Annotated in this window: 58 protein-coding genes (2 of these 58 cut by a window edge); 35 read left to right on the top strand and 23 right to left on the bottom strand. The window is 54.6% G+C overall.

Features of this window, described 5'->3' with window-relative positions:
- The 3 genes from OQ371_RS12365 to OQ371_RS12375 all read right to left on the bottom strand — a co-directional run.
- Positions 1–141, bottom strand: partial view of an alkene reductase gene (locus OQ371_RS12365; RefSeq protein ID WP_265994077.1) — the start only. The gene continues 951 nt to the left of window position 1, outside the view; only the first 141 of its 1,092 coding nucleotides appear in the window; its start codon is at positions 139–141; its stop codon lies off the left edge, out of view.
- A 74-nt stretch (positions 142–215) separates the two neighbouring features.
- Positions 216–485 (bottom strand): ArsR/SmtB family transcription factor, encoded by a 270-nt coding sequence (locus tag OQ371_RS12370; protein WP_265994078.1) that lies wholly within the window; start codon positions 483–485, stop codon positions 216–218.
- A gap of 382 nt (positions 486–867) precedes the next feature.
- Positions 868–2,001, bottom strand: coding sequence for a hypothetical protein (locus tag OQ371_RS12375; protein WP_265994079.1), 1,134 nt, complete (start codon positions 1,999–2,001; stop codon positions 868–870).
- Positions 2,002–2,181: 180 nt separating this feature from the next.
- Here OQ371_RS12375 and OQ371_RS12380 point away from each other — a divergent pair, with 180 nt between their 5' ends.
- From OQ371_RS12380 to ahcY, 9 genes are all read left to right on the top strand, one after another.
- Positions 2,182–3,132: a helix-turn-helix transcriptional regulator gene (locus tag OQ371_RS12380; protein ID WP_265994080.1), complete on the top strand. Its 951-nt coding sequence runs from the start codon at positions 2,182–2,184 to the stop codon at positions 3,130–3,132.
- A gap of 61 nt (positions 3,133–3,193) precedes the next feature.
- Positions 3,194–3,649 (top strand): GyrI-like domain-containing protein, encoded by a 456-nt coding sequence (locus OQ371_RS12385; protein ID WP_265994081.1) that lies wholly within the window; start codon positions 3,194–3,196, stop codon positions 3,647–3,649.
- A gap of 11 nt (positions 3,650–3,660) precedes the next feature.
- Positions 3,661–4,038 carry a VOC family protein gene (locus OQ371_RS12390; protein WP_265994082.1) on the top strand — a complete coding sequence of 126 codons (378 nt, stop codon included), beginning with the start codon at positions 3,661–3,663 and terminating at the stop codon, positions 4,036–4,038.
- Positions 4,039–4,110: 72 nt separating this feature from the next.
- Complete coding sequence (gene ruvX, locus OQ371_RS12395; protein ID WP_265994083.1) at positions 4,111–4,524, top strand: Holliday junction resolvase RuvX; 414 nt, start codon at positions 4,111–4,113, stop codon at positions 4,522–4,524.
- The gene (gene def, locus OQ371_RS12400; RefSeq protein WP_265994084.1) at positions 4,524–5,096 is read left to right on the top strand and encodes a peptide deformylase; all 573 of its coding nucleotides are present in this window, start codon (positions 4,524–4,526) and stop codon (positions 5,094–5,096) included. The genes ruvX and def (OQ371_RS12400) overlap by 1 nt, the downstream gene beginning before the upstream one ends.
- An 11-nt stretch (positions 5,097–5,107) precedes the next feature.
- Positions 5,108–5,677: a peptide deformylase gene (def, locus tag OQ371_RS12405; protein WP_265994085.1), complete on the top strand. Its 570-nt coding sequence runs from the start codon at positions 5,108–5,110 to the stop codon at positions 5,675–5,677.
- 72 nt (positions 5,678–5,749) lie between these two features.
- Positions 5,750–6,520: an amidohydrolase gene (locus OQ371_RS12410; protein ID WP_265994303.1), complete on the top strand. Its 771-nt coding sequence runs from the start codon at positions 5,750–5,752 to the stop codon at positions 6,518–6,520.
- 134 nt (positions 6,521–6,654) lie between these two features.
- Entirely contained in the window at positions 6,655–7,872 is a 1,218-nt protein-coding gene (locus OQ371_RS12415; RefSeq protein WP_265994086.1) for a pyridoxal phosphate-dependent aminotransferase, read from the top strand.
- Between the two features lie 116 nt (positions 7,873–7,988).
- Positions 7,989–9,305 carry an adenosylhomocysteinase gene (gene ahcY, locus OQ371_RS12420; protein ID WP_265994087.1) on the top strand — a complete coding sequence of 439 codons (1,317 nt, stop codon included), beginning with the start codon at positions 7,989–7,991 and terminating at the stop codon, positions 9,303–9,305.
- 113 nt (positions 9,306–9,418) lie between these two features.
- On the opposite strand, the gene OQ371_RS12425 is transcribed toward ahcY, so the two are convergent.
- A complete protein-coding gene (locus OQ371_RS12425; RefSeq protein WP_265994088.1) occupies positions 9,419–10,030 on the bottom strand; it encodes a DUF3267 domain-containing protein in 612 nt (203 codons plus the stop codon).
- Between the two features lie 159 nt (positions 10,031–10,189).
- On the opposite strand from OQ371_RS12425, the gene OQ371_RS12430 reads away from it, so the two are divergent.
- The 10 genes from OQ371_RS12430 (at position 10,190) to OQ371_RS12475 (ending at position 19,530) form a co-directional block, all read left to right on the top strand.
- On the top strand, positions 10,190–11,857 hold the full coding sequence (locus OQ371_RS12430; protein WP_265994089.1) for a M1 family metallopeptidase: 1,668 nt from the start codon (positions 10,190–10,192) through the stop codon (positions 11,855–11,857).
- 7 nt (positions 11,858–11,864) lie between these two features.
- Entirely contained in the window at positions 11,865–12,626 is a 762-nt protein-coding gene (locus tag OQ371_RS12435; RefSeq protein ID WP_265994090.1) for a 5'-nucleotidase C-terminal domain-containing protein, read from the top strand.
- A complete protein-coding gene (locus tag OQ371_RS12440) occupies positions 12,604–13,527 on the top strand; it encodes a bifunctional metallophosphatase/5'-nucleotidase (RefSeq protein WP_265994091.1) in 924 nt (307 codons plus the stop codon). Before OQ371_RS12435 ends, OQ371_RS12440 begins: the two co-directional genes overlap by 23 nt.
- An 86-nt stretch (positions 13,528–13,613) precedes the next feature.
- The gene (locus OQ371_RS12445; protein ID WP_265994092.1) at positions 13,614–14,945 is read left to right on the top strand and encodes an NAD(P)/FAD-dependent oxidoreductase; all 1,332 of its coding nucleotides are present in this window, start codon (positions 13,614–13,616) and stop codon (positions 14,943–14,945) included.
- A 115-nt stretch (positions 14,946–15,060) separates the two neighbouring features.
- Positions 15,061–15,687, top strand: a complete 627-nt coding sequence (locus OQ371_RS12450) for a sterol desaturase family protein (RefSeq protein WP_265994093.1) — start codon at positions 15,061–15,063, stop codon at positions 15,685–15,687.
- Between the two features lie 125 nt (positions 15,688–15,812).
- Positions 15,813–16,277 carry an NADH-quinone oxidoreductase subunit A gene (locus OQ371_RS12455; protein ID WP_265994094.1) on the top strand — a complete coding sequence of 155 codons (465 nt, stop codon included), beginning with the start codon at positions 15,813–15,815 and terminating at the stop codon, positions 16,275–16,277.
- Between the two features lie 25 nt (positions 16,278–16,302).
- Positions 16,303–16,848 (top strand): NADH-quinone oxidoreductase subunit NuoB, encoded by a 546-nt coding sequence (gene nuoB, locus OQ371_RS12460; protein ID WP_265994095.1) that lies wholly within the window; start codon positions 16,303–16,305, stop codon positions 16,846–16,848.
- 57 nt (positions 16,849–16,905) lie between these two features.
- Positions 16,906–17,253: a hypothetical protein gene (locus tag OQ371_RS12465; RefSeq protein WP_265994096.1), complete on the top strand. Its 348-nt coding sequence runs from the start codon at positions 16,906–16,908 to the stop codon at positions 17,251–17,253.
- 8 nt (positions 17,254–17,261) lie between these two features.
- A complete protein-coding gene (locus tag OQ371_RS12470) occupies positions 17,262–17,759 on the top strand; it encodes an NADH-quinone oxidoreductase subunit C (protein WP_265994097.1) in 498 nt (165 codons plus the stop codon).
- Positions 17,760–17,844: 85 nt separating this feature from the next.
- Positions 17,845–19,530 carry a TlpA family protein disulfide reductase gene (locus tag OQ371_RS12475; protein ID WP_265994098.1) on the top strand — a complete coding sequence of 562 codons (1,686 nt, stop codon included), beginning with the start codon at positions 17,845–17,847 and terminating at the stop codon, positions 19,528–19,530.
- Between the two features lie 32 nt (positions 19,531–19,562).
- Here OQ371_RS12475 and OQ371_RS12480 read toward each other — a convergent pair whose 3' ends face one another.
- The 4 genes from OQ371_RS12480 to OQ371_RS12495 form a co-directional block, all read right to left on the bottom strand.
- Complete coding sequence (locus OQ371_RS12480) at positions 19,563–19,922, bottom strand: hypothetical protein (protein WP_265994099.1); 360 nt, start codon at positions 19,920–19,922, stop codon at positions 19,563–19,565.
- A gap of 130 nt (positions 19,923–20,052) precedes the next feature.
- Complete coding sequence (locus tag OQ371_RS12485) at positions 20,053–21,273, bottom strand: NADP-dependent isocitrate dehydrogenase (RefSeq protein WP_265994100.1); 1,221 nt, start codon at positions 21,271–21,273, stop codon at positions 20,053–20,055.
- Between the two features lie 456 nt (positions 21,274–21,729).
- A complete protein-coding gene (kbl, locus tag OQ371_RS12490) occupies positions 21,730–22,938 on the bottom strand; it encodes a glycine C-acetyltransferase (RefSeq protein WP_265994101.1) in 1,209 nt (402 codons plus the stop codon).
- A 4-nt stretch (positions 22,939–22,942) separates the two neighbouring features.
- Positions 22,943–23,905 carry an NAD-dependent epimerase/dehydratase family protein gene (locus OQ371_RS12495; protein WP_265994102.1) on the bottom strand — a complete coding sequence of 321 codons (963 nt, stop codon included), beginning with the start codon at positions 23,903–23,905 and terminating at the stop codon, positions 22,943–22,945.
- Between the two features lie 190 nt (positions 23,906–24,095).
- Between OQ371_RS12495 and OQ371_RS12500 the strand changes: the two genes are divergently transcribed.
- Positions 24,096–24,560 (top strand): Lrp/AsnC family transcriptional regulator, encoded by a 465-nt coding sequence (locus OQ371_RS12500; RefSeq protein WP_265994103.1) that lies wholly within the window; start codon positions 24,096–24,098, stop codon positions 24,558–24,560.
- Here the strand turns inward: OQ371_RS12500 and OQ371_RS12505 are convergent.
- Positions 24,554–25,171 (bottom strand): trimeric intracellular cation channel family protein, encoded by a 618-nt coding sequence (locus OQ371_RS12505; protein ID WP_265994104.1) that lies wholly within the window; start codon positions 25,169–25,171, stop codon positions 24,554–24,556. The two genes, OQ371_RS12500 and OQ371_RS12505, sit on opposite strands and share 7 nt — an antisense overlap.
- A gap of 75 nt (positions 25,172–25,246) precedes the next feature.
- On the opposite strand from OQ371_RS12505, the gene OQ371_RS12510 reads away from it, so the two are divergent.
- The 3 genes from OQ371_RS12510 to OQ371_RS12520 all read left to right on the top strand — a co-directional run bounded on the left by OQ371_RS12510 (position 25,247) and on the right by OQ371_RS12520 (position 27,221).
- Positions 25,247–26,431 (top strand): sialidase family protein, encoded by a 1,185-nt coding sequence (locus tag OQ371_RS12510; protein WP_310586634.1) that lies wholly within the window; start codon positions 25,247–25,249, stop codon positions 26,429–26,431.
- 52 nt (positions 26,432–26,483) lie between these two features.
- Positions 26,484–26,861, top strand: a complete 378-nt coding sequence (locus OQ371_RS12515) for a hypothetical protein (protein WP_265994105.1) — start codon at positions 26,484–26,486, stop codon at positions 26,859–26,861.
- A gap of 114 nt (positions 26,862–26,975) precedes the next feature.
- Positions 26,976–27,221, top strand: a complete 246-nt coding sequence (locus OQ371_RS12520; RefSeq protein ID WP_265994106.1) for a hypothetical protein — start codon at positions 26,976–26,978, stop codon at positions 27,219–27,221.
- Between the two features lie 24 nt (positions 27,222–27,245).
- Here OQ371_RS12520 and OQ371_RS12525 read toward each other — a convergent pair whose 3' ends face one another.
- The 4 genes from OQ371_RS12525 to OQ371_RS12540 all read right to left on the bottom strand — a co-directional run bounded on the left by OQ371_RS12525 (position 27,246) and on the right by OQ371_RS12540 (position 33,038).
- Positions 27,246–28,211, bottom strand: a complete 966-nt coding sequence (locus OQ371_RS12525) for a nitrilase family protein (protein ID WP_265994107.1) — start codon at positions 28,209–28,211, stop codon at positions 27,246–27,248.
- A 71-nt stretch (positions 28,212–28,282) separates the two neighbouring features.
- Positions 28,283–30,304 carry an SUMF1/EgtB/PvdO family nonheme iron enzyme gene (locus OQ371_RS12530; RefSeq protein WP_265994108.1) on the bottom strand — a complete coding sequence of 674 codons (2,022 nt, stop codon included), beginning with the start codon at positions 30,302–30,304 and terminating at the stop codon, positions 28,283–28,285.
- A gap of 55 nt (positions 30,305–30,359) precedes the next feature.
- A complete protein-coding gene (locus tag OQ371_RS12535) occupies positions 30,360–31,325 on the bottom strand; it encodes a dihydrodipicolinate synthase family protein (RefSeq protein WP_265994109.1) in 966 nt (321 codons plus the stop codon).
- Between the two features lie 123 nt (positions 31,326–31,448).
- Complete coding sequence (locus tag OQ371_RS12540; RefSeq protein WP_265994110.1) at positions 31,449–33,038, bottom strand: sodium:solute symporter family protein; 1,590 nt, start codon at positions 33,036–33,038, stop codon at positions 31,449–31,451.
- Between the two features lie 204 nt (positions 33,039–33,242).
- Here OQ371_RS12540 and OQ371_RS12545 point away from each other — a divergent pair, with 204 nt between their 5' ends.
- From OQ371_RS12545 to OQ371_RS12565, 5 genes are all read left to right on the top strand, one after another.
- Positions 33,243–34,109 (top strand): AraC family transcriptional regulator, encoded by an 867-nt coding sequence (locus tag OQ371_RS12545; RefSeq protein WP_265994111.1) that lies wholly within the window; start codon positions 33,243–33,245, stop codon positions 34,107–34,109.
- 4 nt (positions 34,110–34,113) lie between these two features.
- Complete coding sequence (locus tag OQ371_RS12550) at positions 34,114–35,493, top strand: DUF3748 domain-containing protein (protein ID WP_265994112.1); 1,380 nt, start codon at positions 34,114–34,116, stop codon at positions 35,491–35,493.
- A gap of 108 nt (positions 35,494–35,601) precedes the next feature.
- On the top strand, positions 35,602–36,378 hold the full coding sequence (locus OQ371_RS12555; protein ID WP_265994113.1) for an SDR family oxidoreductase: 777 nt from the start codon (positions 35,602–35,604) through the stop codon (positions 36,376–36,378).
- Between the two features lie 11 nt (positions 36,379–36,389).
- The gene (locus OQ371_RS12560; protein WP_265994114.1) at positions 36,390–36,734 is read left to right on the top strand and encodes a hypothetical protein; all 345 of its coding nucleotides are present in this window, start codon (positions 36,390–36,392) and stop codon (positions 36,732–36,734) included.
- 10 nt (positions 36,735–36,744) lie between these two features.
- Positions 36,745–37,653, top strand: coding sequence for a helix-turn-helix domain-containing protein (locus tag OQ371_RS12565; protein ID WP_265994115.1), 909 nt, complete (start codon positions 36,745–36,747; stop codon positions 37,651–37,653).
- Positions 37,654–37,689: 36 nt separating this feature from the next.
- Here OQ371_RS12565 and OQ371_RS12570 read toward each other — a convergent pair whose 3' ends face one another.
- From OQ371_RS12570 to OQ371_RS12580, 3 genes are all read right to left on the bottom strand, one after another.
- Entirely contained in the window at positions 37,690–39,972 is a 2,283-nt protein-coding gene (locus OQ371_RS12570) for a family 20 glycosylhydrolase (RefSeq protein ID WP_265994116.1), read from the bottom strand.
- A 198-nt stretch (positions 39,973–40,170) separates the two neighbouring features.
- A complete protein-coding gene (locus OQ371_RS12575; RefSeq protein WP_265994117.1) occupies positions 40,171–40,659 on the bottom strand; it encodes a GyrI-like domain-containing protein in 489 nt (162 codons plus the stop codon).
- A 12-nt stretch (positions 40,660–40,671) separates the two neighbouring features.
- The gene (locus OQ371_RS12580; protein ID WP_265994118.1) at positions 40,672–41,961 is read right to left on the bottom strand and encodes an alpha/beta hydrolase family protein; all 1,290 of its coding nucleotides are present in this window, start codon (positions 41,959–41,961) and stop codon (positions 40,672–40,674) included.
- A 111-nt stretch (positions 41,962–42,072) separates the two neighbouring features.
- On the opposite strand from OQ371_RS12580, the gene OQ371_RS12585 reads away from it, so the two are divergent.
- Together OQ371_RS12585 and OQ371_RS12590 are read left to right on the top strand one after the other, a co-directional pair.
- The gene (locus tag OQ371_RS12585) at positions 42,073–42,420 is read left to right on the top strand and encodes an ArsC family reductase (protein WP_265994119.1); all 348 of its coding nucleotides are present in this window, start codon (positions 42,073–42,075) and stop codon (positions 42,418–42,420) included.
- Positions 42,421–42,441: 21 nt separating this feature from the next.
- Positions 42,442–42,840, top strand: a complete 399-nt coding sequence (locus OQ371_RS12590; protein WP_265994120.1) for a group III truncated hemoglobin — start codon at positions 42,442–42,444, stop codon at positions 42,838–42,840.
- 3 nt (positions 42,841–42,843) lie between these two features.
- Here OQ371_RS12590 and OQ371_RS12595 read toward each other — a convergent pair whose 3' ends face one another.
- Together OQ371_RS12595 and OQ371_RS12600 are read right to left on the bottom strand one after the other, a co-directional pair.
- Positions 42,844–42,987 (bottom strand): DUF2256 domain-containing protein, encoded by a 144-nt coding sequence (locus OQ371_RS12595; RefSeq protein ID WP_265994121.1) that lies wholly within the window; start codon positions 42,985–42,987, stop codon positions 42,844–42,846.
- Positions 42,984–43,631, bottom strand: a complete 648-nt coding sequence (locus OQ371_RS12600) for a flavin reductase family protein (protein ID WP_265994122.1) — start codon at positions 43,629–43,631, stop codon at positions 42,984–42,986. The genes OQ371_RS12595 and OQ371_RS12600 overlap by 4 nt, the downstream gene beginning before the upstream one ends.
- A gap of 198 nt (positions 43,632–43,829) precedes the next feature.
- On the opposite strand from OQ371_RS12600, the gene OQ371_RS12605 reads away from it, so the two are divergent.
- Together OQ371_RS12605 and OQ371_RS12610 are read left to right on the top strand one after the other, a co-directional pair.
- Positions 43,830–44,396 (top strand): hypothetical protein, encoded by a 567-nt coding sequence (locus tag OQ371_RS12605; RefSeq protein WP_265994123.1) that lies wholly within the window; start codon positions 43,830–43,832, stop codon positions 44,394–44,396.
- Positions 44,393–45,388, top strand: a complete 996-nt coding sequence (locus OQ371_RS12610; protein ID WP_265994124.1) for an alpha/beta fold hydrolase — start codon at positions 44,393–44,395, stop codon at positions 45,386–45,388. The genes OQ371_RS12605 and OQ371_RS12610 overlap by 4 nt, the downstream gene beginning before the upstream one ends.
- A gap of 42 nt (positions 45,389–45,430) precedes the next feature.
- Here the strand turns inward: OQ371_RS12610 and OQ371_RS12615 are convergent, their stop codons facing one another.
- On the bottom strand, positions 45,431–46,135 hold the full coding sequence (locus tag OQ371_RS12615) for a hypothetical protein (RefSeq protein WP_265994125.1): 705 nt from the start codon (positions 46,133–46,135) through the stop codon (positions 45,431–45,433).
- A 149-nt stretch (positions 46,136–46,284) separates the two neighbouring features.
- On the opposite strand from OQ371_RS12615, the gene OQ371_RS12620 reads away from it, so the two are divergent.
- Complete coding sequence (locus OQ371_RS12620) at positions 46,285–47,136, top strand: aldo/keto reductase (protein WP_265994126.1); 852 nt, start codon at positions 46,285–46,287, stop codon at positions 47,134–47,136.
- A gap of 115 nt (positions 47,137–47,251) precedes the next feature.
- On the opposite strand, the gene OQ371_RS12625 is transcribed toward OQ371_RS12620, so the two are convergent.
- From OQ371_RS12625 to OQ371_RS12635, 3 genes are read right to left on the bottom strand one after another with little or no spacing between them, the layout of a single operon-like run.
- On the bottom strand, positions 47,252–48,754 hold the full coding sequence (locus OQ371_RS12625) for a SusD/RagB family nutrient-binding outer membrane lipoprotein (RefSeq protein WP_265994127.1): 1,503 nt from the start codon (positions 48,752–48,754) through the stop codon (positions 47,252–47,254).
- A gap of 25 nt (positions 48,755–48,779) precedes the next feature.
- Positions 48,780–52,352, bottom strand: coding sequence for a SusC/RagA family TonB-linked outer membrane protein (locus tag OQ371_RS12630; RefSeq protein WP_265994128.1), 3,573 nt, complete (start codon positions 52,350–52,352; stop codon positions 48,780–48,782).
- 38 nt (positions 52,353–52,390) lie between these two features.
- A complete protein-coding gene (locus OQ371_RS12635) occupies positions 52,391–53,488 on the bottom strand; it encodes a FecR family protein (RefSeq protein WP_265994129.1) in 1,098 nt (365 codons plus the stop codon).
- A 163-nt stretch (positions 53,489–53,651) separates the two neighbouring features.
- On the opposite strand from OQ371_RS12635, the gene OQ371_RS12640 reads away from it, so the two are divergent.
- Together OQ371_RS12640 and ffh are read left to right on the top strand one after the other, a co-directional pair.
- The gene (locus OQ371_RS12640) at positions 53,652–54,212 is read left to right on the top strand and encodes an RNA polymerase sigma factor (protein WP_265994130.1); all 561 of its coding nucleotides are present in this window, start codon (positions 53,652–53,654) and stop codon (positions 54,210–54,212) included.
- A 159-nt stretch (positions 54,213–54,371) separates the two neighbouring features.
- Positions 54,372–55,691 carry a signal recognition particle protein gene (ffh, locus tag OQ371_RS12645; protein ID WP_265994131.1) on the top strand — a complete coding sequence of 440 codons (1,320 nt, stop codon included), beginning with the start codon at positions 54,372–54,374 and terminating at the stop codon, positions 55,689–55,691.
- Positions 55,692–55,757: 66 nt separating this feature from the next.
- Here the strand turns inward: ffh and OQ371_RS12650 are convergent, their stop codons facing one another.
- On the bottom strand, positions 55,758–55,852 hold the 3' portion of the coding sequence (locus OQ371_RS12650) for a S41 family peptidase (protein ID WP_265994132.1). Its footprint extends 1,591 nt past the window's final position; only the last 95 of its 1,686 coding nucleotides appear in the window; its start codon lies off the right edge, out of view; the stop codon is at positions 55,758–55,760.

Raw genomic sequence — 55,852 nt, forward strand, 5'->3', positions numbered from 1 at the left:
TGCCCGCTGGCCGTAATAGGTAGCAATCAGATCGTTAGGAAGGTTGTTGTAGGCCCGGCTGCGGGTCATCGGAGCCATGGCAATGCGGTTGGTAAGTGTTAGCGAGCCGAGTTGGGCTGGTGAAAAAAGTAGATTACTCATTGTTGTCTTAGTCTTCGTTTGGCGGGATAACGCATCTATACATTTAAAAGTTTGGATGTTTTCGAATAAAATTTTTACGTCAGCTTGTTCAGGAAGCCCGACAGGTCTTTTAATCCGTCTTTATTTAAACTCAAGTTCTGATTCCGTCCTTCTTTGTGGGCATTTACCAAGCCGCTGTCGATCAGGGTTTTGACATGGTGCGAAACGCACGGCTGCGACAGTCCGGTCATTTGCTGAATATCCGAATTGTTCAAGCTGCCTTTTTCGGAAAGTGCCACTAAAATTTGCAGCCGGTAGCGGTCGGCAATGGCGCTGGAGGCTTTCTCAATAAATTTGCAATCCATCAGTTTAGGGGACACAAGTCCGTTTAAAACAAGAACACGGTTGCGGTACTTGTTAATAGTACAACCCGCCGGGCGGGTCCGTTCACGATGTTGTAAAAATGGGTAACTTTCTTCAAATAGTCCAGTGAATTTACGATAAGTGATTAAGAGTTAGCCACATTCCCCTACCACGGCATCTGTTTTTATTCGCGGTGTGGCCAGCCATGACTCTGCCCGGCCACACCGAACGGTTTCCTGATCATTCATTCGGGCAAAAGGCAACGGCTGCGTTTAGCCGGCACGCTATGCAAACTGTCCAACATAAAATCGGTTGAAAGCCACTGGCTTCCAACCGATCTGGTAAAACCCTACTGGTGGGTCTGGTTTGCTACAACAGTCCGTGTTAAAATTGAATCCCGACGTTCAGACCCGGCCACATCCGTACCCGCACCTGCTCATCGTCCCACCGGCGGGCAAACGTCTGGTCGTAAACAGACCACTTCACCCATTCGGTGCCGACGCTTTCACCGGTTTCAAACCCCGTCACCTGTACGTTGAAAGTCGGTGTGACGGTGAGGGCCAGGCGGTTGTGCAGCGGGAAAATAAAGCTGACCCGCGCCTGATTGAGCATATTCAGTTCGTCCCAGTAATTGCCCTCCTCCAGTATCTGGTAGGAGATGGCTTCGATGCTGATCTGGTTGCGTTTACCCATGAACTGGTTGGTTCCGATACCGTAGCCGTAGCCCCAGCGGAGGTGGTTCCACCGGCCGTTGTTGCCGGTGGGCCAGGCGGCTCCGACCGTAAAAATGTTGTAAAATTTGCGGTTGCCGCCCATTTTGTAGCCAAGGTTGGCGTGCAGCGCGTCGCCCGCCCAGACCTCGAAGCGGTGGTAGCCGTTTTTAGACAGGCTAAGCAGACCTATCTGCGCACCTTCGACGGTTTCGGCGATGTTGATCAGGCCAATCTGCGTACCGTTCACCCGCTTGGCAACGTTGGCAATCCCGGCGATCTGAACCCCTTCAACGGTTTCCGCGATGTTGGTAATCCCCGCAATCTGAGCACCTTTCACGTTGTCTCCGGCGATGTTGGCAATCCCGCCAAACTGAGCTCCTTTCATATTTTTACCGACAATGTTGGCAATCCCGGCAAACTGCACCCCGTAAAGCGGGCCACCGACCACGTTGGTAATGCCGGCAAACTGAGCTCCGTCGACTTCATTCCGAACCCCGTTGAGAATACCCGAAAACTGCGCGCCTTTCGCGTAGTCTTTTTCCAGGCTAAACAGGCTGCTGAATTCAACCCCGTCGAGCGCGGCTGCAAACCCGCCCAAGAGGTTGAGCGAAAGACGGTTGCTGACAATGGCGTTTTCCATGCCGTTGGTGCTGAGGGGCGGCACAAAGCCGATCTGAATGGGGCGGATGGGGTAGCGGTTTTGCCGCGCTTCGTTTAACTGGCTGCGCTGATCGTCGGCGTCCTGCGAAAAAGACGGGACCGTGGTGCAAAAGAGGGAGATAGCAAGTAAGAATAGCTTTTTCATGGCCGTATTCGCTGTTTACTGATGGACGGTTATATGGTTTATTGTGAATGACCGAAGGGAGTTGTTCCCCGCAACTGATCGTATGACCACCGTACTACGGCTTACCCCCATCCGCTCCGAAAAAAAATAGTTACCCGAAGCCGTCGGCTGGTTATTTTTGTGGAAAACCGCTCCTCTGCCATGAACCGCATCGACCGACTGACCGCCATCCTGATTCATCTGCAAACCAAGCGCGTGGTGAAGGCGCAGGAACTGGCCAAACGGTTCGGAACCAGCCTGCGGACCATCTACCGCGATATCCGGTCGCTGGAAGAAGCGGGTGTTCCGATCGGGGCCGAAGCCGGAATCGGCTATTTTCTGGAGGACTACCACCTGCCACCGGTAATGCTGACCCGCGAAGAAGCCACGGCTTTGTTGTTTGGGGCCAAGGTGATTGAAAAGTTTGCGGACGAGTCCATCCGGACCGAATTTGACTCGGCGCTGTACAAGATCAAGTCGGTGCTGAAACGGACCGATCAGGAACACCTGGAAGATCTGGAGCCGCGGGTCCACGTCGAAAAACGCCCCAGCACTCCGCCGTTTTCAGACATGCTGCTGGCCGATATTCAGCGGGCGATCGGGATGCGGCAGGTGCTGCAACTGGATTACCGGTCGGCTTACAAAGAAGAAACGACACTGCGGCTGGTGGAGCCGGTGGGCCTGTATCATTACGGCTCGGGCTGGCACCTGATTGCCTTTTGCCGGCTTCGGCAGGATTACCGGGATTTTCGCGTGGACCGCATCCGGAAGCTGGACCATACCGGGCACACCTATTCCAGCCAGAATCTGCTGACCCTGCCCGCTTACCTGGAGCAAATTCAGCAGAAGCAGAACCTGGAAGAGGTAATCATTTTCTTCGACCAGTACGCGGTTCGGCACGTTCAGGAAATGAAATACACGTTCGGCTACGTGTCGGAGGAAAAAGTGGAAGGCGGAGTTCGGATGAAGTTCATGACGCAGTACGTGAAAGGCATCGGGCACTGGCTGCTGATGTTTGGAAACCAGGTGCAGGTCGAAAGTCCGGAGTCACTTAAAGAAACCATGAGAGCCCTGGCCCAGGAGGTTCAGGAGCATTATCTTCAGCCCTACTGACAAACCGTTGTCACAACCGGGCGTTTACTTTGGGCGATTGTTGACCGAAACCACATTCGCTATGCAGCTCAAAGAAGCCCCATCCCTCACCACGCTGGCCTTTTCGACCCAAACCACCCTGCGCGGCTTGAACCCCTTCGTGCGAACCGTTGCCCGGCAGTTGTACCGGGAGGCCGTTCGGCTTGATCTCGAAATTACCGGCCCGATCATCTGGCAGTACGACGGCGTGGACGGTAACCCGGAAACCGTTTTTCACCTGGATATTGTGCTGCCCATTCAGGCCACTCAGGGCGAACCGGCGGAAGGGCTGGCGTTTAAAGAGCTGCCCGGCTGGAAAAGTGCTTCAACAGAACACCTCGGCCGGTGGGAGAATCTGGCGGCTACCTACGGCTCTTTCATGGGCGCGCTGGCGCAGAATGGCCATCCGATTGGCCCGCTGAGCCGGGAGGTGTATGTCAACATGGATTTTGAAAAACCGGAGAATACTATCACCCAGATTTATCGTCAACTCTTTTAAACGGCATCATCATGAAACTCAACGCAGGAATCATCACCGAAAAGCTGGCCGAAACCAAGGCGTTTTACCAGAACGTGCTGAATTTTGGCATTACCTTCGAGAACGACTTTTACGTGTTGCTGCACACCCCCAACCAGCAGGCCGAACTCAGTTTTCTGCTGCCGAACCACCCCACCCAACGGCCTGTTTTCCAGAAACCATTTGCGGGGCAAGGCGTTTACTTAACCATTGAGGTAGAGGATGTAAACGCGGAGTACCAGCGCATTCAGTCGCTGAACGTACCGATTGAAATCGAACTCCGCGACGAGCCCTGGGGCGACCGCCACTTCGCCATTGTCGACCCGAACGGAATCGGAGTTGATGTAGTGAAGTACGCCGAACCGTCCTGACCGGGATTGCGCGGATAAAACCGGGTATGTCTGGATTTCCGTATATTTGCAATTCATTTAACAAAAGTTACTTTGCCGAGACTACTGGCCATCGATTACGGAACAAAGCGCACCGGTTTGGCCGTTACGGATCCGTTACAGATTATTGCCACGGCGCTGGAAACGGTTCCGACGTTCCAGTTGCTGGAGTACCTGAAGCGGTATGTCGCGGGCGAACCCGTCGAAGCCTTCGTGGTGGGGATGCCCACCCGGATGGACGGCTCCGACACCGACAATACACCCCGCGTTAAAGCCTTTGTCGAGAAATTGAAGACGGCTTTTCCGGAGATTCCGGTGCACTGGCACGATGAACGGTTTACCTCGGCAATGGCGTTACAGGCGATGATCGCGGGCGGGACGAAAAAGAAAGACCGGCGCGAAAAAGGCAACATCGACAAAGTAAGCGCAGTGATTATTTTGCAATCTTTTATGGAATCCAGACGGTAATGATCTACCCAATTATAGCCTACGGTGACTCCGTTTTGCGGAAACGGGCGCAGGACATCGAGAAAGGAAGCATCGATGTAAAGAAATTAAGTGAAGACATGTTCGAGACGATGTACAACGCATCGGGCATCGGGCTGGCCGCTCCCCAGATTGGCAAGAGCATCCGGATGTTTGTGGTTGACGGCACGGCCCTGAACGAAGACGAGCCGGAAGAAGACAAAGATCCGAGTCTGGACGGTTTTAAAAAGGTGTTTGTCAACCCGCAGGTCCTGGAAGAAGACGGTGAAGAATGGGGCTTTGAAGAAGGGTGTCTGAGCATTCCGCAAATCCGGGGGGAAGTATTCCGGCCCGAAATCGTCAAAATTCAATACTTCGATACCGACTGGAACGAGCACGTCGAAGAATACGACGGCATGGCTGCCCGCATTATCCAGCACGAATACGACCACCTGGAAGGCAAACTCTTCACGGATTACCTGCCCCCGCTGAAACGCCAGCTGATCAAAAAGAAACTGTCTGACATCACCAAGGGAAACGTGAAAGCGGATTACCGGATGAAATTTCCGAAATAAACCCAGGGACGATGGTGTATCCGATTGTGGCCTACGGCGATCCGATTCTGCGAAAACGGGCCGAAGACATCGAAAAAGACGGCCTGGACGTCAGGAAGCTGAGCGCCGACATGCTGGAAACCCTGTTTGCCATTCCGGGCGCGGGGCTGGCCGCTCCGCAGATTGGGCAGCCCGTCCGGCTTTTCGTTGTTGACGCGCGGGCGCTGCGCGACGACGAGGAGGACGAAGAGGAAGCGCCCCAGGCGCCCGTCGGGAAAGTGTTTATCAACCCGCAATTGCTGGAAACCGACGAAGACGAAGGACTTTTCGAAGAAGGCTGCCTGAGTATGCCCGGCTTTACGGCCCGCATTTTCCGGCCGGTCAGCGTTAAAATCCGCTATTTCGATACGGATTGGAACGAACACATCGATGAATACGAAGACCGGGCCGCTTCCGTCATCCAGCACGAATACGACCACCTGGAAGGCAAACTCTTCACGGATTATTTGCCCCCGCTGAAACGCCAGTTGCTGAAGAAAAAGCTGAGCGATATTGTGAAGGGAAATGTACGAGTAAGTTACAAAATGAAGTTTTCAACGTAAAAGGAGAAGAGACGGCATCCGTTGCCCGTCGTCCCGGTTTTTTTCGTTCTGTCTGCTTCCGTTTTTCCCATGCTGCACCTGACCCTCATCCAAACCGAACTTTACTGGGAAAATCCGACGGCCAACCGCGCGATGCTGGAAGAGAAAATCTTCGCCCTGCCCGAACCGACCGATCTGATTGTTCTGCCGGAAATGTTTACAACGGGGTTCACGATGAACGCCCGCCCGCTGGCCGAACCGATGAACCTGACCACATTCCGCTGGCTCAAACAGATGGCGGCCCAAACCGGTGCGGTGGTGACGGGCAGCTACATTGTGCAGGAAAAAGGCCAGTATTTCAACCGGTTGATCTGGATGCAGCCCGACGGCAACTTCGATGCGTACGACAAACGACATTTGTTCCGGATGGCGGGCGAGGAGCTTACCTATACCGGCGGCTCGAAACGCATCGTAAAATCCTGGAAAGGCTGGAACATCTGCCCACTCATCTGTTACGACCTCCGCTTTCCGGTCTGGAGCCGCAACAATCATCTGGACTACGACCTTCTGCTCTACGTTGCCAACTGGCCCGCGCCCCGCAGCCTGGCTTGGAACACCCTGCTACAAGCCCGTGCCATCGAAAATCTGTCGTACGTAGCGGGGGTCAACCGCGTAGGCGAAGACGGCAACGGCCACCCGTATGCGGGCGATTCGTCCCTGATCGATCCAAAAGGGGAGGTGCTTTTCCGGCAGAACCAGCACGAAGCGGTTTACCAGACGACCCTGTTGCTGGACGAACTACGGGCCTACCGCGAACGGTTTCCCGCTGACCGCGACGCCGATGAATTTCAATTAATTGGCTGAAAAACGGCCTTATTTACTCAATTTTCCTGCTATCGGTATAAAAATTCAAATTATACGCACTTATCGTTAGATAGTTAGTAATTTTGCAGTTGGGTTATAGATCCCGGTTCTTGAATTAATCACCTCATACTCTCATGTCTGCATCGGTAGAAACTGCCAGTTTATTGGCAGACCGCATTATCGCGCTGGAGGAGTCGTCTACCCTGGCGATGACCAAAAAAGCCCGCGAACTGGCCGCTCAAGGCCATAAAGTAATCAGTCTCAGCGTCGGCGAGCCTGATTTCAAGACGCCGAAACACATTTGCGAAGCCGCCAAGCAAGCCATTGACGAAGGGTACCACGGTTATTCGCCCGTAGCAGGTTATGCCGATCTGCGGAAAGCCATTGCAGATAAGTTTAAACGGGAGAACAACATCGACTGGAAACCGGAGAACATCGTGGTTTCGACGGGGGCCAAACACTCGCTGGCGAACGTCATTCAGGTGCTGGTCAACCCCGGCGACGAGGTGATCATTCTGGCTCCGTACTGGGTGAGTTACTCTGAAATGGTGAAGTTGGCCGAAGGCAAGTCAGTTGTTCTCGACGGTGCGTTTGAAAACGATTTCAAAGTAACGGCCGAGCAACTGGAAGCCGCCATCACCGACCGGACGAAAATCGTCATGTACGCATCGCCCAACAACCCGACGGGCTCGGTGTACAGCGAAGAAGAACTGCGCGCCATCGGTGCCGTTATTGCGCGGCACGAAAACGTGTTTGTGCTGGCCGACGAAATTTACGAACACATCAACTTTACAACCAGCGGCCACTTCAGCATCGGGTCGATTCCGGAGATTAAAGACCGCGTTATTACCGTTAACGGGGTTGCCAAAGGGTTTGCCATGACCGGCTGGCGGATTGGTTATATCGGTGCGGCCAAGTGGATTGCCGACGGTGTTGAGAAATTGCAGGGCCAGGTAACGTCCGGCACCAACTCCATCGCGCAGCGGGCCACCATTGCCGCCCTGAACGGCCCGACCGAACCCACAAAGGAAATGGCGCAGGCTTACGAGCGTCGCCGGGATCTGGTGGTTAAACTGTTGAAAGAAATCCCCGGCTTCAAAGTAAACGTTCCGGAAGGCGCTTTCTACGCGTTCCCGGATGTCAGCTATTATTACGGCAAATCAGACGGGACAACCACCATTAAAGATTCGGATGATTTTGCCGCCTGGTTGCTCAATACCGCCTACGTTGCGACGGTGGCTGGTTCGGGATTCGGTGCGCCCTACGGGTTGCGGATTTCGACGGCGGCCTCGGATGAGTCACTGACCGAAGCCGTTCAGCGGATCAAGGATGCCGTGGCTACTTTAAAGTAATTGGTGAAGAAAAACGGTAGACAAGAGAGAAAAGACCGAACGAGTCAAAATCGTCTTTATTCTCTTGTCTACCTTCTTTTCGCTTACACATGATCAAGCATTAATTTACACTTCTTATGTCTACAGAAACATCAACGTACGTTCCTTACAAAGTTAAAGACATTGCGCTGGCCGACTGGGGCCGCAAAGAAATCCGGTTGGCCGAAGCCGAAATGCCGGGTCTGATGTCGCTCCGCAAAGAGTTCGGACCGTCAAAACCGCTGGCGGGCTCCCGCATCGCCGGTTGTCTGCACATGACGATCCAAACCGCCGTTCTGATTGAAACGCTGGTGGAGCTCGGTGCTGAAGTAACTTGGTCGTCGTGCAACATCTTCTCCACGCAGGACCATGCCGCTGCCGCCATTGCAGCCGCCGGTATTTCGGTGTACGCGTGGAAAGGTATGAACGAAGAGGAATTTAACTGGTGTATCGAACAAACGTTGTTTTTTGGGGAAGAACGCAAACCGTTGAACATGATCCTGGACGACGGTGGTGACCTGACCAACATGGTTTTTGACCTCTATCCGGAACTGATTTCGGGCATCAAAGGCTTGTCGGAAGAAACTACGACGGGGGTGCACCGCCTGTACGAGCGCATGAAAAATGGTACGCTCCACCTGCCGGCCATCAATGTAAACGACTCGGTAACGAAATCGAAATTTGACAACAAATACGGCTGCCGCGAATCGCTGGTGGACGCCATCCGTCGCGGTACGGACCTGATGCTGGCCGGCAAAGTGGCCGTTGTAGCGGGTTACGGTGACGTGGGTAAAGGTTCGGCCGAATCGCTGCGGGGCGCGGGTTGCCGCGTGCTGGTAACGGAAATCGACCCGATCTGTGCGTTGCAGGCTGCGATGGACGGTTACGAAGTGGTGACGATGGACGAAGCCGCTACGCGCGCCAACATCTTCGTAACGGCCACGGGTAACATCAACATCGTGAAAGACCGTCACTTCAAGGCGATGAAAGATAAAGCCGTGGTGTGTAACATCGGTCACTTCGACAACGAAATCGATATGGCGTGGCTGAACAAAAATTACGGTTCAAGCAAAAGCCAGATCAAACCGCAGGTTGACCTGTACGAAATCGACGGCAAGGAAATCATCGTGCTGGCCGAAGGCCGTCTGGTGAACCTGGGCGTAGCAATGGGCCACCCGTCGTTCGTGATGTCGTGCTCGTTCTCGAACCAGACGCTGGCACAGCTGGAGCTGTGGAACAACTCGGACAAATACGAAAACAAGGTATACATTCTGCCGAAACACCTGGACGAAAAAGTTGCCGCGCTGCACCTGGCCCACGTCGGTGCACAGTTGGAAAAACTGGATCAGGATCAGGCGGAATACATCGGCGTAACCGTCGAAGGTCCGTTTAAATCAGAGCTGTACCGGTATTGATCAGTTAAGAGTTAAGAATGTAGAGTGGTGAGTTACTGCCGCGTGTTAACTCTTCATTCTTAACTTATCATTCATAATTCTCAGAGCGCGGTCTCGGAAACGGGGCCGCGCTCTTATCGTTTTTCGTAGAAATACGACGTTTGCTCGGTTAGATCGTCGTAGGTAAACATCGTCCGGTGGCGGTTTTTCCAGGCATACTGAACCAGTACGTAGTCTCCGATGCAGAGAAGCGTGTGCAGCAGTACGATGGTTCCCCACAAGACGGCCAGCGACGGCCAGTAGAACCAGGCCACGACCAACCCCGCGGTGATGATCAGAAACGGCATCGCAGCTACCAGGGCATTTTCGTTCAGCGTCATAACAAACCGCTGCGCGTAGGCGTAAATAATCAGACCTTTGATCGAATAGCCAAAACCGACATCGGGTGCTTTCAGGGATTTAAACGCCAGTGCGTGAATGGCTTCGTGAACCGGCATCAGGACCAACAAACCGGCGAGGGCCAGCGGAAACTGGGACCACGGAATTGAAATGACCTTTTTAGCCAGCAGCACGCCCACCAGACCGCCGATCGCACCCAGCCCGATGAACAGCAGGAACTGCCTGCCCGTCAAACGGGCAACCTGCTTTCGGGGCGACGCAGCAATGCCGAGTTCGCGCAGGATAAACGGGTTCATCTCGTCAATATGGAACGATTCGACAAGGGTAAATCGCCCTGATTTTTGCATTTCGGTAATACTCGGTTTGGTCATAAAGAAGAAAAGCCGCGTCGGTTTGCCCGCTTTAAAGATACAACGCACTCTCACTTTTCGGCAATTGTCCGAACGGCCGGTGCTGGTTGGCGGGGGATAATTGCTTATTATTGTAGAGATTTTGGACGTGCATTCATGAAACAGTGGTTTGTGGCCGTAACGGCATTTTTTTCTTCGCTTTCCTTATTGGCTCAACAGCCCCAGCAATCTCCCGAACCCGAACATTTTACCCGCCAGGACTCCCTGCGTGGTTCGCTTCGCCCCGAGCGGACGTGTTACAATGTCGGTTTCTACGAACTGAATTTAACCATTGATCCGGCCAATAAGTCCATCGCAGGGAGCAACACCATTCATTACCGAGTGCGGGAGCCGTTTAAGCGCATGCAAATCGACCTGTTTGAAAACCTGACCATCGAGTCGATCACGCAGGGGGGCGAGCCGCTGCGTTACGTCCGCGAAGGCAATGCCGTTTTTGTGACCATGAAGGAGCGGCAGGAGCAGGGTAATGTTGAAGCAATCAAAGTTTCGTACCACGGAAAGCCCCGCGAAGCCGTGAATCCGCCCTGGGACGGTGGGTTTTCCTGGAAGAAAGACAGTACCGGCAAAGACTGGGTGGGCGTGTCGTGCCAGGGGCTGGGGGCCAGTTCGTGGTGGCCCTGCAAGGATCACCTGTCTGACGAGCCCGATTCCATGCGGATGACGTTCCGGGTGCCCCGGGGCCTGAAAGCCATTTCCAACGGGCGGTTTTTGAGGCAGCAGGAGGTTGGCAACAACCAAACCGAATTTACCTGGGAGGTGTCGTACCGCATTAATACATACAATGTCACCGTCAACCTGGGCGATTTTGTGATGATCCGGGATCAATACCGCAGCCGCGAATACCAATACCTTACCTTGAATTATTACGTACTGCGCTACAACGGCGAAAAAGCCGTCAAGCACTTCGAACAGGTGATCGGTATGCTGGATTGCTACGAATGGTACTTCGGGCATTTTCCGTTCTGGCGCGACGGGTTTAACGTGGTGGAAACGCCGTATCTGGGCATGGAGCACCAGAGCGCCATTGGGTACGGCAACAACTACAAAAACAACTCCTTCGGCTTCGACCCGATCCTGATTCACGAAAGCGCGCACGAATATTTTGGCAACAGCCTGACCTGTACCGACCCAGCGGAGATGTGGATCCACGAGGCATTTGCGACCTACATGGAATCCATTTACGTTGAAAACACGGATGGCTACCCGTCGATGATCAGATACCTGATGTCGCAAAAACCGCTGATCAAAAACCAATACCCGATGATTGGCCCCCGGGGAGTCAACTACCAGCACAAGGATACCGATATTTACTACAAAGGGGCCTGGTTGTTGCACACGCTGCGCTGCGTCGTCGACGACGACAACATCTGGTTTATGGCCCTGCGTAAAGTGGCGCTCGAGCGGAGACATTCGTCGGTGACGACCAAGCAGATCATCGACATTCTGTGCCGGGAAACCAACGTGGACCTGCGGCTAATCTTTAATCAATTTTTGAACCATGCCGCCCCGCCCGTGCTTGAATACCGTGTAACGGAAAAAGGTGATTACATCGAATTGCAACACCGGTGGATCGCCGAAACGTACGGGTTTAACATGCCCCTGAAATACCGGTTTGCCTACGGTCCGTGGCATACGTTGTACCCGACGCGGGAATGGCAAACAACGCTCATCCGCCGGTCGAACGGGTGGTTGAACTTTGCGTACGAATTGCAGTATTTTGGCACCAAACACATGGATCTTAGTAACTTAAAACAACAGGAATAAGGTCGTCATGCGCTTCCCAAAAACGATTTTTATCCCGGTTCTGGCGCTGCTGCTGGCGGCCTGTCAGTCGGGATACCACCTGACGAACCAGGCTTACAGCCGCATTCAGGTGGATTCGCTGGCGGCTCCGGCAGACAGCGGTATGGCCCGATTTCTGCACCCCTACAGCCAGCAGCTCGGTCAGACCATGAACGAGGTGCTGGTTACGTCGGCGGTACCGCTCAACAAAGCCAAGCCGGAATCGGCCCTGAACAACATGCTCGCGGATGCCATCCTGCAATACGGTCAGCAGAAGCTGGGCCAACCCGTTGACTGCTCGCACCTGAACTACGGCGGCATCCGGATCAGCCTGCCGCAAGGCCCCATCCGGATCGGTAACATTTACGAAGTGATGCCGTTCGACAACCAGCTAACCCTGCTGACGCTGAAAGGCTCGATGCTTCGCGAATTTTTCGAATATTTCATCGGCAATCAGGCGGAAGAAAACGCGCTGATTGTGGGCGGGGCTCGGGTTACGATCAAGAACAACCTCCTGACCGCCATTGAGTTCACGAACGGCCGAACGTTTGACCCCAACCAGAATTACACGGTTTTGGTGAGTGATTACATCGCCAACCGGGGCGGTGGAACGGCTTTTCTCAAAGATGCCGTTCGTCGGCAGGACTTCGCCGTCACCATTCGGGATGTTTTCATTGATTATTTTCGACAACTCGGCAAATCCGGCCAACCCATAACTCCCACGATCGATGGACGCATCTCAATCCAGTAGACGCCAGTTTCTGAAAACATTCGGTACAGCCGCCGTGGTGGGCAGCTTGGCGCCGGAGGTTTGGGCCAAACCGAGAACCACGAACCTGACCATTCTGCACACCAACGACGTACACAGCCGACTGGAACCGTTTCCGATGGACGGCAGTCGCAACGCCGGGCGGGGCGGGATTGTACGGCGGGCCACGCTGATCGAGCAAATCCGGAAAGAACAACCGAATGTGTTGCTGTTCGACGCGGGCGATATTTTCCAGGGAACGCCGTATTTCAATCTGTACAAGGGGGAGCCGGAAATTCTGGCCATGAACCGGATGCACTACGACGCCGGAACCATCGGCAATCACGATTTCGACGGCGGCATGGACAACATGGTGACGCAGTTTGGAAAAGCCGCGTTTCCGTTTCTGATTGCCAACTACGACTTCAAAAATACCGCCATGAACGGCCGAACGGAGCCGTACCGGGTTTTCAGAAAAGACGGTTTGAAGATTGGGGTTTTCGGGTTGGGCATTCAACCGGAAGGCTTGATCACGAAAGAGCTGTACCGGGAAACCCGCTATCTGGACCCCGTCGAAACGGCCAATGCGGTGGCGGCTACCTTACGGAATGCAAAGAAATGTGATTACGTAATCTGCCTGTCGCACCTGGGTTATCAGTACAGCGACAAAACCATCTCCGACCGGGTGCTGGCGTCCAGAAGCCGCAACATCGATCTGATCATTGGGGGCCATACACACACGTTTCTGGACGCGCCCGTCAACGTGCTCAATCAGGACGGTCTGCCGGTTTTGATTAACCAGGTCGGGTTTGCGGGCATTTACCTGGGGCGCATTGATTTGACGTTCGAGCGGGGCAAAGCGAAGATGGCTACCAACGGAAAGGCCGTTGACGTGAAATCCTGAGCCGAAAACGAACGTTTACGTTAGTCGTTTGAAACCTTACCGAATCGATTCGAGTTATCCAGACATATCGTTTAACTCGAATAATCATGAACCCGAATATTCCACGTACTGATCGAAAGCGTGTAGTGATTGTGGGGGCAGGGTTCGGAGGGTTGCGGCTGGCCCGCAAACTCTCAAGCCGGAAAGAGTTTCAGGTCGTTCTGATCAATAAAAATAACTTCCACGAATTTCAGCCACTCTATTACCAGGTGGCCACTTCCGGTCTGGAAGCCAGTTCCATTCTTTTTCCACTGCGGGCGGTTTTTCAAAACTGCAAAAACGTACACATCCGGGTTACAACCGTTACGATGGTGCATCCGGATACCAAAACCATCGACACGGGTCTTGGTCCGATTGAGTACGACTACCTGGTGGTTGCCATCGGCGCCGACACGAATTTCTTCGGACAGCAAAACATCATCGAGCGGGCGTTGCCCATGAAGTCGGTTTCGGAGGCCATTACGCTTCGGAATCGGATGTTGCAGAATTTCGAAGATGCCCTTTCCGTCGATAGTGTGGACGAAAAAGAAGGTTTTTTGAACGTCGTCGTAGTGGGAGGAGGCCCAACGGGTGTCGAATTGTGCGGAACGTTTGCCGAAATGCGCAAAACCGTCCTGCCGAGCGACTATCCTGAACTGGATTTCCGGATGATGAAGATCTACCTGGTTGAATCCGGTGCGGAATTGCTGGGGCCGATGTCGCAGGAGTCGCAGGTTAAATCGCTGCAATACCTGGAAAAACTCGGCGTCATCGTACGACTCAAAACGCGGGTTACGGATTTCGACGGACGCATCGTGTACATGAACGACGGTACTACCATCCGGACCAACAACCTGGTTTGGGCGGCTGGCGTCCGGGCCAACGCCCTCAACGGCCTACCGGCGGAAGCGCTTGGGCGGGGCGGACGGCTGATGGTCAACCGGTTTAGCCAGGTGCAGGGTTTCACGGATATCTTCGCCATCGGTGACATTGCGTTGATGACGGAGGAGAAATACCCCGACGGCCACCCGCAGATTGCCCAACCGGCCATCCAGCAGGGCAAACACCTGGCCGAAAACCTGATTCGTTCGCTGAAAGGTAAACCGATGGAGGAATTCAACTACAAAGACCTCGGCACAATGGCGACGATTGGGCGCGGAAAAGCCGTGGTCGATTTACCGTTCTGGAGTTTTCAGGGTGTTTTTGCCTGGATGGTGTGGCTGTTTGTGCACCTGATGGCGATTGTCGGCGTGAAAAACCGGCTCCTGATTTTAGTCAACTGGGCCTGGAATTACCTGAGCGACGACCAGTCCTTGCGGCTGATCATCAAGCCAAAACTGCCGAAAGGTAATCTGGAAGCCATCAAGCAGAAGGTCGACGATCAGTTGGTGACAAAATAGATATTAGTCAACAAATTTGACTATCTCTCGAATTGGAGTATAAATTTGCGCTGAATATACACACCCATCGCCACCGCGTCCCCTAGCGTTAGGCAGATTTTAACTGTTTATGAACATGGAACCAACAATAACCAAAAACAAAGTAAGACCCAAAAATAATGGTACCAAACCGTTGTTCGAGAACCCGATTCTGGAACGCCTGTCGCGGACCCATATTTCTGTTCCCATTACAATCTATTTGGTAACTTCTACCTTTTTCTGCTGGTACGCGTTTGCCTACACCGACATGTCAGCCGCCTGGATTGGCTTCCTGTTTCTTGCGGGCATAACGGTGTTCACGCTGGTTGAGTACGCTGTTCACCGGGGCGTTTTCCACATGGAAACTAATACGCCAGCGAAAGCCAAAATTCAGTACACGTTCCACGGCATTCACCACGAATACCCGAAAGACAAAACGCGGCTGGCAATGCCCCCGGCTGCGGCTATCTTTGTCGGAGCGGCTTTGTTCGCCGTTATGTTTTTGCTGCTGGGTGAAGCGTCATACGCCTTTTTCCCCGGTTTCCTGGTCGGTTATTCCGGTTATTTGTTCGTGCATTTTATCGTACACGCCTACGCACCGCCCAAAAACATTTTTAAGTGGCTCTGGATTAACCACTCGGTTCACCACTACAAGGATCACGACAAAAACTACGGGGTTTCTTCTCCCGTCTGGGATTACGTTTTCGGAACGTACATGAAATAAATCGGAACCGGAGCGATCCGGCGCCGGGTTTACGCGGATTAAAAGATTAACTATGACTACTTTTGTCCTGTTGATCTTTTGATCCGCGTAATTTTGTTTTTAGACCGTTCCCTTCCGTCGTCCCTATGCTTTCCGATTTTGGCATCATATTACTGTTCATCATTACCGGCCTGGCGTTCGTTGGGCTGATTTTGTTTGTGGGGGGGCTGCTGCGGCCCAACCGCCCAAACATCGAAAAACTAACGACGTACGAGTCCGGTGAGGAACCCGTTGGCAACGCTAATGTCCAGTTCAACATTCGATTTTACGTGGTTGCTATCATCTTTGTTTTATTCGATGTCGAACTGGTTTTTCTGTTTCCGTGGGCAACGGTTTTTGGTCAAAAAACGTTGATTGAAGAGACGGATGGCCTCTGGGGCTGGCTGGCGCTGACGGAAATGGTTGTTTTTGTGGCCTTACTGGCCCTCGGACTGGCGTATGCCTGGGTAAAAGGGTTTCTGGACTGGGTAAAACCGGAACCGAAGATACCGGAAGTAAAAACCAGCGTACCGGCCTCCCTGTACGAAAAAGTAAATCAGAAATATAAATAGAGCCTTTTAGGCCGGAAAATAAACAATGAGTGGTCTACTTGATCAACGATTTAAATCTGGTGAGGGGGGCGTTTTGCTGACCACCGCCGAAGACTTGCTGAACTGGGCGCGGCTGTCGTCGCTGTGGCCGATGGGCTTCGGGTTGGCCTGCTGCGCCATCGAAATGATGCAGACCTTTGCCTCGGGATATGATCTGGAGCGGTTCGGAATTTTTCCGCGCCCTTCCCCCCGGCAGTCGGATGTAATGATTGTATCCGGAACGGTAACGTTTAAGATGGCGGACCGCATCCGGCGCTTGTACGAACAGATGCCGGAACCCCGGTATGTGATTTCGATGGGTTCGTGTTCCAACTGCGGAGGGCCGTACTGGCAGCACGGCTACCACGTGGTCAAGGGGGTCGACCGGATTATTCCCGTTGATGTGTACGTGCCGGGCTGCCCCCCGCGTCCCGAAGCCCTGATTGGTGGGTTTCTGAAACTTCAGGAAAAAATCCGGAATGCCCGGCTGACGGAAGAACCCGCGCCGACGGCGTTGCTGGCGATGGAAGCAGAAGAACCCGCAAAAGTTTGAGCGACAATCCAACCCATCGAAAAGCAGAAGGGTCATAGAAAATAAAAGAAAATTGCTATGAAAACGACACTGCTGATTTTGTCGACGGTATTCTGCCTGGCGATGTGCCGGGAGTCCGACGATCCGACCGGTCCTGAACTTCGGAACGACGTAATGGTGTATGAAAACGGCCTGGCCTACGACGGGTGTGAAACCCACGTGGCGCTGAACTGGAACGATCCGAAAAAAGTGGTTCGCTACGCTCCCGATGCGGAGTCGGTTGCGCTGCTCGAAAGCTTTCTGGGCAACGAAGCGCAGAAGCAGGGCAATATTATCTACAAATTCACGGATCGGAAGAAAACCGTTCAATGCGGCTGGGGATCTAAATTTGAAGCCGACGAGATCACGGTTGTCTCGATTCGTTAACTTACGGAATGACTTTTTCTGAAATCACCGATCTGCTGATGGCCCAATTTGGCCCCGAAATTATTCAGCAGACCAATACTAACAATCCGCAACCGTTCCTCGTTGTGCAGACGTCCGCCCTTGCTGAGATGGGCCAGTTTCTGCACAACGACGAACGGCTGTTTTTTGATTTTCTGGCCTGCATGACCGGCATCGACAACGGCCCGCAGGCCAATACCATGGAGGTGGTCTACAACCTGACCTCCATACCGTATGAACACAATCTGACGCTGAAGGTCGTGGTGCCGCGCAACGCAGAAGGCGAACCACTGCCTGCCGTGCCCACAGTTAACCACATTTGGCGGACCGCCGACTGGCACGAGCGGGAAATCTACGATTTGGTGGGAATCCGGTTCGACGGGCATCCGGATTTGCGCCGGATTCTGCTGCCAACCGACTGGCAGGGGCATCCGCTGCGAAAAGATTACCAGGATATGGAAACTTACCACGGGGTGAAGGTGAAATAGCCCGTGCACTCGGTATCGTTTGGTAGTATGCAGCAGGCAGTTTAACTTGTCTTCATTTCTGAATTGACCAGATGACTTTGCCTCCATGCCAACGTTACGCCATATCCGATTTGCGGTTTCCACTTCGCTGTTAACCCTGCTTTTTGCTTTTTCGTCAGCCAGCTACGCGCAGTCCAAGACTGATTCGATAACGGTGAAAGGGCGAATTAAAAACCTGACGATTCAACTGTATCGTCAAAGCCCTAACGTTACCATTGCGCGCAATAATATTCTACAGGCCAGCCGCGAAATGGCCCGCCCGGCTCCGCTCCAACCCGACGGTTCGTTTCAGGTGACGCTGCCGCTGGTGTATCCCTACGAAGAATTATATTTCAATTTTGGCCAGATTTCAACGGCTTTCTTGGCTTCGGCTGGTACCGTTGAAATTGCGGTGGACGCGGATTCCCTGTTTTTGTCCGAAGCGCCTTTCCGATTTAGCGGTACTAATGCTCAGGTAAACAACCAGTTGACGCGCTACAAAGCCTTTGAATTTAAGAACAGACCCAAGATTGATAACCGTCAGCTCTCGCGTCGGGTGGCCGGTCGGTCGGCGGAAGACAGCCGCAAAATTCTGACCAACGAGTTTATGACCACCTACGAAAAGTACCGTCAGACGAACGAGGTGCTGCCGCTGCTGGATCAATACATCAACTCGGTAATCCGCTACGAAGTTGCGGCTTTTCTGTACGACAAGGCCCTGGCCGAACAGGACAGCCGGCTGGAAACAACCGTATCCGTTAGCAGCCTGCGCCCCGCCGACGATCGGTTTCTGACGGTTCAGCGGACCACGGCGATGGAACGGTTTGCCGAATACGCCGGAGCCCGCGTCCCGGACTTATCACTGACGAGTTCAGGGCGGAGTATTCCCATCAGCACCTTTGCCGGTCTGGTCGACCGTTATGTGACGGATTTGTCCGAAACCGAGCGGTCCCGAATCCGGGAACTGAAAACCGCCAAAACGGGGCAAAACCGCGATATAACGATGCTGCAACGGATTATGCAGCGAAATGACGAGAAACTATCCAAACTGCTGACCTACGAAACCACGATGGCTCAGTACCGAAAAGTGGTCGACAGTACGGGTTTGGAATACATGAAAGCGCATTTTCTGGCTATGAACATGGCAACCATCGAGTTGAAAAACCAGGAGTTGCTCTATCAGCACATCAGACCGCAGGTAGCCGATCCGTATTACCGGCTTTCGCTGGAGGAATTGTATCGGCTGGAGGTCAAAGACAGCGCGACGGTGCGGGAAGTCGCGGGGAAATTTACGGATCGGCAGCTTGATGAACCCGTTGAGGTGTTGTCGGGCGTAACCCTGCTGCGGTCCAGTCTGTACGGGAAAGAGTTTATTCAGCAATTGCAAAAACAGGCGCAGGGCCGCCTGATTTACGTGTTGGCCTGGTCGACAGACGTGGAGCCCTCACGCCAGGAAGTGCTGGCGTCCCAGGCCATTCAGGAGCAGCTCTCCGGTCGGGACATTCTGTTTGCGTACGTATGCAGCAACGAAACCTCGATGAACCATTGGCGGGAGTGGGTAGCCAAAAACAAACCAAAGGGCCTGCACGTCTACGTGGATCAGGACCAGCTCCTCAATTTGATGGGCACCCTGCGTTCCGAGTCGATTCCGGCCGCCGGGTTGCTGGGCCGCGACGGCAAGATCATCAAGCGGGATGCCCCGCTGCCCTCCCGACCCGATGAGGTGCTAAAACTCATTCGGGAAAAAATATAGGCGATGGGCGGCTCTTTCGTTCTGTTAAGCCGTCAGCGAACAATTCGCAGCTTTTGCAATTTGACGGGAATACCCGCCAGCCGGACGGTTGGCGGAGGCATAAACTCGTCGGCATCGAAAACAACTCTTGTCCCGGTTTTCCGGGCCTGCTCGGGCAGGTTGCAGGCGAAATAGCGCGTAGTTTCGTCCGCCCGAATATAAACCCAGCTGCTGGTTTGCGATTGATCCGCTTCGTTCACGACGATGCCCGACACTTCGTGCAGGTCTGTCGCTTTTTTCCATCCCGTGTAAGAGCGACAGTCGGCGCTGACCGGAACCTCCTGTTCCGAGGGCGTTTTCTGGCAGGTGGCCATTAATAGGGGCAGACTCAATACTAGCAGTAGCGTCTTCATGACGATAACGGTTTTAGGAATAAGACGCTCGAAAACGGGAAAAGGTTGGAGCCGTGCCAACACTGTTTTCAAGAAAAGACCCGCACAGTTTTAGCTGTGCGGGTCCGAAATAAAATAGGAAACGCGAAAATTAACCCAGTTTCACTTTCAGATTCTGATCCAGTGCTTCCAGGAAGTCTTCGGTGTTGAGGTAATGCTCACCGGCCGTCAGTTTGGTGCCTGCGGGGAACGCCGACAACGCCAGATCCTTCGTCATTTTGCCGCTCTCCACCGTTTCGATACAAACGGCTTCCAGCGCTTCGCAGAAGTCGATCAGGGGTTGGTTGCCGTCCAGTTTACCCCGGAACGCCAGACCGCGTGTCCAGGCAAAGATTGAGGCAATCGGGTTGGTAGAAGTCGGGTTGCCTTTCTGGTGCTCGCGGTAGTGGCGCGTTACCGTACCGTGGGCCGCTTCGGCTTCCATCGTTTTGCCGTCGGGCGTCACCAGTACAGATGTCATCAAACCGAGTGAACCAAAGCCCTGCGCAACGGTGTCCGACTGAACGTCACCGTCGTAGTTTTTACACGCCCAGACAAAGTTACCTTCCCATTTCAGGGCCGAGGCTACCATGTCGTCGATCAGGCGGTGTTCGTAGTGAACGCCTTTCGCCTTGAACTCGTTTTCGTAAATCTCCTGGAAAATATCCTTGAAACGACCGTCGTATTTCTTCAGGATCGTGTTTTTGGTCGAAAGGTACAGCGGCCAGCCTTTTTGCAGCGCCATGTTGAAACAAGCCTGCGCGAATCCGCGGATCGACTCGTCAACGTTGTACATACCCATAGCCACACCCGCACCTTTGAACTGGTAGACTTCAAATTCCTGAACGGTTCCGTCTTCGCCTTCGAACTTCATCGTCAGCTTCCCTTTGCCGGGTACAACGAAATCCGTGGCGCGGTACTGGTCACCAAACGCGTGACGACCTACGATGATCGGGGCCGACCAGTTGGTTACCAGGCGCGGAACGTTGTTGATAACAATCGGCTCGCGGAAAACCGTACCGTCCAGAATGTTCCGGATGGTACCGTTCGGCGATTTCCACATTTGTTTCAGATTGAATTCTTTAACGCGGTCTTCGTCGGGGGTAATGGTAGCGCACTTGATTCCAACACCGTATTCTTTGATGGCGTTGGCTGCGTCGATGGTCACCTGGTCATTGGTTTCGTCGCGGTATTCGACGCCCAGGTCGTAATATTTAATGTCAACGTCGATGTAAGGGAGGATCAGCTTGTCTTTGATAAACTTCCAGATAATGCGGGTCATTTCGTCGCCATCCAGTTCGACCACCGGATTAGCTACTTTAATTTTCTCCATTTGTTAGATGTCAATCAGTGAAACGATACAGGAAATCAGCCGCAAAGGTAACAATTCTGGCCGTAACGGGAAATGAAAGTTAACAAACCGGTCCGTGGGTGGATGGGGCCTCAAACCGTATATTTAAATAGGCTCCGGGCTGATTGTCAAATAAAATTGGGCTGGTTCTGTGGAAAACTTTACAAAAATTATTTTGTGCTGCTGGCAATTCCCGCTTTGCTGCGGGCTTTACCAAAACACTAAAGTTGCCTGATCGGCTGGACTGGCTCCGTCGGCACTGATCTCCAGATAACCCCGTACGTGGGGCGGGGCCACCAAGGACGCGCTAGATAAAGGACACCCCCACCCTGGCGATGGCACGTCAGCCTCGCTGGGGTGGGGGTGTTACTGGACACCTGTGCTAATGCCCCGGGTGCAGCCCGGAGTTATCCAGAGTCAAGCCTTACAGGCTTAGCTTTAGAGGGCTGTGGTGACGGCGGGGGAGATGACGCCTAACTCACGGCCGATTTTGGTGAAGGCGGCAACGGCTTTTTCGAGGTGTTCCGGCTCGTGACCCGCCGAAATCTGCACCCGAATCCGGGCCTTGCCCTTTGGCACCACCGGGTAAAAGAAGCCGATGACGTAAATGCCTTCTTCCAGCAGCCGGGTCGCAAACTCCTGGGCCAGCGGGGCGTCGTACAGCATGATGGGCACAATTGGGTGCTCGCCGGGCAGAATGTCGAAACCGGCGGCCGTCATGGCTTCCCGGAAATACCGCGTGTTGGCTTCCAGCTTGTCACGCAGTTCGGTGGAGGATTCCAGAATTTCCAGCACTTTCAGCGACGCGCCGACAATCGCCGGAGCCAGCGTATTCGAGAACAGGTACGGCCGGGAGCGCTGGCGCAGCAACTCCACAATCTCCTTCCGGGCCGCCGTAAAGCCGCCCGACGCCCCACCGAGCGCCTTGCCGTAGGTGCCGGTAATGATATCAATCCGACCGAACACGTTCCGGTATTCCGGCGTTCCGCGGCCGGTTTTACCCAGAAAACCGCTGGCGTGGCATTCGTCCACCATCACCATCGCACCGTACTGGTCGGCCAGATCGCAGATTTTGTCGAGCTGGGCAATGGTGCCGTCCATTGAAAAAGCGCCGTCGGTTACGATCAGTTTCCGGCGACTGCCCGCTGCCGCCTGCAACTGGGCTTCCAGATCGGCCATGTCGTTGTGTTTGTACCGGAACCGCTTGGCTTTGCACAACCGAATGCCGTCAATGATCGACGCGTGGTTCAGTTCATCCGAAATAATGGCGTCTTCCTCGTTCAGCAGCGGTTCGAAAACCCCGCCGTTGGCGTCGAACGCGGCTGCGTACAGGATGCAGTCTTCGGCCCCGACAAACTCGGCGGTTTTGCGTTCGAGTTCTTTATGAATATCCTGGGTACCGCAGATGAACCGCACCGACGACATCCCGAAACCGTGGGTGTCGAGCGTTTCGTGCGCGGCTTTAATCACGGCTGGATGCGACGACAAACCGAGGTAGTTGTTGGCGCAGAAGTTCAGGACTTCCCGGCCACCGTGAACGGCAATCACCGACGATTGGGGAGAAACAATAATCCGTTCGGATTTATACAAACCGGCTTCCCGGATAGAATCGAGTTCCTGCTGAAGATCTTTTTGAATACCGTACATACCGTTAAAAAGTTGGAATGGAAGGTTGATAAACGTTCGTAAGCTGGGTAATCATTTCCTGCGTCATGCGGGGCAGGTCGTAGGCCGGTTGCCAGCCCCAGTCGTGCCGGGCCACCGTGTCGTCGATGGTTTTGGGCCACGAATCGGCAATGTCCTGTCGGAAGTCCGGCGCGTAGCGGGTCGTGAAATCCGGGAAATACGCTTGAATCGAAGCCGTCAGTTCGGCCGGGGTGAAGCTCATGCCCGCCAGGTTGTAGGAGGTTCGCACGCTGATCCGGTTTTCGGGCGCTTCCATCAATTCGAGGGTGGCCCGTAGCGCGTCGTCCATGTACATCATCGGCAGCAGGGTGTCGTCGGCCAGAAAACACTCGAACGGCTGCCCCTGAACGGCCGCGTGATAAATGGCGACGGCGTAGTCAGTGGTGCCGCCCCCCGGCATGGACTGGTAGCTGATCAGTCCCGGATAGCGCAGTGAGCGCACATCCAGCCCGTAGCGCTTGTGGTAATAGAGCGACCAGTTTTCGGCGGCCACCTTACTGATGCCGTAAACCGTAGCCGGGTCGAGCGAAGCCGTTTGCGGGGTTTCAAACTTGGGGGCGTGTTCGCCGAAAGCCGCAATCGAACTCGGGACAAACAGCTTCCGGACCTGGTGGATGCGGGCCACTTCCAGCACGTTGAGCAGCGTCTGCATGTTCAGGTTCCAGGCACCGAGCGGGTCGGTTTCGCCCTTGGCCGACAGCACGGCCGCCAGGTGATAAATCTGGGTTACCCGGTACCGCTGCACCAGCTCGGCCAGCGCATCGGCTTTCGTGGCATCCAGTAACTCAAAAATTCCAGCCTTCTGAGCGGGCTGACGCAGGTCTGCGCCAATCACCGAATCGGGCCCGTAAAGGGCCTGAAGCCGGGGGAGAAGTGCTGTTCCGATCTGGCCGTTGGCCCCGATCACCAAAATGGTTTCGCGCTTCATTTTTTAGCCGGTTGAAGTGTAAGCTTAACAACGCTGAGGTAGAGTTGTCTTGTGGTGCAAAGTTACTTATGCCGACTATTTTTGGATAATTATAGAATAAATCCGTTAATATTGTTGAAAACGATTTTATTCGTAGATAAAATTACTATCCAGGAATATCCTGATAATTAGCAGTAGAAAAATTTTCGGCATGGAACAACTCGATGAGATTGACAAGAAATTACTGCGGCTTTTGCAGGAAGATGCCAAGCTGACCACGAAAGAATTGGCCGCTCAGCTCGGCCTGACGCTTTCGCCGGTTTACGAACGAATCAAACGGCTGGAAAACCTGGGATTTATCAAACAGTACGTGGCGGTTCTGGACAAAAATCTGCTGGGACAACCCATCACGGCTTTCTGCCAGGTGTCCATGCGGTACCACGACAAAGCGTTTATCGACAAGTTTGAGGAAGAAATTAAGAAGCTGGAAGAAGTGCAGGAGTGTTACCACATGGCCGGTCAGGTCGACTTCCTGTTAAAAATTCACGTCAGCAGCCTGGACGGGTACCACAACTTTGTAAAGTACAAACTGTCGGAGATTGAAAACATTGGCGTCCTGAACAGCACGTTCGTTCTAAAAGAGATCAAGCACAACCTGGGGTACGTCGTTCATTGATTGCCGATGCGCGGCAAGGTCCAGCCGTAGCGAATGGCAAACAGGCGGATGAGGGTAATGCTGGCGGCTGAAATCAGAAAGTTCAAATTGGGGTCAATCGCCAGTTCTTTGCCCAGAACGTACAGCAGCGCACCAACCAGACAAGCCGTAGCGTAAACGTGTTTTTCGAAGATCAGCGGAATGTCATTCACTAGGGTGTCGCGCAGTACACCGCCAAACAGGGCCGACATGACACCCAGCAAAACCGCAGCCCAGTTGTTGACGTTCAGGCTCAGCGCTTTTTGTAAACCAAAAATGGTGTAAATACCGATACCGAGCGTATCAAAAAAAAGCAGGGGCCGCCGAAGCTGACCAAACCACCAGCGCCGTCCGGCAATGGCGATGCCCACACCAAGCATGATTACAATGATGTAATTAGGGTCCCGAATCCAGAAAATCGGGTGAGCGCCCATGATGATATCACGGGTGGTTCCGCCACCGACCGCCGTTAAAAAGCCGATGAAAGAAATACCAAACAGATCGTGGTACATTCGTTTCCCCAGGGCGGAAAGCGCCCCCGAAATGGCGAAAATGGCCGTGCCGATTAAGTCGAGTAAATACCAATTGCTCATGCGCCAAAGGAAACACTTTTTCACGATTTTAGACGAAATTTGTCTAGTTTCGTGGATTCCCGACCGCTGCCTGCCATGCCCCGACTCCTGTTTAAAACCATCCGTTTTCTGGTCATTCTGCTGGCGTTAGCTGGTGAAATGGGGTTAACAAAAACCGCTACTGAGGAAACAACGGTTTTCCAAAAGGGAGAAGGTGGGTACCAATGTTACCGGATTCCGGCGATTGTGAAAGCCCCCAACGGTAATCTGCTGGCCTTTGCTGAAGGACGAAAAACGGGCTGCAACGATTTTGGCGACATTGATCTGGTCATGCGCATCAGCACGGACAACGGCCGGACCTGGGGAGCACTTCGGGTTGTAGCCGATAACGGCGCCTTGCTGGCCGGCAACCCCGCGCCGGTTTTTGACCTCACCGACCGGAGGTTTGCCCAAGGACGCCTTTTTCTACTCTACAACACCAGCACGGTTTCGGAAAATGACATTCGGAAGGGCCTGGGCATTCGGGAGGTTTGGTCTAAAACCAGCACCGACAACGGGCAAACGTGGTCGGTGCCCGTCAACACGACGGAGCAGGTAAACCGCCCGAATCTTCCCGATGTGAATCCGGCCTACCGGTTTCCGGAAGACTGGCGGTGGTACGCCAACACGCCGGGCCACGCGCTGCAAATCCGGAGAGGTCGCTATAAAGGCCGGATTTTTGTAGCCGCCAACCACACCGCCGGACCGCTTCAGCCGCAATTTCGCGAGGGCCGGGCGCACGGTTTTTTCTCCGACGACCACGGTAAAACTTGGAAGCTGGCCCCGGATGTTGCCTACCTCGGCAGCAATGAAAGCACAGCCGCCGAAACTTCAGACGGTCATGTATTGATGAACAGCCGCAACCAGTCCGGTGACGTGAAAAATCGCTTGTTGTCGCTTTCAAAAACGGGCGGGGAAACTTGGGAGCCGGTGCGGGTGGCGCAGGATTTGCCCGATCCGGTTTGCCAGGGAAGCATGATCGATTACCAACCCCGCCGGGGCAAACACGTCCTGTTGTTTTCCAATCCGAACAGCCAGACGGGCCGCGAAAACCTGACCATCCGGGTCAGCACCGACGATGGCCGGAACTGGTCGGCGGGCAAGACCGTTTACAGCGGACCGGCTGCTTACTCCGATCTGGTGATTCAGCAGGACCGTCGCATCGGCGTGCTGTACGAGAAAGACAAGTACGCCCGGATCGTTTATCAATCTTTTGCCGACGACTGGTTGTTGCAAGAGTAAAAAGCCGTAAAAGAATTACTTTTAGGTCTGATAAATCCACAGCCAAATTCCCATGAAAAAGCTTTTCTACGTCTGCCTGGCCGTACTGGCCTTTTCCTGCAAAAAGAACGAGCCGGAATTTGTCTTGCTTACGTATGAAGACTGGTATGTTTTTCAGTCACCAACTGACCGGCCCATCCAGGGCGTTTGGGGTGATATTGACAAAACGCTTTTGATTTCGACCGGCATCGCCGTCTACCGCTCTGTCGACCGGGGAACGACCTGGCAGGCGGTTATTCCGCACTCTAGCAACGGTATTTTCGGGATCACGAAGCAAAAGGATACGCTGTTTGCCATGACGGGCTTGAACAACCGGGGATTTGGGTCAACCTATCGTCAGGCATTGGCGAATCCCAGTCAGTACAGCGTTGACGATGGCCAGACCTGGTAGCAATACAAACGGTACAACCCCACGCTAGATTACGACCGCCTTTCGGAAGCCGAAAAGCGTCGCTTTTTTATTAATCCGGTTACAACCGCAGAGGGAAATTCCTACATCATCAACGTGGTTTATCTGGACGATTCCACCCAGGCAAGCCGCCGATACGAAACACCGGGCGTGGTAACGTCAGCGGGTCGGCGGATCGACTTGCCGCAGCTTCACCAGTTGAACAGTCTCTACCTCGACGCCAGCGAACGGCTTTACCTGTCCGGCACGGATGCGGTGTGTGAGCGTGACCCTAATTTTGCGTTCTGCAACAGCAAGGAAGGACGGGGTATGGTCTACGTGTCTAAAAAGCCCCGGCCCTGATGAGTAAACCTACCGGAAAGCCGTCTACGCCGACGGATCAATTTCGGGATTCAGCCAAACTACTTTTTGCTCGGGCTGGTGCTCCTGGCCAATGATGTCGCGGTATAAATCCGGTCGGCGGGCTTTTTTGTAGCGGTACCCGCCCGCCATGGTTAGTTTTTCCGGCGTACAGGTTGCAATTGCCATGTCGTTGCCCAGATTCCGGCATTCGGCCAGTACGTCGCCAAACGGGTCCAGAATCATCGAACAGCCGTTTTTGAGCTGATCATCGTCCATGCCAATCGGGTTGGAGAAAACCACATAAATACCGTTGTCGTAAGCCCGGGCGGGAAGCCACTTCATAAGCCACGCCCGGCCTTTCATGCCGTCAAATTCAATCCGCAGCGAGGTGGGGTCCTGCTCCCGGTTTTCCCAAAGCGCCGGATCGACGAAGCCCGCGCCCGGTCGGGTGGAGGGCGTACACATCGTGACGTGCGGCATGAAAATAATGTCGGCGCCCAGCAGCGTTGTCGCCCGGACGTTTTCGATCACGTTGTTGTCGTAGCAGATCAGAATGCCGCATTTCCAGCCTTTGATCTCAAACACCACGTACTGATCGCCCGGCAGCAGGTGCGGGTTGATAAACGGGTGCAGTTTGCGGTATTTGGCAATCAACCCGTTTTCGCCGACGCAAACCTGCGCCTTGAAAAGCCGGTCCTGCTCATCTTTTTCGAACAAACCCGCCAGAATCACAATCTGGTGTTCGCGGGCAATGTCGGTTAGCGTCTGGATGCTTTCTCCGTCCGGAATGCGCTCGGCGATGTCCAGCATCTGCTCACGCGACAGGTGCCGGGCGTGGGTGTAGCCGGGAATGGAGCACTCGTGAAAAGCAATCACATCGGCCCCTTTTTGGGCCGCCTGGGCCGCCATCCGGCGGATGATAGCCAGGTTGTGCGCTTTCTGGCCGTTGAAATGTTCAAACTGGGCGGTAGCAATGCGAAGCGGTTCCATCCCGCAAACATACGGACAAAATGCGGTTCCGTTATGGCAGAACGCGCCAATCTGTCGAGTACGTTTTGCCTTTATTGCCTGGCTGCTTCCAGAACCATTTTCTGTTGCAGCCACGCCAGATTGAACCGGTAATGAATACTGCTGCTAATCAGGTGAATCAGGTTGTCGGGGGTTTGCGTCAGGGCCAGATACCCGCGCGGTTCGGCGTTGGTTGCATTCATTTCAAACGCCCCGGTCCAGGCTCCCCCGTTGAGGTAGCGGTATTTCCCGTCAGTCAACAGCTTTTTGACCGGCCAGGTTTTGCCTTCGTCGAACGACAGGGCAGCGTACATGCCGTAGCCTTTAAACGAATTACCCTTATCGTCGGTAAATACCATGCCTTTCTTGGCTTCGTCGGGTTCTTCGGGATGGTGCGTAAACCCAATCAGCATAATCGGCCCTTCGTTCAGACGGTACAGAATCAGGCGCTGACCGCCCGCAATTGGGGGGAATTCCGAGGGTGAATAGGTCCAGGTTTTGCCCATATCGCGCGACAGGCTCATGGGCATCCGTAACACGCCGTCGGCGTTGGCAATGTTGTCGCTTCGCCCGAAGGCCAGCAAACTACCGTCTTTCAACTGGGTAACGCCCGCGTGGATTCCGGCAATCAAACCGCCGGAAGCACCGTTTTTGTAGTCCGGTTTCTGGGGGTCGGTCGACGAAGCCACCCAGGTTTTGCCGCCGTCCCTGCTGACGTGTACCGCCGAACCGCCCGACGAACTGGGGTCGGCGTCGCAGGTCTGCACCAGCCAGCCTTCCTTGGTCTGGAACATCCCGGCAATGACCTGATGCCGTTTTTCGTGCTCCGGCGCCACCAGTTTCGGGGCCGACCAGGTAGCGCCGTTGTCGCGGCTGGTCCGTAACGCCATCGCCAGGTTCTGCCAGTCACCGCTCGCTTCGACGCCGTTCATGTGGTAAATCGTGCCTTTGCCGTCGTGGAAAATCGAACTGCCCGTCATGTTACGGTCCGGCACTTTGAAAAACTCGGAGGGCGCATCCCAGCGTGGCTGCCCGGCCCGCAGCCGACTGGTCACCACCGTCATTTCGCGCCCGGCTTCTTTTTCGGTCGAGAACCAGATGGCCATCAGATCGCCGTTGGGCATCCAGGTGATGGCGGGCTGGTGGTTGTGCGAATAAAATGGCACGCCAGCATCGCAGGCGGGTTTGTTTACGTAGCGAATCGGTTCCAGAAAAACCGGCTGCGTGGCCGATCCGGTTTTCCAGGCAAACGGTTTTTGCGAAACGTTCTGCGCGTACGTTTTCGGTGGTAAGGCCGGCAGGGGCTGAGAAGTCGGTTTTTCGGCCTGCACCACCCGGAAGCCCACAAGCCAGTTTTTGTCTTCGGGAATCATGCCGAGCCGGTTGGTGGTCCGCAGGTACTGAACCGGGGTGCCGTGGCTGCCTCCGCGCGTAACCCGAAACGGGCCGGATGCGCGGCCCACCGGATCGCTTTGTTCGGCGGCTTCGTACGGGCCATACCAGTCTGAACACCACTCTTCCACGTTCCCGTGCATATCCTGCAGGCCCCAGGCATTGGCGGGCGTTTGACCTACTTTCAGGGAAACCACAACCGGAATGCGGTCGGTTTTCTGGTTTTTCTGGTAAGGCTGGGGCAAAAACCGTCCCGTCGAAAAGGGCGTTACGGTTCCGGCGTGGCAGGCATATTCCCATTCGGCTTCGGTGGGAAGCCGGTACGGTTTTCCTTCTTTTTGGCTAAGCCACTCGCAGAAGGCCACGGCCTCGGCGTAGCTCACAAACACCACGGCTTCGTCATCTTCTTTCGAAAAACCGGCTTTCCCGCGCAGTTTTTTGTGCTCAGGATCAAACGCTTCGTACTGCGCGTTGGTCACTTCCGTGGCCGCCATTCGAAACGGTTTGGAAATCCGGACGCGGTGAACCGGCGCTTCGTCGTAATCTTCCCCTTCGCCTTCCGAACCCATGTAGAATCGTCCGGCCTGAACCGGCACGAGCTTCATGCCCAGCGAATTAGTATCCTGCGCGAAGGTGGTTGTGGCAAGGAAAAGAAAAACAAACAACAGGCGATAAGCGATCATAACGTAGGGTTAATCTGATTCCTCCGGTTTAACCGGAAGGCAAAGTAAATGGATTTTAGCTGACTAGTTTCCCGGCGTAAATCGTTTCAATTCTTAAAGATGCCTGCAGCTCGCTGGCGGTCTCAACCAGGGCATCCATGTCGCGTTGCAGTTCGGGCGTCAGTAAACCAACTTCCCGGCGGGTGTACAACGAAATGGGCAGGCCGCGTTTTTGCAGGGTGTATTTGGCAATGGTGGGGTAGGCCGTATGAACCAGTTCCATGCAATCAACGAAAAACTGCTGCACACGGTCGATGTCCGGCTGTTTCTCCGGATTGTCGAAGTTGTTGCAGAGCCAGACGATCAGCTCCGGGAATTCATTGCCCTGAATGCACGACAAACCGGCGGCCCCCGCCCGCAGCGACGACACGGCATTGACCATGTAGGCGTCGTACAGACCAAACTGATACCCGGCTCCGGCGGCAATCCGGCGGGCCACCTCCTGATCGTCCAGACAGGTGTCTTTGTGGTAAATCAGGCGCCCGGTGGGCAGGAGTTCGCTCAGGATTTCGGCGCTGATCAGGCGTTTGTAGGGAACCGGGCACTCGTAGAATCCGAGCGGAATGCCGTCGGTCTGGTCGATGAGCTGGTGCATCCGGTCCAGAAAAGCCGCGTCGGATTCGTCTTCGCCGGCAATCAGACTGGTAATAACGATAACCGCATGGATACCGGTTTTGTATATACGCTTTACGAAATCCGCCTGCTGGGCGATGGGTCCGCCGAAGGTGCCCGTTGCCACGACCGGCACGCGCCCCGCCGTCTGATCAACCACAAACCGAGTGACTTCCAGCCGCTCCTCTTCCGTCAGCTCATACATCTCGCTCGATAAACAGGTGGCAAACAGGCCCGCGGCTCCGGTTTCCAGGTAAAAATCGACTAACTGGGCCAGCGCCGGGTAATCGACGGCACCGGTTTCCTGAAAAGGAGTAAGCATGACGGGAATAAAACCCTGGGGTAACGATCCGACAGAAGAGGAAGACATGGCTGAGAAAGTTGAAAGATGAAAACGCGTTGTTGTAGTCAGAAAATACCAGCGTTAATCAGAGAAACTTTTAACCTCTGATTAACGCTGGGTAACACTTTAAGTAAGGGTTTAGGAATTGGGTTAGGGTTGAGCAACAGTCTTGGGTTTAGGAATAATCGTGTTTTTAGTGCCGCGAAGTTTGGTAAACAGCAGGCCGACCAGAAAAATCGTCAGCGTACCGACCACCATGATCATGTTTTGGTGAAACGGACTGCGCAGGGCCGCGTACTCGTCCGGAATCTGGGCCGAGAATGTCATCCAGACAATCACCAGCAGGCCCACCACCGTAGCTGTCCAGGCTTCCGTGTTGCGGGTTTGCCGCGAGATGATGCCCAGCAGGAAAAGGCCGAGCATACCGCCCGCGAAAATACCGGAGAGCATCCACCAGATGTCGAGTACGCTCTTGACGCCGATCATTGCAATGCCGGTGACCATACCGAGCACTCCGAAAACCGTGGTGGCAACGTATAACAACCGCAGCGATTGCCCACCCGACAGGTTGGGCTTCAGATACCGCTGGTAAATATCAACCGAAAAAACCGTTGCCGACGCATTCATGCTCGAACTGATGGTGCTCATGGCCGCCGACAGGATAGCCGCCACGATCAGCCCGACCAGGCCCGCCGGAACCTTGTTGACCATAAAATGCGGCATCACTTTATCGCCAAATTCGGCGGGCGTCAGCGTGTTGGCCAGTTGCCGGATCGCTTCCGGACTGCCGTTGGGCAGGCGCTCTCCGGCAACCTGCATCCGGACGGCCGCCAGCATATCCGGGTTGCTTTCGTAATAAGCGTACAGACACGAACCGAGGACGAAAAAGACGAGCGAAACCGGCACGTAGAGGTACACACAAAGCCAGATCGAGCGCGTAGCTTCCTTGACCGAGGTGGTGGTATGATACCGCTGCACGTAATTCTGGTCCATCCCGAAGTTGTTCAGGTTCATGAAAAAACCGTAGAGCAATACCACCCAGAACGTCGATTGGGTGAAATTGGGCGCAAAACTGCCGAGGCTGAATTTGTCGGCAGCTTTACCGATCTGGACAATTTTATCCACCCCGCCCGGCATTCCGGCCACTACCAGGTAGAGAATGATCAGCGCTCCGGCGGTTTTAATGACGCCCTGCACCACCTCCGTCCAGATGACGGCTTCCATGCCGCCCATGACGGTATAAAGAATGATGCAGATGCCGACGACGATCATGATGGTTGCCATCGGATACCCCGTCAGGGCCTGCAAACTCAGGGCAATGCCGAAGAAAATGGAGCCCATGCGGGCCAGTTGAGTCAGGAGGAAACAAACCACGGCGTAGGTTCGTGCCCAGGGGCCGAACCGGTGTTCCAGGTGCGTGTAGGCCGAAACTTCGCCGGTATGGCGGTAGAACGGCACGAAAAACTTGGCCGCCACCCAGGCCGAGAGCGGCATTGCGAGGCTGAAAACAAACGAATTCCAGTTGCTGCCGAAGGCTTTGCCCGGTACGCCCAGAAACGTGTTGCTGCTGAGAAAAGTCGCGTAGATCGACATCCCGATGGCCCAGCCCGGAATCTTGCCCGAAGCCTTCGTAAACTGGTCGGCGCTCTTGTTGTTTCGGGAGAAATAAACCCCAACGGCCACCATCCCGACCAGGTAAGCAACAATTACCAGTAAATCGATAACGGGCAGATTCTTCATTCGGCGGGTTACGGTAATTTATGAGAATTATTTTTTAGTCTTGAGCGAAAATAACGGCTTCTTGATTAGCTTGCAAACGTAATTTTATGACTGCGCTACTAATAAATTTGACTATACTGGCAAAAGTAGTTTATATAGCCGCTGATACGTTGTGTAGACTTTTCCAATCATTGTACGATTTTACCATAAAAGAGTTCGTTGAGAATGAAGGCTCATTTTCATAAAGTACCCGTCAACGCCCAGGATGCGTTCAGCGTTCGGCACGATCGGAAGCCTAATTTTGGCAACATCTGGCACTACCACCCGGAGCTGGAACTGCACTACGTCATTCAGGGAGAGGGGGTTCGGTTTATTGGCGACAATGTGAGCAATTTTTCGGCGGGGGAAATTCTGCTGGTGGGCGAAAACCTGCCACATACCTGGCGGTGTAATGACGCTTATTTTCAGGACAGTTCCAGAATGCAGGTGGAAGCCATCCTGATGCAGTTCCGGCCCGACTGCCTGGGGCGCGACTTCCTGAATCTGGCCGAAACCCAGCCCATCCGGCGGCTGTACGAACGGGCTTCGCGGGGGCTGCTGATCAAAGGCGAAACGGGCGAAAAAATAGCGTCGCTGCTCTACAGCGTCGTTGAAGCCCGCCCGCTGCAACGCCTGATTATTCTGCTGTCAATTCTGGAAATTCTGTCGCAATCCGATGAACTGGAGACGATTACATCGGAACACGCTTTTTACCAGTCGAACGAACTGGAAACCGTGCGGCTCAACAAAGTGTGCACGTATACCCTGTCGAATTACGCCAAAGAAATCACGCTGGAAGAAGTGGCTTCCATGGCCAACCTGAGCGTCACGTCGTTCTGCCGGTATTTCAAAATGATGACGCACAAGACGTACCACGAATTTCTGACCGAGGTGCGGATCAGTCACGCGTGCCGGGCGCTGGTCGAAAACAAGCTGAGCGCCGAGGTGATCTGCTTCGATAGCGGCTTTAACAACCTGTCGAATTTTTACCGCCACTTCAAGCGCGTCAAGGGCGTGACGCCCCTCGAATACAAACGAACCTATCTTCAATAACCGTATGAACTCCCGGATTGGCTGGCTCCTTCTCGGTGCGGGCCTGCAAACCTGCGCTCCCAAACCCCACCTGACCATGAATTTTACCGAAAGACAACTTACGTTCGACGCCAAAGGGCACACCATTCATAACGCCCAGGCGTTTTCACCCTCCGACGAATGGCTGGTTTACGACACCCGGAACGTCGATACCGGCATCGGTAGCACGGGTTCTATTGAAATGGTGAACGTAAAAACCGGTGAAACCAAGGTGCTGTACCAGACGGAAAACCAGACCGAATTTGGCCCCGGCGTGGGGGCCGTTACGTTCTCGCCGACCCAAAACCGGGTGTTGTTTATCCACGGTATTCGGAACGCCGACCAGGCAAAGCCGTACGGTTTTGCCCGCCGGACGGGCGTGGCCATTGACACCGATCAGCCCGGCAAACCGATTTTTCTGGACGCCCGCGATGTGACGCCCCCGTTTACGCCGGGGGCCTTGCGGGGCGGTACCCACGCCCACGGCTGGAGCGCCGACGGCCAGTGGATCAGCTTCACCTACAACGATTACCTGCTCGACCAACTGAGCAAAACGGCCCCGGCGGTGAAGGACCTCCGCGTGGTGGGCGTGATGGCGCCGATCAAAAAAGTGGAAGTGTCCGACGACGGCTCTCGGGAAAACAATTCGGGAGAGTTATTCTCGGTGATCGTCACCCGCGTGACCGAATCGCCGAAGCCGGGGAGCGACGAGATTGACAAAGCCTTTGACGAAGGCTGGATGGGCACGGACGGATACCGTAAAGCGGACGGAAGCTGGCAGAAGCGGGCACTGGCGTTTCAGGGCAATGTGCGGAACAAAGAAGGCAAAACCGTCACCGAAATTTTTGTGGCCGACCTGCCCGACGATCTGACCCAGGCCGTTGACGGTCAGCCGCTGGCGGGAACCGAAACGACTCGTCCCAACCCGCCGAAAGGGGTTCAGCAGCGCCGGATCACGTTTACGGAACACGGAGCCGAAGGTCCCCGGCACTGGCTTCGGACGACGCCCGACGGGGCACTCATCGGTTTTCTGGCAAAAGACCCCAGCGGAACCATTCAGCTTTTTGGCGTATCGCCCAACGGCGGCCCCGTCCGGCAACTGACGAAACAGCCGTTTTCCATTCAGACCACCTTTAACTTCAGTCCCGATGGCCGCTGGGTGGCTTATGCCGCCGACAACAGCGTGTTCATCACCGAGGTCGCGACCGGCGAGTTCCGGCGGTTAACGCCCCGGTCGTCGGACGACGTGCAGCCCCGCAACGGTGTCGTCTGGTCCAACAAAGGCGATCAGATTGCGTATAACCGGTATGTGACGACGGAAAAGGGACGGTTTTTGCAGTTGTTCGTGTTAGAGAAGGGACGGTAAGCGGAGACGCATGACCAACATCTTCCTTTTCACTACAACATTGCGACTTTTGGCTACATCCGTTTTCTGATGGCTTATGAACTTTGCATCAACCAAAAATCAGAAACGATGAACCTACAAAACAACACCATTCTCGTCACCGGCGGAACCAGCGGCTTCGGATTTGAATTTGCTTCCCGACTGATTGCCTTAGGCAACACCGTTATCATCACCGGAAGAAACGCCCAACGACTGCGGGAAACGAAAGAGAAACTTCCTGCGGTCCACATCCTGCAGAGCGACGTAAGCAAAGCGGATGACATCGTTCGTCTGTATGATCAGGCAACCCAGGAGTTTCCGGAGCTAAACGTCCTCATCAACAACGCCGGTGAAATGCGCAAAATCAGTCTGCATCAGCCGCATGAACTGGAAGACATCACCCGGGAAATTGAAATCAACCTGATGGGGTCCATCCGCATGGTGCAGCAATTTCTGCCGCATTTGAAAACAAAAGCAAACGCGGCCATCCTGAACGTCACCTCGGGTATTGCCTTGATGCCCTTCCCGATATCGCCCATTTACAGCGCGAGCAAATCCGGGTTGCGGGCTTACACAAAAGCCTTACGGGTGCAGTTGAAAAATACCAACGTCAAAGTGATTGAACTGGTGGCCCCCGGAAGCTCCACGCCGTTGAACGACAAATTTGTGAACGAAGACGGCTTTAATGCGAAGGCGCTGATGGCCCCCGATAAAATTGTGGCTGCGGCCATCAAGGGAATGAAAAACGATCAGGAGGAAATTTACCCCGGTTTGGCCAGCCTCATGCGGTTGATGAGCCGGATCGCACCCGACTTTATGCTTTCACAAGCCGGCAAAATGGGCGCTTCAACGATGTATGGTAACTAAATCCAGCAAAAATGAAAATCATTAGCATTATCCTCATCGCGGTGTCGGCGTTTCTGAGTCTCAAACACGGCTGGGATGCGTTCCAGCCGGCCAACGCCGACCAGGCAAAAATGATGGCCGAGTTGGGCATCTCCAAAACCGCCATGCCGTTTTTCGGCGTATTTTCGATCCTTATTGGGTTGATGATACTTTTTCCGCAAACCTTTTTTCTGGGCAATCTTCTGAATGCCATCACCATTCTGTTGATCATGGCGCTGTCGTTACAGGCGGGAAACATCAAAATGGCGTTGATTGAAATCCCGTTTCTGGCTATGCCGCTGGTATTGATCGGGTTGAAGCATCCGTTAAACCAATAAGTTTGATCAAATGGCTCATTCAAAACCGTATCGCATCAAATCCATCACGGAAATTCACCGGTTAATGGATCTTCCCAAGCCGCATCATCCGCTCATCGGTATGATCGACCTGAAAGGACTGAAAAACGACCCCAACCTAACTTCCGTTGTTTCTGACTTGTATGTTATATCGCTAAAAAGGGGCTGCGACAAACTCTTCTATGGGCAACAGCGGTATGATTTTGATGAAGGCTTAATGGCTTTCATCGCCCCCGGTCAGATTTTGCGGGGCGAAGCAAACGGGGTGCCTCACAAGCTCGACGGCTGGATGTTGTTTATTCATCCTGACTTTTTGTGGAACACGCCACTCGCCAAAAAAATCAGGCAATACGAGTATTTTGGTTATGCTTCCAACGAAGCTCTGTTTCTGTCCGACAAAGAAGAAACCCTCATCAACGGTATCGTCGACAACATCAAACAGGAGTACCACTCCACCATCGACAAATTCAGCCAGGATGTCATTATTGCCCAGCTGGAGGTTTTGCTGACCTACGCCCAACGCTTTTACGAACGGCAGTTCATCACCCGCAAAATCACCAGCCACAAGGTGCTGGACCGGTTGGAAGAAGTACTGACGGATTATTTCAACAACGAAGATTTGGTGTCAAAAGGGCTGCCCACGGTTCGCTACATGGCCGACGCACTGCACATGTCCACCAAATATTTAAGCAGCTTACTCAAGCAGCTGACCGGGCAAACTACGCAGCAACTCATTCACGAAAAGCTGATCGAGAAAGCCAAAGAAAAACTGTCCACCACCGACTTGTCCGTCAGCGAAATTGCCTACGAACTAGGCTTTGAGCATTCCCAGTCGTTCAATAAACTGTTCAAGGCGAAGACCCGGCAAAGCCCGCTGGAGTTCAGGCAGTCGTTTAACTAACCGGGCGCCGGAGCGCCCGATTCGTACAATCCGGTATTAGTGCGAAAACCAGCTATCGGGAATATCGGCGGGTTCCGACCCGTTCAGGCTGTATTTCAGCTTGAGCGTAAAGCCGCCCCCGCCCTCGATGAAGTCCGCTTCGAACGGGTGCGCCCCTTTCTGTAAGGCAACCTGCCCGCTTTTTTCAATGGGGAAATGGTTGCCGTCGTTATCAACCACCATCCGGTCGGCAATGCGCAGAATACCGCCGTCGTCGCAGGTGTAGAAGAAGCTGTAAACGCCCGTTTCCGGAACGGTCAGGGAGCCGCGAAACTGAATGCCAAAGCTGGGCGCATTGACGGATTTCGGCACCACCACGTTGTTAATGGTATACGTACTGTCGGCGGTTTGCTGTTTCATCAGCTTGGTTTCCTTGAAGTATTTTTTGTAATAGTGGCACTGCAAACCGGCTTTGGGTGCAGCAACCGTTGCGGGCGTTGCGTAGGCTTGCTGCTGGTACCGAAGCGAGTACACATCCCCGCGCACCCCCGAGGGCGTGAAAGCCGCCACCCGAACGGTTTGCGGTTTCGAAATTTCCAGTCCGTCTTTCAGTTCGGGGGAACTGCTCTGGGGCTGCGAACCGTCGGTTGTGTACCGCAGGGTGTAGCTGTGCAGCGGTTTTTTGATGCGCAGTGTGGCTTTATCGGCAAAAACGTTCTCTTCGGCAAAACCGGTCAGATCGGGCAGGCGGTAATGAATGCCCATTTTTTCCATGCGCCCGTAATGCTGAAGCAGTCGTTGCTGGAACGATGCGTAGTTGGGGCGGGCCGTCCAGACCACTTCCGATAGCGCCGTCATGCGGGGCATGGCCATGTAGTCGGCCCGGTTTTCCGACGGAATGTATTCGGTCCAGATGTTGGCCTGAGCGCCCAGGAAGAGGTTCTTTTGCTGTGGGGTGATGCCTTCAGGAACGACGGCCAGGTTATACACGTTCTCGACCGACTGAATACCCGGAGGGCTGTCGAAGTACAGCGTGCTGACGGGCGTCATCACCACCTTGTTGCCGTTGCGGGCGGCTTTCTGAGGAGCGTCTTTCACCCAACTGCGCCAGTACATCACCGTCGCCGAGGGCTTAAGACCGCCCTCGAGCGCGTCGTCCCAAACCAGCAATTTCTTTCCCTTCGACTGAACGTACGCTTCAATCCGGTGGACGAAGTAGCTTTGCAACTCTTCCACGTTTTTGATGCCTTCCCGTTTCATCAGTTCCTGACAGGCGGTGGATTGCGCCCAGGTGGTTTTTTCAACCTCGTCGGCCCCGATGTGGATGTAGGAACTCGGGAAGAGCCTCATTACTTCGTTCAGGACAGTTTCCATGAACGTGTACGTGGGTTCGTTGCAGGGGCAAACGGGCACCGAAAACGTTTTTCCCATGCCCGGCTGGCCCGTACAGCTCAGAAATGGATACGCCTGAATGGCCGAACTCAGGTGGCCGGGCATGTCAATTTCGGGGATGATTTCGATGTGCCGGGCGGCCGCGTAGGCGATGAGCTTGCGCATCTGATCCTGCGTGTAAAAACCGCCGTATTGCGTCTGGCCGTTGTGCTGCCGCAGAAATTGCTTCGGTAAATCAAAGTCCGGGTTTTCGACGGCGCGTTTCAAAACGACCGAATCCTGGTTGTTGAAGGTTCGCCAGGCGCCTTCGGTCGTCAGTTTGGGATAGGCTTTGATTTCCAGCCGCCAGCCCTGGTCGTCGGTCAGGTGGAGGTGAAACGTATTAAACTTATAAAGCGCCAGCCGGTCGATGAATTTTTCTAAATAGTCGATGGAATAAAAATGGCGCGACACGTCGAGGTGCATCCCACGCCAGCCGTAAGCCGGGCCATCCTGAATCTGGACCGCCGGAAGAACCAGCGACGACACCGGTTTGGCACTTCGGCTCTCAAGGTCAACGGGCAGCAACTGGCGAATCGTCTGGATGGCGCGGAACATGCCGACGGGCTGTCCGGCCTTCAGCGTTACCTGTTGAGGAGTAATGGTCAGGACGTACGCTTCCGGATTGGTCAGGGTCGCATCGTGCTGCAGGACGATCCGGGTGCCCTTGCCGGTAGCGGGCAACGGTTTTCTCAGACCAGCCTGGAGCAAGGCCTGCAACTGCCGGCTTTCGTTCGCAAAACGGTTGTCCTGCACGATCAGGGCGGTTTGGGCCGTTACCGTAAACTGGCCCGCAGCGGGTGCAAGCGAAGTGGGGTAGGGAATGAGCGGGTAGCGTTGCGCGGGTTGTTGCGCATTCGCTGCCAGGACGGCCAGCCAAGCCGTCAGCACTAAGAAAAATCGGATCATAGGTCTTGATAAGTAACGACCGGTTAGGCAGGACAAGCTGCCGATTGACGCGCCATCTGGACTCATTCGGTGTAACGCCAACCCGTTTCGGACCGTAATATTACCCCGTGCAACCCGCTTCTGCAAACGGGGAATGGTCATGCTTACCCCACCAATACCGCGTTGTCGGCGTTGAGCGGCCGGTTTCGGACTGCGGGGTTACTTGCTTTTCAACCGGATCGGAACCCAGATTTCCTCCTCCGAATCCGGGTCATTGTTTCGGTATTTCTCGCCCAGTACTTCGAAATGTGGCCGGTCATCCAGAACGTATTCCGAGCTAGGCAGCCACGTTCCAAAAATGAATTGAAACGTTTCAGTAAATTCGCTCGAAGCGCCTTTGTACAGAAAAACCGCATACAAACCAGCGGGTAGGGTAAAAGTTTCCAGGCCCTCCGGCATGGAGTCAAAACCGGTTACTTCCACCAGCGCCCACTTCTCAAATTCCGTCGTTGGCGAAAACTTTGCGTAGGCCAGCGGTTTATCGTAAACCTGCAACGAGAGTAAATCCGCGGTGGCCGGGTTGATGATTTCTTTCCGACGGGGCATGAAACTCCGCCATAACTCACCGGTTCGGTCGTGGGCAAACGACATTCGCAGCCGTTGACCCACTAATTTCTTTTCGGGTAAGGTTTCTATTCGTGGGATCATGTTTGTAAAGACTCACGGTTTGGCGTGACGCATTTCGAGGCCCACCGACGTCCGGGGTTTGAAGCCCGTCCACGGTTCGGCGTCAGAGCTTTCGGGCAGCGCAAGGTATTTTGCGTAATCCATTCCTTTGAGGTGAATGCCCAGAAAAGCCGTGACAAAATGCTGGTTGATGTTGTTGATCCGGCGCTCGTTCCAGGCGGGTTCGGCGAAGTGCATGTAATCTTCGGACGCTTGGCCGGGTTTCAACGTGGCGGCTGGCGGTGGGTTCGGCGCAACATTATGGCGGGCATTGATGTAGGTCAGCAAATAGCGGTCGGCATTCACGGCCCCGTCGTAGATCGCTTTGACCCCTTTTTCGTACCCCGAAACGTCGTCTTTGCTGCCCGATACCAACAGCGTCGGGAGCTTCAACCCCGCCAGTCCTTCGGCATCCCAAACCCCGCGTTCCATGCCCCAGGGCGCAAACGCGACCACAGCTTTGATGCGCGGGTCCTGCGACGCTTTGTAGTCGGGGGCCGCCATCGTCCGGGTCTGTAAGGCCGGGCTACCGCCGGTCAGTTGCCCGAAAAATTTATTCGCCTGAGCACTGAATCCGGCCCCCGCCACGTTGAGAACTCCGTAGCCGCCCATTGAGTAACCGATCAGCGCGGTTTTGTCGGCATTGGCGAGTCCGGCCAGAAAATGGCCCGAATTCCTGGCACTCAGGCGGGCCAGTTCATCCAGGACAAACAGGTCGTCGAGCGGGCGATTGAGCAGTGTGCTGGGAAAGCCGCCCAGGTCGCGGTAGGTCGATTCGGTATGGTCGATGGCCGCAACCACGTAGCCTTTGGATGCCAGATTTTCGGTGAGGTACGTCAGCAAAAGCCGTGAGCCGGGGTAGCCGTGCGAGACAATCACGAGCGGATAGGCCCCTGTGCCCGGGTCCGGCTGGGCATCGCGCAGCGCCCGGCCCGTAAACGTGAACGGAACCAGCGGACGTTTGGGGTCGTTGGCCCGGCCCAGCACTTCGTTGTACGTAACCAGCTGATCGTTACCCGCCGGAATCCGGGCCGGGTACCAGACTTCAACCGTCAGCGGCCGGTCGTAAACCGGGCTTTTTCCGTCTTTGGTCCGCAGCACATCCACCTGCGCTTGATGGGTCAGCTTCAGCGTCCGGACGCCCACTCCGTAGGTGCCGCGGGGGGCCAGGTCCGGGGCGTCGGGCAACGGATCGCCGGGCAGAAAGGCGTCGGTGGTCTGGGCGTGGGCGGAACAACCGATGAGCAGAAAAAGAAAGAGCAACCGCAGGTTCAGGGTCAACATAGTGCGCGTAAAGGAGATTGGTCAAACGGCGTTCAAATTACAAATTGCGCGGAGTAAACGTACACGCAACCCCGCAAATCCGTACTTTAGCGGCCCGAAAAAGCACGCTGCATGTATACTTTGTACGCCATTCCAAATTGCGATACCGTGAAAAAAGCCCGTACCTGGCTGGCCGATCACAGTGTTGACTATCAGTTTCACGACTACAAAAAGCAGGGCATCGACCGGCCCACGATTGAACACTGGCTGACGCAAAAGCCGTGGGAAGAACTCGTCAACCGCGCCGGAACCACCTGGAAAAAACTGCCCGATGCCGAAAAGCCCGCAGACGCTGAAGCCGCCATCGCACTGATGATGGAGAAACCGTCGGTGATTCGTCGTCCGATCATCGAAGCGAAGGGGAAAATAATTGCGCTGGGTTTTAAACCGGATGACTACGAAAATGTGTTCTCCAGGTAGAGAATTTTTTTGCAATCCGGTATGAGTAAACGAACGCTGGATTCACCGGAAGATATTCGTTTTCTGGTGGATTCGTTTTATGAGAAAGTGCAGGCCGATGATTTCATTGGCCCGGTTTTTACCGACGTTGCCCACGTTGACTGGGATAAACATTTGCCCAAAATGTACGCGTTCTGGGAAAACATCATCCTGGGCAACAACGCCTACCAGGGCCACCCGTTCCGGCCCCACCTGCTCATCAACCAGCAACATACGCTGACTCTCGACCATTTTGAGCGCTGGCTGAAACTGTTTTCGGAAACGCTGACGGAGCATTTTGAAGGCACCAATGCCGAACTGACCCGGCAACGGGCCACGCAGATCGCGCTGGTCTGGAACAACAAGTTTCAGTACATCAACAACGATTCGTACATGGGCTAATCCTCAGCCCGGCGACTGGTTTTTGTTGCGCCGACAGCGCTCACTGCAGTATTTCACCTCGTCCCAGACGGTTTCCCATTTCTTGCGCCAGCTGAACGGTTTTCCACAAACGGCGCAGACCTTGGTGGGTAAATGACCCTTTTTCATGTCAGATCGCCCGACGAAAAATCGGGCATGGTTTGCGGACGGGCGTACGGAAACTGGCCGATTTTGGTCAGTCTGTAGTAGGTGTTCAGGCCGGAAATACCGGCATCGTTAACGCGGCTTAGGTCAAAATGGCCCTCCTCATCAACGGCTTCGTCGGGCACAATCAGGTGTTCGATCTGACCGATGATCAGCATCGTTCCGTTGAGTTCAATCGGCAAACCCTGCAAGAACTTCATCCCCATTTTTAGCGAACTTTCCTTCACAAACGGGGCCTGAAAACCGGAGAGGTATTCTTCCGTTAAGTGGCACTGGTCAAATTCCGATTCCTCCCGTTTGAATTTAGCCGAGGTGTAGTGCGCCTGCTCGATGAAGTCCTCGTGAACGTGGTTGATGGTGTAGTAGCCGGTTTCGAGAATGTTTTCGTACGTATGCTGGCCCGCGTCACGCTCCGGCCGGAGCACAAAGCCCAACAGGGCCGGATTGCTTCCCAAATGAACAACCGAGCTAAAAATCGCCAGGTTCGATTGCCCCTGGTTGGAAACCGTGCCAATCAGGTTCGCCGGTTTGATGCCGGTCACGGAGTTGATGATGTTGAGCCGACGGATCCGCTCGGTGTTGTCGAGGTCTTCTTTTGTCAAGTGCATAATTTTTCGGGAAAACCGCGTTGGGGTCACAACACCAGCTACACGGCTTGATTCAACTGTTTTTGCATAACCCACCGTTGCCCCTTAAGGTTAGGAAATATTCCGTCTCTGTCGTCTTTTGCCCGATTTTTTGCGCCTTTTGACACCCCCAGTCCGGGCGGATTGGGGGAACTTTGCGCTGATAAACAACTAGATACTATGAAATCGATCTTCTGCCTGGTAGCTGGTTTGTGGTTTATGGGCAGCCTGCCCGTCCAGGCCCAGCAACTGCGGGTGGCTTACTTCGGCGAGACCGTCACGCACTACGGGTTGAAAGTTGCCTACGAATACCCGCTCATATCCCGCGTTAAAATGGGCAATAACGCCCGCAAGGAATTTCTGATTACGCCCGGTCTGGCCGTCTACCATCATCCGCATAACCACGTCGGCGTTATTTTCTCGCCCGAACTGGCCTACCAGCGAACGGGCCCGCGTGGGGGTGTTTTCGAAGTCAGTCTGTCCAATTCGTACCTCCGGTATTTTCTGGCCGGGCAAACGTTTGAAGTTGGTGAGAATGGCGAGTTTCAGCGGGTCAGCATGGCGGGGCGCGGAGCGTATTTGCCCACGGTTTCGGTGGGTTTTGGCCGGGATTTAGCTGTTCGGAAAAACCGCTCGCTGGCCTGGTACGCCCGGCTGAACCTGATGCAGCAACGGCCGTACAACGCTTCCCAGCTTTACCGCTTTGGCATCGAATGTGGCATCCGAAAACCGTTGAAACGAAAATGAAACCGCTTTATTCATACCTCCTTGTTTTTGTGCTCCTTTCGCTCTCCGCGTGTGAGAAAGGCGGAGAAGCCGACACCGAACGAACCCTGTATTTACGGCACAAAGGGGCGGATATGCCCATCTGGGTGCGCGGCAACCTGGCGTCGGACAAACTGGTTCTTTTCCTGCACGGCGGCCCCGGCGACTGCGCCATGTGTTACCGTCATTACCTCAAAGACCTGGAAAAAGACGTAGCCGTGGCTTACTGGGACCAGCGCATTGCGGGTTCGTCGTCCGGGAAAGTGGACGTAAAAACGCTGAACTACGAACAGTTTGGCGAAGATGCCTATTACGTGGTGAAGCTCCTGAAAGAGCAGTACCCGCACACCCGGATTTACCTGCTGGCTCACAGCTTCGGCGTCGAGTTGGCATGGCAGTTTCTGACCACGCGCGACAACCAGAAAATGGTCAGCGGGTTGATGGCCGTCAACGGAACGTTTTCGACTTATCGCTGGCTGGTGCAGATGCGCGCGTGGATTTTGCGCGAAGCCCGGCTTCAGAACAACGCGGAAATCCAAAAATACGCCGAGGAAAATCCGGTGACGCGTGAAAATCTGGGCACCTATAAATGGCCCGAACTCTACAAACGGATGCTGGATCTGGGCGGCAACCCGGTTTCGATTTACGACGATAAATCGTTCGTTCTCAATTACCTGTTTGCTTCACCTAATACCGCGCTGGCGCAGTTCTCGCACCCGAAAGCCTACACCGACTACGGCGATCACGAAATCCGGACGTATGAAAAGAGCGCACTCCTGAAGACCGTCCAGATTCCGGTGACCTTGTTCTGGGGCAAGAAAGACGGGGTGGTGCCCGTTGAAATTGGTTACGAAACCCGCGATTTGCTGACGCAGACCACCCCCGCGTTTGTCCTCTTCGAGCAGTCGTACCACGAGCCGTTTATCAGTGAGACCGATCGGTTTGTGGCCGAGGTGCTGAAGTTTGTCAAGTAATCCCGGGTTTCGGTTATATAATATATAAACGGTTTAACCGGCTTATTCAAACGTCTGGTAGTGGTTGATGTAGAAGTGGCTGACCTTACCATTCTTGAAATGGATCTGAACTTCGTCCATTCGGTTGGGTTCGGTCTGGTACGCAAAATACCACTGCGGAGACTGGCCCATGGCCGGATCATACGGTTTGGATACGTTCTTGGTCAGCAGCAGGATGCGCTCGAACGTGTTGGCGTAGGCGCTCATTTGCCGGATTTTGGCCAGCTTTTCGTATAGATCGCCAACAGCATCCCCGGTGCGAATGGACGAAGATTTGGCATTGACCGGCCACTGGACAAGCTGTTTGCCGCTGTTCAGATAAATGCTCTTGACCCGGTTGGCTTCGATGGTTAGCTGCACGCCCGACTCCGTACCCCGGTTTTCATCCAGGAGAATGTACTGGTACAGCGGAAGCCGTTCGCGCAATTGGGTAATGTCCGAAGAAAAATTGCTGACCACGTTGATAGACGAAACACCGTTGATAGACGAAACACCCCGGCTTTGCCGAAGCGCCTGAACCGCGGTGTAAACGTTCTCGGCATCAGCGCCGATGTTAATGCCAAGGTAAGTGCCGGTCAAGATGCTGTCTTTTCCGATAAATCCGCTGGGCGGACAGATGACGAACGTATCTGGAGAAACCGATGTGTCTTTCTGGCAACCGGTCAGCAGAACAAAGAGAAGCAGCGTGCAGGGTAGGAATTTTTTCATGTTTTATGAAAAGTTGATAAACTTTAATTCATATGACTCTCCCTGGGTACGATCGGTTGTAAAGGTCACAGGCTAAATTTTATTCCGCTGCGGAACTGACAGCCCCCTTTTTCGTGTGTTGTGGTCGATTCATTTAGACACAAAGAAGAATGAGCAACACAGCAAAACAAGCCGCTTCAACCTTCAAAATTGGTGGTGAACTGGAAATCAACCGTCTGGGCTACGGCGGTATGCAATTGACCGGCCCCGGTGTTTGGGGCGACGCGCCCAACCGTGAAACCGCCAAGCAGGTCCTGCGGAATGCCGTGGAAGCGGGGGTGAATTTCATTGATACGGCGGACTCCTACGGCCCCCATACCAACGAAGTCCTGATTGCCGAAGCCCTCCATCCGTATCCCGCCGGGCTGCTGATTGCCACCAAAGGCGGCTTCGACCGGACGGGACCGAACCAATGGGTCACCAACGGCCGCCCGGAGCACATTCGCGAAGCTATTGAAGGCAGCCTGCAACGGCTGAAGCTGGACCATATCGACCTCTGGCAACTGCACCGGTTTGATTCGAACGTGCCGGTGGAAGAAACCCTCGGGCCGGTGGTGGAAGCCGTTCAGGCCGGAAAAATCCGGCACGTAGGGCTGTCAGAAGTTGGTATTGAAGACATTGAACGGGCCGAAAAAGTCCTGCCGATTGTTTCGGTACAGAACCTGTACAACCTCGGCAATCGCAAGTGGGAAGACGTACTGGATTATACGGCCCAGCGCGGCATGGCGTTCATTCCCTGGTATCCGCTGGCGTCCGGGCCGGACAAGCTGGCGAGTAAAATTCAGGCGATTGCCCAGAAACACAGCGCCACCACGGCCCAGATCGCGCTGGCCTGGCTGCTGAAACGCTCCCCGAACATGCTGCTGATTCCGGGCACCAGCTCGCCGGAGCACCTGAAGGAAAACCTGGCCGCCGACCAGATCGAGCTGTCCGATGACGATTTTGCGGCTCTGTCGGAATAGGGGTTTTAGACAAAAGAAGAAAGACAAAAGAGCAAAGACAAGAAAGATTAAAGAGTCTCGTTTCAGGCTCTTTTCTCTCTCGTCTCAACTCTCTTGTCTTTTGCCTACATCAAACTTACTTTTTATCCCACCAGACTTTGCTCAGGTAGGTGTCGCCGTTGCTCAACCGCGAGGTGGCTTCGTTGTAGTTGGCGGCATTCCGAATCCGTTCGGTGCTGGAATAAACGCCCCGGCGCGGAATCTGGCCGTTGGTGGTTCCGGGGTTTGGGCCGGGTGTCAGTTTGGGGTAGCCGGTCCGGCGCCATTCGGCGTAGGCTTCGTAATGCCGCATAAACAGGCTGATCCACTTCTGGGTCATGATTTGCTCCAGTTGCTGCTCGGCGGTTCCCGTTAGTTTCCCTTCCCGGGCGAGGTAGGCCGTCAGGTCGGCTTCGGCAATAGAATACGGCTGGATTTGCATCGCGGCCCGGATACCGGCCTGGTAGAAACCTTCCGCCTGCGCGGGCGTCAGCCCACCCCAGCCCAGCAAAGCGGCTTCGGCCTTGAAGAAGCAGTTGTCGGAATAGGCCAGAAACACGTACGGGAAGGTGGCTTTCCGGTCGTTGTAAATGGCGATGTTTCCGTACGAATAATCATCCCGGTTGATGATCACGCTGTTGCCCAGCGCAACCCCCAAGCCGCGGTAAACGGGCGTACCCGCTTTCTTGGAGTTTTCAGTGGGTTCGGCAATGCGCGGCAGCCGCGGATCGTTCTTCGCCAGCAGCAGGTCGATAAACGGCGCGGCCAATTGGTTCAGTTCTTTGCTGCTGTTGTAACCGCCAATGATGGGGTGATAACCAAATGGATTACCGTCCTGCGTCACTGTCGGCATGGCTCCGTTCTCGGCGTTGCTTTCGATCAACGGGGCACTCAGGGCCTCTTCCACGGTTTTGCGCGCCAGTGCCGCATCGGCATACCGCAGCCGCATACCCAGCCGGAGTTTCAACGAGTTACCAAATTTGCGCCACTTAGTAACGTCGCCCTTGTAAACAAAATCGGCGTTGCCGTAGGAAACATCCGTTGCGTTCAGCTGGCCGATAGCCGCGTCCAGTGCCGCAATGAGCGATTTGTAGATGTCTTCCTGCTTGTCGTATTTCGGCAACAGAATCAGGTTATCGTCCGGCAAACCGGCCTCGTTGTACGGAATATCACCCCAAAAATCGGTCATGCGCTGCCAGAAATAGATTTCCGTAATCTTGGCAATCGCCAGTTTGGTGCGGCCGTTGGGCGTGGCTTCCTGTCCTTTCAGAACCTGATTCCGAATCTGCGACAGGTTCTTGATCAATTCGTAGTGCGACGTCCAGTTGTTGGTTTCGTAAATATCGCGGTCCTCCAGGTACTGCGAGGGGGCCGAGAGCGAACCGCTGGCCCATTGCTCCACCCACGACCCAACCTGCCACCAGTTGGTGCCGTCGGCCAGAAAGCCGTTGAGTTGCGCCTGCGAGTAGAGGTACTCCGCCGGTACATTGCGGGGTTGGGTAGGGGAGGTGTTCAGTTCCTCAAAATTGTTGGTACAGGCCGATGCCGTCACGAGCAGCCCCAGTACCGAAATTCGTATTTTTTTAGCGAATCGTTTCATGGTTGAATGGCGGTTTAGGGTTCAATCAGAAGCTCAGGTTTAAGTCTACACCCACGGTCCGCATCATTGGCAGTGAGTGCTGTTCCATGCCCATCGTTCCCGAATTGACGTTGATCGATGCGTTTTCGGGCGAAAAACCGTCGGTGTGCCGTTCGATGTAGCCCAGGTTCCGGCCGTACAGGGCCAGCGACGCCCCCCGGATCACCTTGTTGTTTTTGAGTAAACCCGCCGGAATCTGGTAGGCCAACCGAACCTCGCGGATGGCGATGTAACTGGCGTCATACAGGAATTCTTCAGCGACGGCAAAGCCTTTGTCCGAAGCCACACGGTTCCAGTAGGCCTGGGCCGTTACCGGAATGTCGTTAGGCTGGCCGGTGCTGATCCACTGGTTGCCTTCCCTGCGGGCTTTCACTCCTTCGGCAACCAAACCGCCTTCCCGGCCTTCCAGCGTCCGTTTCGACGTTCCGTAGGCGGCTTCCTGCACGCGTCCCTGCGAAAAAATCTGGCCACCCCGCCGGATGTCAAGCAGGGTACTCAGCGATAATCCCTTGTAGGAGAAGCTGTTGGTCAGGCCGCCAATCCATTTGGGCGTTGCGTTTCCGATGGCGAGCGTTCCGATGCTCTGAACGATGGGCAAGCCTTTGTCGTCGATCAGCCGGTTGCCGTTTTCATCTTTCAACCAGGCGTAGTCGGCGGCTTTCAACTGGCCATAGGGTTCGCCCGGAGCGGCCACCACGCGGATGTTGCGGTCGGAGCCAACAACAACTTCGTTCACGCCATCAATGAGTTCCAGCACCTTGTTGCGGTTGGCCGAGAAGTTGAAACTGACGTCCCAGGTAAAACCGTTGTTGAGCTTCACGGGCGTACCCCCGATCAGAAACTCAATGCCCTTGTTTTCGATCCGGCCCGCGTTGGTCACTTTGGTGCTGTACCCCGTCGACTGGGAAATTACGATCGGCAGAATCTGGTTGCTCGTTACGGAATAGTAATAAGTGAAATCCAGGTTCAGACGGTTCTTGAAAAACCGCAGTTCGGCCCCGGCTTCGTACGAGGTTTTCAGTTCGTTTTTCAGATTTGGGTCTACGACGGTATTAGTATAGGTAGCCAGCGGCTGATTCAGGAACGTGTTGGCGTTCAGGTTGTAATACCCCAGCGTCAGATACGGGTCGCCCGACCGGCCAGCCTGGGCGTACGATGCCCGCAGCTTCAGGTAATCCAATGCCGGAAAATTCAGCGGAATAGCATCGGTAACCGCCCAGCTCAGCCCCACCGACGGGTAGAAAAAGGAACTGTTGGTGATCGGCAGGGTGGACGACCAGTCGTTGCGCGCCGATACATCGAGGAAGAGGTAGTTGCGGAAACCGACGCTGGCCTGCCCGAACACGGAGTTAATGACCGACTCGGCCACGCCCAGCCGGGGCGTATTCAAAACCGTCCGGCCGATGGCGTACAGCCCCGGAATGCTAAGCTGCGTACCGGCATTACCCGTGAGCCGGTAGCGGTTGCTGAGGTGGTTGGCCCCCAGGTTGGCGCTGATGGAGAAATCGCCGACCTCCCGGTTGATCATCAGCAAACCGTCGATGTTTTCGGTTTTGTTAAACTCCATATTTTCATAGACGTCCCCGGTTTGGGAAATCCGGGTTCCGATGGCTTTCCAGCCGAATTGCCGCTCGTAGTACAGGTCGGAACCGTACCGGAGCTGTACGTTAATGCCTTTGGCGATTTCGTAATTCAGCTTGGCGTAGGCAATGATGCGGTCGCGGGTATCTTCGTTGTGCGTGTTGTTGATCGTCCAGAACGGGTTGGAAGTCACCGAGTTGCTCTCGAAAATTTTCTCCCCGCCGACAAAAAAGCCGTTGCCGCCCAGGTCCTGCGAGTAGCGAATGTCTTTGGCCGTGTATTCATACCGTTTCAGGCCGTCCATGTTCAGGCTGCGCGGTACGTACAGAAACCGGTAGACGGGGTTCATGCCGTCATCGCCCACGTACGGCCGGTTGTTGACCTTCTGGTTGATGTAATTAATCTTCGTGTCCAGGTTCAGGCCCTTGGCAATATCCGCCGATAGCTTGACCGTCACCGAATTGCGGTTCAGCTTGTTGGTGGGCACGAAACCGCTGTTGCTTAGGTTGGTCAGCGAAAAATAATAGTTTACTTTCTCGCCCCCGCCATCGACGCTGACGGTGTTGATGGCCTGCTTTTCGGGCTGGAAAAACTCCTTGTACGGATTGGCAATCGGGGAGTAGCTGACGGTGTCGCCCCACATATCCTCCACGGTTTGCCCCTGCATTTGAGGGCCCCAGCTACCGCGCGTCGTCGGGTTGCGGCCCGCGCTCAGTTTCGGAACACCGCCCGTCAGCGCTGAATTATAGGGAACAACCTTGCCGTCGGCCTGGCGGTAATAGGTAAACTGCCCGTTGTAGCCCTGCCCATATTCGTTCTGGTAATCCGGGGTGACCAGCGCATTGCCGACCGAGTAACTGCCGTTGTACTGGATGCTTGGACGGCGGTTGCGTCGGCCGGATTTGGTCGTGATAATCACCACCCCGTTGGCCCCGAGTTGCCCGTACAAAGCCGCGCCGTTGGGACCTTTCAGGATGGTCATCGATTCAATGTCGTTGGGGTTGATGTTGGAAATACCGTCCCCGCCGTCCAGACCGCCCTGGAGCTGGAATGAGCTGATGGCCCGGCGGTTGGAATTGTCGATCGGAACGCCGTCGATCACGTACAGCGGCTGCGAATTTCCCGATAGCGAAGAATTTCCGCGGATCACAATTCGCGACGAACCCGAGGCTCCACCGGCCGAGGAAGTCACCTGAACACCAGCCACTTTGGCTGAGAGGGCGGTTCCCAGGTTGGTAACGTTGGCCTGCGCCAGATCGGACCCCTTGATTTCTCCGGCGGCATACGCCAGCGCTTTTTTCTCGCGTTTAATACCGAGGGCCGTCACGATCACTTCGTTGAGGGTCTGATCGCCCGGCAGCAGACGAACCGTCAGGACGCTTTGCGTGCCGACGGTAATTTCCTGGCTGGCGTAGCCTACGAAGCTGAAAACCAGAACGCTATTGCCGTTGGGGACGTTGATTTTGAAACCGCCCTGGGCGTCGGTGGTAGTGCCCTGCGTGGAGCCTTTGACAACAATGCTGACGCCCGGCAACGCTTCGCCTTTGTCGTCGGTAACGCTTCCCGAAACCGCCTGGTCCAGCGCTCTGGGTTCGGCAGGGGCCAGTTCGCTCATTTTTCCTTTGGTCAGGATAATCCGGTTGTCGGCCACTTCGTAGGCAATGCCCAGGGGCGCCAGCACCCGTTCCAGAACGCCGGACAAAGCCTCGTTGGTGGCGCTAACCGAAATGTCGCGGTCGGCCCGGATGTTCTGGGGAACGTAGATGAATTTAATCTGCGTCTGCTTTTCAATTAGGCTCAACACCTGTTTCAGGGGCGCATTTTTCAGGTTGAGGCTGATGCGCTGACTGAGCAGTTCTTTCGTGGCCTGGTCCGGGCTGAAGGCCAAACCGGTCCGGGTGACGGCCAACAGCAGGAGCAGGTACGTCAGCCGGTGGAGGTGCCCCACGAACGGTCGGGTTAGTAGTCGTTTTTTCATTGTTGGTTTGTTAAAGGTGTCGCATAATTAATTAAGGGTTACTCGCCACATCCGGTTGCCAGGATGAGGATTTTGCCGTCGGTTACTTCGTAGGAACCGCCGAGCGATTTGCTGATCATCCGCAGTTGTTCGTACAGCGTCAGGCCGGTCAGCGAAGCCGTCAGCGTGCATTTTTGCAGCAGCGATTCGTTGTAGACAATATCGATTTCGTACGTGTCCTCGATGCGCCGGAACACCTCGGCAATGGGTACGTCCTCGAACTCAAAGGAAACCGTGGCCGCCCGGGGTGATACCCGAACCGGCTCTTCCACCAGTTCTTTGCGGAACACTTCCTCTTTCGCGTTGAAAACCACTTGCTGATTGGGCGTCAGCACCACGCCCGACACCACCGGCTTCTCGGCGTTTCGCTGCTGCTCCAGTTCCTTGCGGGAGTACACCGTTACGCGCCCGGTCCGGACGGCAACCGTCACCTGCGGATTTTCATCGAAGGCTTTTACCGTAAAACTGGTGCCGACCACGCGCGTCACCACGTTGCGGGCGTAGACCAGAAACGGGACCTTCGGATTGGAAACAACGTCAAAGAAAGCTTCTCCCGTGAGCAGCACAGCCCGCACGCCCTGCCCGAAGCTGGCTCCGTGCTGAAGCCGGCTGTTGGGTTGCAGCCGAACCGTGCTGCCATCCGGCAACCGGACCAGAACGGGTTTGCTGGTCCGGTTGGCCTGTTCAACCATACCTTCGCGGGCGGACACCCCGGTCCACGAACTTCTGAGCGAGGATACTTTCTGGAGGGTCAGCCAGCCCAGCCAACCGGCCACCAGCAACAGCGCTACCGAAGCCGCAATCCGGTAACCCGGTGTGCCAAAAAGGTTGAAAAACGTTCGGTCAGGAGCCTGACGCACGCGCCGGAGAATCTGGTCCGTTTCGTGTTCCAGCGTTGCGTCGGTCGGGCCCGCATTCTGTGGAGTCAGCGCTTCCAGAATGTCCTTGGCCAGTAGGGCTTCCGAACGGTTGGGATGCGCCGTGGCCATCCAGTCGGACCAGAAGGCCACGGCGGCTGAGTCACGGTTGTAAACCCAGGCGATAAACGAATCGTCATTCAGAAAATCTTCGGCTTTGTAGGTATGATACGCCTGCATGGAAAACAAGAGGTCCGATGGGGGCCGTCTTCTGGAAATAGGACGGTTTTCCGGGGGCATACCCACGCGGAGCAAAAATTTTTATCAGCCGCCTTTTCTTCGGAGATTTTCGCTACTTTGTAGGTGAGAAAGACCACCACCGAATGCCTAACACTCCGCCCGTATGAAAAGAAGTTTGCCGGATTCCGATCTGTGGGAAGAAATTCGGATGGGGGACGAGCCGGCTTTTGAAGAACTGATCCGGCGTTTCTACCGGCCCCTGTACCAGTACGGTCTGAAATTCACCCGCGACGTTGACTTGCTGAAAGACGGTATTCAGGATTTGTTTGTGGAGTTGTGGACCTACCGCCGGAACATTACGCAAACCGATTATGTGCGGGTGTACCTCTTCAAATCGTTACGGCGAAAACTGCACAGGAACGCCCGCCGAACCGGTGCGGCCGAACCGTTGGAAGAGGACTTCTCCGATGACTCTTTTTACGCCGAGAGTTTCGAAGAAGAACTGATCCGGACGGAGCTATCCACGTACCAGCGGTCGCGCCTGGAAGCCTTGCTCAGAACCCTGACCGACCGCCAGAAGGAGGCCATTCACCTGAAATTTTTTGCGGCATTGCCCAACGATCGAATTGCGGAAGTAATGGGCCTCAACTACCAGTCGGTCGCCAACCTGCTGCACCGGGCCGTTAACAAACTTCGGGAGGGCTGGCACGGGTTGCTGATGTGATTGCCCGGATTTCCAACCTCCCCTAAAAATCACTAACTTTGCAATTCTCTGCTAAACTCTTTTTTAGAATTTGCTTGTCTCCGCGAAATAGCGCTTAAACTGTTTCGCGGAGACAAGCAGCGATCAACAGAGTTTAGCAGAGATATAAAAAATTGAATCATGTTTGAAAATCTTCAGGATAAACTTAATCAGGCGTTCAAGACCCTAAAGGGGCAGGGTCGGATTACGGAAATTAACGTGGCCGCAACCGTTAAGGAAGTGCGACGGGCCTTGACCGATGCCGACGTTAACTACAAGGTAGCCAAGGAGGTTACCGATCGTGTCAAGGAAAAAGCCCTCGACCGCAAGGTGTTGATTGCCGTTGAACCGGGGCAACTTTTCGTCAAGATTGTTCAGGAGGAACTGACCGAGTTGATGGGGGGCGAAGCCCAGAACATCAACCTGAAGGGCGATCCGGCCATCATTCTGATCGCCGGTTTGCAGGGTTCGGGGAAAACGACCTTCTCGGGAAAATTGGCGGCTTACCTGAAAAAACAGGGCCGTAACGTGCTGCTGACAGCCTGCGACATTTACCGCCCGGCGGCCATCGACCAGTTGAAAGTGCTCGGTGAGCAGGTGGGGGTGGACGTGTATGCCGAACCGGAAAATAAAAATGCCGTTGAGATTGCGCAAAACGCTCTGGCGCAGGCCCGCAAGACCAATAAGAAAGTCGTTATCGTCGATACCGCCGGTCGCTTGGCCGTCGATGAGGTGATGATGCAGGAGGTGGAAAACCTTAAGAAATCGCTGAATCCGACCGAAACGCTGTTTGTTGTCGACTCGATGACGGGGCAGGATGCGGTCAACACGGCCAAAACCTTCAACGAACGGCTGAACTTCGATGGGGTGGTGCTGACCAAGCTGGACGGTGACGCCCGGGGTGGGGCCGCGCTTTCAATCCGGGGCGTGGTGCAGAAGCCCATCAAGTTCATCAGTACGGGTGAGAAAATGGACGCGCTCGACGTCTTCTACCCCGATCGGATGGCGAGCCGGATTCTGGGCATGGGTGACGTGATTTCGCTCGTGGAGCGCGCGCAACAGGCGTTCGACGAAGACGAAGCCAAGCGCATCAGCGCCAAGATGCGGCAGAACAAGTTTGATTTCAACGACTTCCGCGGGCAGTTGCAGCAGATCAAAAAGATGGGGAACATCAAAGACCTCATCGGTATGATTCCCGGCATGGGCAAGATGATGAAGGACGTTAACATCGATAACGATTCGTTCAAGCCCATCGAAGCCATCATTGGCTCCATGACGCCCAAAGAGCGCGAACGTCCCGAGATCATTGACGGCAACCGGAAGAAACGCATTGCCAACGGGAGCGGTACTTCCATTCAGGAAGTAAACAACCTGCTGAAGCAGTTTGACGAAATGCGGAAGATGATGAAAAAAATGAATCAGATGCAGACGTCGGGCAAGCTCAACAAAATGATGCGGTAAACCCGTCGGCAATTGATATAAACCAAAAAAGGCGGGGATGCTCCCCGCCTTTTTTAGTGGATTTCCTTATTTCTGAGACGTGTAATTTCCCCGCTCCAGATTCCGGGCCTGCGGAAAAAGGGTGAGCGCTTTTTTGTACGTTTCATCGTTTTCCGACAGCA

Source organism: Larkinella insperata, from assembly GCF_026248825.1.
GTDB lineage: Bacteria > Bacteroidota > Bacteroidia > Cytophagales > Spirosomataceae > Larkinella > Larkinella insperata.

Excerpts from the sequence above, each read along its gene's own strand:
- OQ371_RS12535 (WP_265994109.1), bottom strand. The coding sequence starts at position 31,325 with ATGTCTTCCTCTTCTGTCGGATCGTTACCCCAGGGTTTTATTCCCGTC.
- OQ371_RS12505 (WP_265994104.1), bottom strand. The coding sequence starts at position 25,171 with ATGAGCAATTGGTATTTACTCGACTTAATCGGCACGGCCATTTTCGCC.
- OQ371_RS12620 (WP_265994126.1), top strand. The coding sequence starts at position 46,285 with ATGAGCAACACAGCAAAACAAGCCGCTTCAACCTTCAAAATTGGTGGT.
- OQ371_RS12575 (WP_265994117.1), bottom strand. The coding sequence starts at position 40,659 with ATGATCCCACGAATAGAAACCTTACCCGAAAAGAAATTAGTGGGTCAA.
- nuoB (WP_265994095.1), top strand. The coding sequence starts at position 16,303 with ATGAGTGGTCTACTTGATCAACGATTTAAATCTGGTGAGGGGGGCGTT.
- OQ371_RS12430 (WP_265994089.1), top strand. The coding sequence starts at position 10,190 with ATGAAACAGTGGTTTGTGGCCGTAACGGCATTTTTTTCTTCGCTTTCC.
- OQ371_RS12385 (WP_265994081.1), top strand. The coding sequence starts at position 3,194 with ATGCAGCTCAAAGAAGCCCCATCCCTCACCACGCTGGCCTTTTCGACC.
- OQ371_RS12555 (WP_265994113.1), top strand. The coding sequence starts at position 35,602 with ATGAACCTACAAAACAACACCATTCTCGTCACCGGCGGAACCAGCGGC.
- OQ371_RS12515 (WP_265994105.1), top strand. The coding sequence starts at position 26,484 with ATGAAAAAGCTTTTCTACGTCTGCCTGGCCGTACTGGCCTTTTCCTGC.
- OQ371_RS12640 (WP_265994130.1), top strand. The coding sequence starts at position 53,652 with ATGAAAAGAAGTTTGCCGGATTCCGATCTGTGGGAAGAAATTCGGATG.
- OQ371_RS12375 (WP_265994079.1), bottom strand. The coding sequence starts at position 2,001 with ATGAAAAAGCTATTCTTACTTGCTATCTCCCTCTTTTGCACCACGGTC.
- OQ371_RS12450 (WP_265994093.1), top strand. The coding sequence starts at position 15,061 with ATGGAACCAACAATAACCAAAAACAAAGTAAGACCCAAAAATAATGGT.
- OQ371_RS12615 (WP_265994125.1), bottom strand. The coding sequence starts at position 46,135 with ATGAAAAAATTCCTACCCTGCACGCTGCTTCTCTTTGTTCTGCTGACC.
- OQ371_RS12600 (WP_265994122.1), bottom strand. The coding sequence starts at position 43,631 with ATGCACTTGACAAAAGAAGACCTCGACAACACCGAGCGGATCCGTCGG.
- OQ371_RS12630 (WP_265994128.1), bottom strand. The coding sequence starts at position 52,352 with ATGAAAAAACGACTACTAACCCGACCGTTCGTGGGGCACCTCCACCGG.
- OQ371_RS12590 (WP_265994120.1), top strand. The coding sequence starts at position 42,442 with ATGAGTAAACGAACGCTGGATTCACCGGAAGATATTCGTTTTCTGGTG.
- OQ371_RS12500 (WP_265994103.1), top strand. The coding sequence starts at position 24,096 with ATGGAACAACTCGATGAGATTGACAAGAAATTACTGCGGCTTTTGCAG.
- OQ371_RS12475 (WP_265994098.1), top strand. The coding sequence starts at position 17,845 with ATGCCAACGTTACGCCATATCCGATTTGCGGTTTCCACTTCGCTGTTA.
- OQ371_RS12510 (WP_310586634.1), top strand. The coding sequence starts at position 25,247 with ATGCCCCGACTCCTGTTTAAAACCATCCGTTTTCTGGTCATTCTGCTG.
- ffh (WP_265994131.1), top strand. The coding sequence starts at position 54,372 with ATGTTTGAAAATCTTCAGGATAAACTTAATCAGGCGTTCAAGACCCTA.
- OQ371_RS12635 (WP_265994129.1), bottom strand. The coding sequence starts at position 53,488 with ATGCAGGCGTATCATACCTACAAAGCCGAAGATTTTCTGAATGACGAT.
- OQ371_RS12560 (WP_265994114.1), top strand. The coding sequence starts at position 36,390 with ATGAAAATCATTAGCATTATCCTCATCGCGGTGTCGGCGTTTCTGAGT.
- OQ371_RS12440 (WP_265994091.1), top strand. The coding sequence starts at position 12,604 with ATGGACGCATCTCAATCCAGTAGACGCCAGTTTCTGAAAACATTCGGT.
- OQ371_RS12470 (WP_265994097.1), top strand. The coding sequence starts at position 17,262 with ATGACTTTTTCTGAAATCACCGATCTGCTGATGGCCCAATTTGGCCCC.
- OQ371_RS12525 (WP_265994107.1), bottom strand. The coding sequence starts at position 28,211 with ATGGAACCGCTTCGCATTGCTACCGCCCAGTTTGAACATTTCAACGGC.
- OQ371_RS12435 (WP_265994090.1), top strand. The coding sequence starts at position 11,865 with ATGCGCTTCCCAAAAACGATTTTTATCCCGGTTCTGGCGCTGCTGCTG.
- OQ371_RS12370 (WP_265994078.1), bottom strand. The coding sequence starts at position 485 with ATGGATTGCAAATTTATTGAGAAAGCCTCCAGCGCCATTGCCGACCGC.
- OQ371_RS12550 (WP_265994112.1), top strand. The coding sequence starts at position 34,114 with ATGAACTCCCGGATTGGCTGGCTCCTTCTCGGTGCGGGCCTGCAAACC.
- OQ371_RS12570 (WP_265994116.1), bottom strand. The coding sequence starts at position 39,972 with ATGATCCGATTTTTCTTAGTGCTGACGGCTTGGCTGGCCGTCCTGGCA.
- OQ371_RS12380 (WP_265994080.1), top strand. The coding sequence starts at position 2,182 with ATGAACCGCATCGACCGACTGACCGCCATCCTGATTCATCTGCAAACC.
- OQ371_RS12495 (WP_265994102.1), bottom strand. The coding sequence starts at position 23,905 with ATGAAGCGCGAAACCATTTTGGTGATCGGGGCCAACGGCCAGATCGGA.
- OQ371_RS12610 (WP_265994124.1), top strand. The coding sequence starts at position 44,393 with ATGAAACCGCTTTATTCATACCTCCTTGTTTTTGTGCTCCTTTCGCTC.
- OQ371_RS12485 (WP_265994100.1), bottom strand. The coding sequence starts at position 21,273 with ATGGAGAAAATTAAAGTAGCTAATCCGGTGGTCGAACTGGATGGCGAC.
- kbl (WP_265994101.1), bottom strand. The coding sequence starts at position 22,938 with ATGTACGGTATTCAAAAAGATCTTCAGCAGGAACTCGATTCTATCCGG.
- OQ371_RS12455 (WP_265994094.1), top strand. The coding sequence starts at position 15,813 with ATGCTTTCCGATTTTGGCATCATATTACTGTTCATCATTACCGGCCTG.
- OQ371_RS12605 (WP_265994123.1), top strand. The coding sequence starts at position 43,830 with ATGAAATCGATCTTCTGCCTGGTAGCTGGTTTGTGGTTTATGGGCAGC.
- OQ371_RS12595 (WP_265994121.1), bottom strand. The coding sequence starts at position 42,987 with ATGAAAAAGGGTCATTTACCCACCAAGGTCTGCGCCGTTTGTGGAAAA.
- OQ371_RS12445 (WP_265994092.1), top strand. The coding sequence starts at position 13,614 with ATGAACCCGAATATTCCACGTACTGATCGAAAGCGTGTAGTGATTGTG.
- OQ371_RS12540 (WP_265994110.1), bottom strand. The coding sequence starts at position 33,038 with ATGAAGAATCTGCCCGTTATCGATTTACTGGTAATTGTTGCTTACCTG.
- OQ371_RS12465 (WP_265994096.1), top strand. The coding sequence starts at position 16,906 with ATGAAAACGACACTGCTGATTTTGTCGACGGTATTCTGCCTGGCGATG.
- OQ371_RS12625 (WP_265994127.1), bottom strand. The coding sequence starts at position 48,754 with ATGAAACGATTCGCTAAAAAAATACGAATTTCGGTACTGGGGCTGCTC.
- OQ371_RS12415 (WP_265994086.1), top strand. The coding sequence starts at position 6,655 with ATGTCTGCATCGGTAGAAACTGCCAGTTTATTGGCAGACCGCATTATC.
- def (WP_265994085.1), top strand. The coding sequence starts at position 5,108 with ATGGTGTATCCGATTGTGGCCTACGGCGATCCGATTCTGCGAAAACGG.
- OQ371_RS12390 (WP_265994082.1), top strand. The coding sequence starts at position 3,661 with ATGAAACTCAACGCAGGAATCATCACCGAAAAGCTGGCCGAAACCAAG.
- OQ371_RS12580 (WP_265994118.1), bottom strand. The coding sequence starts at position 41,961 with ATGTTGACCCTGAACCTGCGGTTGCTCTTTCTTTTTCTGCTCATCGGT.
- ahcY (WP_265994087.1), top strand. The coding sequence starts at position 7,989 with ATGTCTACAGAAACATCAACGTACGTTCCTTACAAAGTTAAAGACATT.
- OQ371_RS12545 (WP_265994111.1), top strand. The coding sequence starts at position 33,243 with ATGAAGGCTCATTTTCATAAAGTACCCGTCAACGCCCAGGATGCGTTC.
- OQ371_RS12480 (WP_265994099.1), bottom strand. The coding sequence starts at position 19,922 with ATGAAGACGCTACTGCTAGTATTGAGTCTGCCCCTATTAATGGCCACC.
- OQ371_RS12585 (WP_265994119.1), top strand. The coding sequence starts at position 42,073 with ATGTATACTTTGTACGCCATTCCAAATTGCGATACCGTGAAAAAAGCC.
- OQ371_RS12565 (WP_265994115.1), top strand. The coding sequence starts at position 36,745 with ATGGCTCATTCAAAACCGTATCGCATCAAATCCATCACGGAAATTCAC.
- OQ371_RS12425 (WP_265994088.1), bottom strand. The coding sequence starts at position 10,030 with ATGCAAAAATCAGGGCGATTTACCCTTGTCGAATCGTTCCATATTGAC.
- OQ371_RS12530 (WP_265994108.1), bottom strand. The coding sequence starts at position 30,304 with ATGATCGCTTATCGCCTGTTGTTTGTTTTTCTTTTCCTTGCCACAACC.
- def (WP_265994084.1), top strand. The coding sequence starts at position 4,524 with ATGATCTACCCAATTATAGCCTACGGTGACTCCGTTTTGCGGAAACGG.